We start from the raw sequence: 57,138 nt of genomic DNA on the forward strand, positions 1-57,138 counted from the left end.
CCAGCGGCAGCCGCAGCGACGGCGGCGCCAGCAGCAGGAAGCCGATGCTCGCCAGCCAGATCGCCAGCACCGGCAAGGCCAGCAGGATCAATCGCTGCATGCCGGGCAGGGCGCCCGGGCGCGCCAGCCGCGCGGTGATGCCCTGCGCCGACATCAGGATCGCCAGCGGAAACGCCACCTTGATCCAGAACAGCGGCGTCGCCAGCAATTCCGGCATGTCGCTGCGTATGCCGTAAGCGAGCACCAGCAGCGCGGACGCGCCGAGCAGGCCGATCAGCAACGCCAGTCCCAGTCGCTTGCCTAATATGTCGGGATCGCTGCGTGTTGTTCCTGTTGCAAGCATTGACACCAGGTCAGGTGTTTTCATCAGATTTCCCATCCTCGCGTCTTTTGTCCATGGGCCGCCACCGGTCCGGCAAGACGCCTTGCTTATATCTTCGTTGGCGCGGCCGATCCGGTTACAGCGTTTGCAAAATAAATATTTTCAAATTTATTTTCAATTTGCTGTAACCAAACGCCATGGTCCAACGAACTAACGTTCAGATCATCTGCAAAAGAACTCTTCCGGCGGATATCTGCTTTTCTCAACATCCATTCATCTTCAAGGAGTACGTTATGAACACCATCAAACTCGCAACTGCCGCTTTCACCCTCGCTGCCCTGACATCCGGTATCGCCATGGCGCAAAACGCTCCTGCCGCCGCCAAGACCGCCGTCGAAAAATGCTATGGCGTTTCGCTGGCCGGCCAGAACGATTGCAAGGCCGGCGAAGGCACCACCTGCGCCGGCACCGCCAAGATGGACTATCAGGGCAATGCCTGGAAGAACGTTCCTGCCGGCACGTGCACCACCATCAAGACGCCGAAGAGCATGGGTTCCCTGAAGGCAATCTGATCGCGCACGGAAGCAGGAGCCTGAAATGACAGCGACACTTGGTGCCGGCCTGGGCTTGAAGCCGCAACATTTCGACGACGCGCTGCACTGTGCCGAAGCCGAAATGTGGTTCGAGGTCCATCCCGAGAACTACCTGATGGCGGGCGGTCCGCGGCTGGCATGGCTGGACGCCGTCCGCAGCCGCCATCCGGTGTCGCTGCATGGCGTGTCGCTGTCGCTGGCGGGAGCGGCTGCTCCCGACCAGCAACACCTGAACCGCCTGAAAGAACTGATACGCCGCGTCGAACCGGCGCTGGTATCCGAACATCTGGCCTGGTCGACACTGGACGGCCGCTACTATCCCGACTTGCTGCCGGTGCCACGCACCAGCGACATCCTGTCGCGCGTGGCCGCCAATATCCAGCGCACGCAAGAGCAATTGCAACGTCGCATCGCCATCGAGAATCCCTCGCACTACCTGCGCATGGACAATCACGACTGGAGCGAAACCGATTTCCTCGACGAGCTGGTGCGCCGCACCGGTTGCGGGCTGCTGGTCGACGTCAACAACGTCTATGTCAGCGCCCGCAACATCGGTTATGACGCGCACACCTATCTCGACAATCTGCCGGCCGAAGCGATCATGGAAATCCATCTGGCCGGGCATAGCGAGGACAACGACGGCGACGCTGCATCCTTGCTGATCGACTCGCACGACGCCCCGGTGATCGAGCCGGTCTGGCGCTTGTACCGCCATCTGATCGAACGCATCGGCGAACGCCCGACGCTGATCGAGCGCGACGACAAGATTCCCGCTTTCGCCGAATTGCTGACCGAACGCAACAAGGCGCAGGAGATCCTGTCCGCACAAGGAGTGCTGAAATGAACCATGCCTCCGACAGCTTTCAACGCGACTTCATCCGCGCCATTTATGGCGTCGGCGATAGCCAGTCTTCGCTGGCGCAACTGACCGGCCAGCCCGGTTTCAAGGTCTATCGCAATACCGTGCTCAAGGCCAGCGTCGATGCGCTGGCGGCCAATTATCCTGCCATCGTGCGGCTGGTCGGCGAAGAATGGTTTCGCTCCGCGGCGTTGATCCATGCCTGCGCCGAGCCGCCCCAAAGCGTCTGCCTGATCGAATACGGTCGCGGTTTCGCCGATTTCCTCTCGGCGTTCGGACCGGCAGCCGAGCTGCCTTATCTGGGCGACGTTGCGCGCCTGGATCGCTTCTGGACCGAATGTCATATCGCCGCCGACGAGGCGCCGCTGGAAGCCGCCATGCTGGCCGCGCTGGGTGAAGCGGATTTGCTGCGGAGCGTCCTGCGTCCTCGCGCGGCCGTGCGTTGGCGCTGGTGCGCAAACCAGCCGGCCTATGCCATTTGGCAAGCCAATCGCGAACAACGCGAGCTCGCCGACGAGCTTGATTGGGACGGCGAGGGCGCCTTGCTGAGTCGCATCGACGGCCAGGTCGCCTGGCAGGCGGCAAGTCTCGGCATGTGCGTGTTTCTCGATGCCTGCGCCGCCGGCGAGGACTTGCAGGCGGCAACGACAAAGGCCGTCGACGCAGAACCCGGGCTGGATGTCGCCCGTTTGCTCGGCGCCTTGATTCACGCCGAAGCATTTGCTTCGCCTGTCATGCCCACACGCTGATATCCATTCATCTTTATTCACGGAGACCATCATGTCTGCCCATCCTGCACCTGCGACCACAACGACTACCGAGGCGAAGCCTGACTCCTTCATCGGTTGGTATAACTTCGCCGCCGCGCGCGCCACGCAACTGATCGGCGATTCGCTGCTGGCGCTGGTGGCGCGGGTAGCCATCGCCGCCGTGTTCTTTCTCTCCGGCCGGACCAAGGTCACCGGCTTCCTGAGCATCAAGGACAGCACCTACACGCTGTTCGAACAGGACTACAAATTGCCGCTGGTGCCGCCGGAAATCGCCGCGCACCTGGCTGCTTATGCAGAACACTTTTTCCCGCTGCTGCTGGTGATGGGGCTGTTCACACGCTCTGCCGCGCTGGGCTTGCTGGGCATGACTGCGGTCATCGAAATCTTCGTCTACCCGGATGCCTGGCCGACGCACCTGACCTGGGCCGGTCTGCTGCTGTTCCTGGTCGGTCGCGGCGCCGGCGCCTGGTCGCTGGATCGCCTGTTCGGCATCAAGTAATTTTTTCCGCCATCTGAAATGAGCCAGCCATGTTCGCCAAACTGAAAATCCGCACCAGCCTGTTGTTCGTTCTCGGCATCTTCTCGCTCGCCTTGTGGACGGCGGTGTTCATCGCCTGGACCGATGCGCGCCAGTCGGCCGGGGCCATGAACGAACTGATCGATTTGTCGGACAAGCAGATCCAGCCGCTGCATGAAGTCGAGCGATTGTTTCAGTCCACGCTGATCAACATGGACAACGCCTACATCAACCTGGTGCGCGGCGACCAGGTCAAGGCCAACGACTACACGCGCAAGGCGTCGATGGCGCTGCAAGAAGCGAAGAAGACGTTCGAGAACTACCGCAAGGGCGACCGGTCGGCCGCGGGTCTGGCGGAACGATCGCAGCAGGTCGGCAGCGCCTACGACGCCTACACCAAGGTGCTGGAGGCGCGCGAGGTGGCGCTCTACGACGTTTCGCTCGATGCCTATGCGGCAGCCACCACCAGCGCCGAAGATGCCGACCGCGTGTTTGCTTCGACGCTGCGCACGGTCATCCGTCACGCCGAGTCGGTGCGCGATGCATTGAGCGCCGCGTCCGAGCAGCGCTATACGATTGCCGTCTATCTGGCGGGCGGCCTGTTCATCTTCTCGCTGTTGCTGGTCGGCCTGTACTGGATGCTGTTCGACCGTGTGCTGCTGCGTCCGCTGGCAACCACCGGCATGCATTTCGATCGCATCGCCGGCGGCGACCTGAGCTCGCCGGTGGAAGGCGCTTCCCGCAATGAAATCGGCGTTTTGCTCGGGGCCCTGCAGCGCATGCAGCAAGGCCTGGTGGAGACCGTCTCGTCGATACGCAACGGCACCGAGGACGTCAACCGCAGCGCGCGCGACATCGCCGAAGGCAACGTCGATCTGGCGGCGCGCACCGAGCAGCAAGCCTCATCGCTGGAAGAGACTGCCGCCACGCTGGAACAACTGTCCGCCGCCGTCAAGCAGAATGCCGAAAACACCCGCCACACCAACCAGCTGGCCGCCACCGCAGCGGGCGACGCCGTCAAAGGCGGCGAACTGATGACGCGCATTGTCGGCACCATGGGCGAAGTCTCGGTCAGCGCCGGCAAGATTTCCGAAATCGTCAGCGTGATCGACGGCATCGCATTCCAGACCAATATCCTGGCGCTCAATGCGGCCGTCGAAGCGGCGCGTGCCGGCACCCAGGGCAGGGGTTTTGCCGTGGTGGCGACGGAAGTGCGTTCGCTGGCCTTGCGCAGCGCCGAAGCGGCCAAGGAGGTCAAGGTCCTGATCGGCGAATCCGCTGCCTGCATCGATCTGGCGTCGGCCCAGGTGATCGAAACCGGCCGCGCCATGGAGCAGATCGTGACCTCGGTCAACACCGTCATGAACACCATGAACGAAATCTCGATCGCCACGCAAGAGCAGGCAGAAGGGCTGGAGCAGGTCAGCCGCGTGGTCGTGGAGATGGACAAATCCACCCAGGAGAACGCCGCGCTGGTCGATCAGACCGCCGAGGCCGCCAATGCGCTGACACGTCAGGCCGGTAGCCTGGTGCAATCTGTTTCGGTGTTCAACATTGCCGCACAGGAAGCCGACGCAGAAACAGAGGCGCTGGCCGTGGAGGAGCATGGCGCAATGCGTCCGGCAACCGACATTACGCCACGCAACATGCTTGGTTACGCCAGTGTTTAGTCTTCGTCCTGAGGAAGAGCTGAGCGCATCGATTGCTTCTGGAATTGTTCGAAGCGATGCAGTTCTTCTTCGATGAGGCCTTTCAGCGGCGCTGACTTCTTCGCAATCCAGCTCCACTTCTGCATGCGTAGCTTGCCGGCCTGGCGATCCATCTTCAGATCCAGCGCAGCAACAATGCGATCACCAACCAGCACCGGCAGCGCGAAGTAGCCGAGTACGCGCTTCTCAGCCGGTACATAGGCTTCGAAGCGATGCGCATAGCCGAAGAACAACTCCAGCCGCTTGCGCTGGATCACCAGCGGATCGAAGGGCGACAGGATGTGGACGCGCTCTCCCGAGACCGGCTCGGTGGTTGCCATGACCGTCTCCAGCTGCTCCGGCGTGATCCAGTGCGGGCTTTTCGGCGCGCCGTCCAGATGCACGGGCACCAGCTCTTTGCGCCTGACGCCGGTATCGATCAGTTCCTTCACCATCGCCTTCATCGGCGCATTGCCGTAGCAGACCGAATCCAGGCTGACGATGCCCTGCGATAGCAGCGCGCGTTGCAGCAGGTATTGCGCGCATTGTTTTTCTTTCGATGCCGGCGGTCGCCGCTGCCAGCCGAAATGGCGTCCCGCCAGTTCGTAGGTCTTGATCATCCCGGTGCGCTTGCTGATGACCAGGTCGCCGATGAAGAAACCCCGGCGCAAGGCCTTCTTCGACGGCTTGCGGCTGCCCCAGGGATGCGTCTTTTCCACCAATACATCGTCCTCGATATCGCGGATCGACAGGCCGCCTTCCTTGCGGATGCGCCTGAGCAGGGCGGCGTAGTCGGCTTCGTCCACGTCCGCGAAAGAGGCGTGCGGATTCAGGCGACGCTGTTCCATCGCGGGTATGAAATGGCGGAACGCCGTCGTCGGTACATACGCCAGCGCGTGCGTCCAGTATTCGAACACCGATTTGTCCACCGACTGCGCCTGCTCCAGGTCGCTCAGTTGGTACGCGGGGATGCGCGTGTAGAGAATGTGATGATGGCTGCGCTCGATGACGTTGATGGTGTCGATCTGCACATAGCCGAGATGTTCGGCGGCCTGCTTCACCGCTTCCGCGCCGGCGCCGAAGGGCGCAAGTTCATCGAGCCGTTGCGCGTGCAGCCAGATGGCGCGCGCTTGTTCCGGGGAAAGGGCGAGAGAGGTCGTGCTCATGGTGGTTGGCGCAGGATCGTTGGGGGTGCAGAGATTGTAGTGAATTTGCTACGGACATGTGCAGTGCGGGCGCAACTGTTTGCGCATTCCGAATTGTCAATTCGTCGCAAGACCGTTTATCTGCGCAGCCGCAATCGGGATGATGGCGCTGACCGGTAAATTTTTTTCGCCGGTGCAACGTTCCAATCAGACGAGGTGCACAGTGAAACCATTCCCGCCGCAGAACGTCGTCACTCCCGACAGGGAGGGCGCGCGTTTTGTCGTCCCCGCGCTCGGCCGCTTTTATGCGCGCAGCGAAGCGCTCTGCTATGCACTGCTGCGCTTCGGTTACGGGGCCATCATCCTTACCCACGGCTTGCCCAAGGCGCTGGGCGTCTCGCATGGTTCCATGGCCGACCCGATGGCCGGTTCCATCAAGATGATCGGCACCGTCATGGGCCTGCCGTTCGCGCCGCAACTGGCCTTCCTCGTGATGCTGCTGGAAACCGCCGGCGCCGCCATGCTGGCGCTCGGCTTGCTGACGCGGCCGGTCGCCTTGCTGATGACGATGGAGATGATCGCCATCAGTTACGCCATGGGACCGACGTGGCCGTGGATCGACCGCGGCATCGAGTATCCGGTGCTGCTCGGACTTGCCGCGCTGTACTTCACGATACGCGGTGGGGGAGCCTGTTCGCTCGACGGAAAACTGAGGCGCGAAATCTGACCGATGGAACGCAAGGCAAGCCGACAACATCACCACCTCAACCGACAAGGATGCATATGAAATTCATCAACTACGTCACCTATACCGACGACAAGGAAAAACTCGCCGCCCATGCGTCCGACCACAGGCAATACGTCAAGAGCCTGCTCGACGCCGGCAAGCTTGTCCTCGGCGGTCCCTTTCCGGACGGCAGCGGCGGTCTGCTGATCTATGAAGTCGAAGCGTTGCCGGAAGCGCAAGCGTTGCGCGACAGGGATCCCTTTGCCGTCAGCGGCGTGTTCGTGCGCTCGGAGATCAGTCCGTGGTTGCTGCTGGCGCTGAATCCGGAACTGATGAAGCAGGATTGAGCGTCGATCAGGCCGGAAAGAGATCAAGAGCGACAGCTTCCTCCGATTTTGCAATCGGTATTCATTTTCTTGCGGAACGTTTCTTCGTCAGATGCAGCGTCATATCCTGGCGGATCATGGACGTGATGTTTTCTTGCTTGTGCTGTTCCAGCATGCCGATCTGGCGTATGACGGGACGCCCGGGCAAGGGCACGATGCGCAGGCTCGGATCGTTTTCCCAATCGGCGTTCTTCAGTTGCGGAACGATGGCGATGCCGACGTTCTGGCGCACCAGATCGACGATGGAGGAGAGCGTGCCCAGTTCGAGAAAATCCTGTGGCGTCGATTTCAGCTTTAGCAGGGTGCGTTCTATGCGGATGCCGCTGGGCGTGCGACGGTCGAATCGCAGGAAAGGCTGGTCGCGCAGCAAAGCGCGGATGTCGCAGTCGGGCGCGGGAATCTGGCTGTTGACGATCATCACGAGCGGTTCGGTGTATAGCGGCGTCCATGTCAGCCCGGGACGATCGTGCAGATCGTCTTCGACAAAAATGGCGGCGTCGAGGTCGCCGTTTTCCACGCTTTTGACCAGCGTGTCGGAGTTCTGCACCAGCAAGCGGACATTCAGGCGCGGGAACCGTTGCTTGATGTTGACCACGGTGTTCGACAGCAGGCCCATGGCCGAGACGATGGAACCTATCGTGATCGTGCCGGCGATTTCATGGTCGGCGTCGATGTCTTCGCGCAGTTTGTCGTAGGCGGCGATGACGTTTTTGGCATGGGGGATCAGCGCGCGCCCGGCAATCGACAATTGCACGCCGCGGCCGGACTTTTCAAACAGGATGGTTTTCAGCTCGGTTTCGAGCGTGCGCATCTGCAGGCCGACGGCGGCCTGCGTCAACGCCATCCGTTCCGATGCGCTGGCGTAGGAACCGCCTTGCGCGACTGCCAGGAAGGTGCGGAAATATCTGATGTTGCTCATGAGCGCGGTCCCTGATCTGAAGCCGGATTCTTAAATGCGAATGCAGCGGAATACTAAATAATTACTTTAGTACAAAAAAACAAAATATAGCTTTTTTTATGAAAGACGATGGACAACAATGGGCGCATTCGAGCGCCATCGTCCTGTCAGGATATTGTCAATTGTCTTTGCCGCAGCGATGTCTCGCCCGCTTTTCTTCCCTGAGAATAATTCCCATGCATAACGACGTTCTCCGTTCTCCGCCACGGCGCGGATTCTGCAATCTGTTGATCGGCGGTTCCGCCCTGACGCTGGCTTCGACGGGTTTTGGCGCATTGGCGGCATCGCTGGCTTCATCGACAAAGACGGCAACGACGGCGCCGGGTTTTACGGATGGTTTCACGCGCGGCGCGCCGGAACTTCACGGCGTATCGGCGGACGCGATCCTGGCGTTTCTGGAGGCGGCGCAGAGTTCCGGTTTTGAGCTGCACAGCTTCATGCTGTACCGTCGCGGCGCGGTCATTGCCGAAGGGTGGTGGGATCCGTATCGCGCCGATCGCATCCACATGACGCATTCGGCGACCAAGAGTTTTGCCGTCTGCGGCGTCGGGCTGGCGCTGGCGGAAGGACGCTTCAGGCTGCGGGACAAGGTGGTGTCGTTTTTCCCGGAGATGTTGCCGGCCGATGTCGATCCCAAACTGGCGGCGATGACGGTCGAAGACTTGCTGACGATGCGCACCGGGCATGCCGAAGAAGTGTCGGGATCGGTCTGGCGTCAGATCAAGACCAGTTGGGTGGCGGAGTTTTTCAAGATTCCGGTGGTGCATCAACCGGGGACGAAATTCGTTTACACCAGTGCCGCCACCTACATGCTGTCGGCGATCATCAGCAAGACCACCGGGCAGCCGCTGCGGGATTATCTGCAACCGCGCCTGTTCGAACCCTTGAACATCACCCGCTTCGAATGGCCGCTCGATCCCCACGGCATCAGCCCGGGCGCCAACGGCCTGAGTTGCGAGACCGCCGATCTGCTCAAGCTGGGCGTGCTGCACCTGCAAAACGGTATGTGGAACGGCAAGCAGGTCTTGCCGCGCGAGTGGGTGGCTGCGGTGCAGGCGCAACACGTGCCGGGGAAATACGGCTATCAATGGTGGCTGGGACCGCACGACTATTCGGCGCGCGGCTTGTTCGGGCAGTATGTGCTGGTGTTCCCGGAGAGCGATGCCGTGCTGGCGATGACGGCGGCGATCCAGCCCGGCAGGAATTTTCTCGGCGGTCTGCTGTACAAGCATTTTCCGGCAGCTTTTGGAAAGCAGCCCTTGCCGGACGATGCGCGCGCCGATCTGCGCCTCAGGGCGGTCACCGCAACCTTGCAGTTGCTGCCGCCGCTCAAACCTTCGCATTCCCCGCTGGCCGGGCGGATCAGCGGACAACGCTTCGACATGGAGGCCAATGAGGACGGCGTCCGCAGCCTGCAGTTCGACTTCAGCGAAACGCGTTGCCGTTTCACGATGACCGACGAGCGCGGCGTGCATACGATTGAAGCGGGGCTGCGCGAGAGAATCGAAAGCACCACGTCGATGTCGGCCTACAAGCTGCATCACGAATACCAGTTCGACGTCATGCGTGTTTCCGCAGGCGGCAGCTGGCAGGATGAACGCACCTTTGTGATGACGTGGTGCTTCTTTGAATCCACCTTCCGCGACACGGTGGTCTGCGTGTTTTCGGATCATGGCGTCACGATGGAGCGTCGCGCCAACGTCAATTCGGGACCGCTGGCGCGTCCCGTCATGTCGGGGCGTATTGCGTCGTGAGGGAGCTGGCTTGCCCTGTTTGGGATGGAGTGCAAGGCGCGAATCGGGGGAAAGACTGTGCGTCTTGAGCCTGATTCGTAACGCAGTAATCCGCCCAAACAGTCCGCTTTCCCTCCGGTTTTTTCCCAGAAAGGGCGCTGGCCGCGTTGCGTTCCTTGCTAGCACCCTTTCTGAGAAGAATGCATTTCATGCCTATTGATGGAATGAGTTATAGCTTGTATGTACTACCTAATCCATTAATGTCATGTTTTCTGTTGAGCGGAAAGAGTGAAAAACTTTGACTGGATCAAATGGAACCGTCGCCCCGAGTCGCCTCACTCAAAGCTGTCAAGCCGGCATATCGACCGGCCTTTTTCCAGATCTTGCCATGTTTTCCTTTCCCCTTAACACATCCACCCAACTTTCCCATCCGGAACTCTCCGAGGAGAACGCACCGTTGCTTAGCCTGCCACCTCCGACGGCGCGTAACGGCGACACTCCCGTGGTACAGCGTATCGTGGATCGTCTCATCGAAGGCAAGGATGTGGGTCTGATCACCAACTTTGAAACCTTCAAGGATGGCGGTTTTAAAAAATTTGGCATGGAAGAACTGCAATGGTTGCGCGATGAATTGAAGAAGGCCTTGCATGAGATATCAAGCACCGCCGCTCGGAAATCGCCCTCCGTGGCGGCGGAGGCCGGACAGTTGCGCTTCGCTTATCAGAAAGTCCGCGCCGCAGTCTATTCTCGATTGGATGCTGCCGAATTGGACAATATCTGCCAGGATCTGGAGAAACTTCATGGAGCCACCTTGAAAGCCCTCGATGTCCACTCCCCATCTCATGGGCTGAAGGTAAAGGAAATGGTGGCGCTCAAGGATGAAATCACTGCGGCGAAGGAAGCTTATAAGATTGCCTTGGGCATGAAAGCCGCAATCGATATGAAAAAAGCCGTTGCTGGACAACCGAATCATGCCGACAGCAGCCGACGCGATGGCCTGATCAGTCAATGGCAGCAAGCAGTTAGCGAAAAAGTGGCTGATCTGCTCAAAAAAGGCAAGACGGTGCGCACCGCTGAAAAACAACAGGCGCTAAGATTTACGGACGCGCACAATAAAACCTTCGCCGACCTGGGCGTTGCAGACATCATCGAACGCCATTGCTGCCACATCGACGGGCCGCTGACGACATATCTCAACGGCATGGATCCCTATGCTCCTCTACATTTGCGTTACGGTGCGGCTCTGGTCTTGAATAACGACGAGGACATCGCGTTCATTTGCGAGGATGTGGGCAAAGCGGATTCCGACATTCTGCTCGTAGGCATTCCGGGGGCCAATGATAAAAGTTACGATCGGGTCTTGGTGTTTCAGCGTGTTCCCGATCTCGATCCCGAAGCGCAACAGAGTTTCCGCTGGCTAATGCTGCCCAGCCAGGGCAACGACGTGGTCGATCCCACGAAAGCGCGCATGGGCCTCAAAGGAAAAATCGATGTCGACATTGCATCGCCCGTGACGGATCCCCAAGAGCTGACATTGGAACGTGCAATTGCACTGCGCGAAAGCAAAAAGCGTGATCTGTCGGGATTGCCTGTAGTACTGAGCGCGCCTGGAATGCTGATAGAGACAATTCACGGCGAGCAAGTTGTAGAGGGTATCCGTAACGATCGATATCCTCCCAACATGAACGTGCTGGAAACCTTCATGAAAAATCATCTGGCAGGCAAGAATGACGCAATTTTGTTCTTTTTCACGCCACAAACCGCAGCGGTAAGTGAAACCATTGCGCTGGCAAAAAACTTGGGAAATAAGATAAATCATCAGGAGGCAGAAGAATGGCTTTACAAAAAACGTCACATGCCTGTTGTACCTGACAACCATAATTACCATGAACAGATCAGTTTCCTGGCGTCGGAGCCGACGATTGACGGCAACACGCCCATATTGCGAAATCTGGGCCTAAGCGAGGACCTGAACTTGAATGCCTTCGAGATATTCGATAGTCCTCGGATCGGCGGCGGCTTGCAATTATTTGACGATCTCCCTCCTGACATTCCACCCAGCCCGAGCGGTAGCACTGGTCACCTGGAATTGTTCGATGAGTGAGCCCGCTGTCAAAACAAAAAAGCCTTGAGATCTCAATGAAATCAAGGCTTTTTGTTCTTTGGCGGAAGGTGTGAGATTCGAACTCACGAAGGGCTTGCGCCCTCGCCAGTTTTCAAGACTGGTGCATTCAACCGCTCTGCCAACCTTCCTGCGCAAGCCGGGCATTATACATGAGTCGCCCGGCTGCGGTCATTTTTGACTATCCGCCCGTCAGAAAATCCCCGGATAGGCGCCGCCGTCCATCAGCACGTTCTGGCCGTTGATGTAGCCGGCATGCTTGCTGCACAGGAAGGCGCAGGTGGCGCCGAATTCGTCGGGATCGCCGAAGCGTCCGGCCGGGGTTTCGGCCATGCGCTGTACGCGGACTTCTTCGGGTGTTTCGCCGGTCAGTTTGGCCGAGCCGACGAAGCTGCTGCGCAGGCGGTCTGTTTCGAAGCTGCCCGGCAACAGGTTGTTGATGGTCACGCCGCTTTTGGCGATGTGGCGCGAGACGCCGGCGACGAAGCCGGTCAGGCCCGAGCGGGCGCCGTTGGACAGGCCGAGGTCGTAGCGCGGCGCCTTGACCGAGCTGCTGGTGATGTTGACGATGCGGCCCCAGCCGCGCGCGATCATCTGGTCGACGGTGGCTTTGATCAGTTCGATCGGCGTGAGCATGTTGGCGTCGATGGCCTTGAGCCAGATGTCGCGATCCCAGTCGCGGAAGTCGCCCAGCGGCGGGCCGCCGGCATTGTTGACGAGGATGTCGGGTCCGCGGTTTTTTTCACCGGCGATTTCGTCGACGGCGGCGAGTGCCTTGGCGCGGCCTTCAGGCGTGGCGATGTCGGTGGCGACGGCGATCACCTTGATGTTGCCGAGCGTGCGCAGTTTGGCGGCGGCCTGGTCCAGCGCTTCCTGGCCGCGTGCGACGATGACGACGTGCGCGCCTTCGCGCGCCAGATGTTCGGCGCTGGCGTAGCCGAGGCCCTTGCTTGCACCGCAGACGAGGGCGATTTTTCCTTGAAGTCCTAAATCCATGATTTCTTGCATCCTTAATGTTGGGGTGTCACATGATGGCGTTATCGATACTTTGCTTCGCCGGATTAAAAATGTTCATCCGGCGCTTCCGAGCAGATCGCTTGCTGCGCTTGTGACGGCGAGGTCTGGCTGATAAACTGGCAGGCAGCTTGGAGAGGGGCGCTTGATCGGTCCGTTTTATTTTTTACGGATCAGATAGATCGCCAGCGCGATGATGACGACAACGCCGGCTTCGAGCACAACAACCAGAACGCCGCTACTTCCATTATTCACGCCTGTCTCCTTTTAGGTTCGCCGGTTCGGCAAGTCTTCTCGGTTTTTCAACGGGACTTGTCCAGCCAAGTGCGTACTTTACACCTATGATGCATTCTTTGTATTTCACGGTCATTGTCAATTTCTTGCTAGGTGGCGTGCTCGGCGCAATCGGCGGTCTGTTCGGCATCGGAGGAGGGCTGATCGCGATTCCCGTATTGGGATTTTTGTACGGGATGGATCAACAATTGGCGCAGGGCACAGCGTTGGTGATGATCGTGCCGAACGTCGTGATCGGATTCTGGCGCTACAAGCAGCGCAACAACATTGTGCTGAGTTCTACATTGCAGATGGCGGTGCCGGCGGTGTTCATGACCTACTTTGCGGCGCGCTTTGCAACCTCCATCGATGCGCGTTCGCTGCATCTGGCGTTTGCGATGTTCATGGGGGTGCTCGCCGTGTATTACCTGTGGACCTTGATGCGCAAGCAGAAGGAAATGATTCCGCGAGCCCGTCTTCCATTGAAATATATTTTCCTGATGGGTATTGCGGCGGGAGCATCGGCGGGCTTTTTCAGCGTCGGCGGTGCGATCGTGGCGGTGCCGGGACTGGTCGGCTTGTTCGGCATGACGCAGACGGCGGCGCAAGGCCTTGGCCTGGCGATGGTGACGCCCGGCACGCTGGTGGCGCTATGGACTTACGCCAGCGCGGGACATGTGGACTGGAGCGTCGGTATTCCGCTGGCGCTGGGTGGCGTGCTGAGCATTTCCTGGGGCGTGGCGCTGGCGCATCATTTGCCGGAGCGGCGCCTGCGCATGCTGTTTTGCGGAGCGCTCATTGTCATTGCGCTGTGGATGATGACCCACGGTTGACGCTCACGCCGCTTCTTTTTCCACCGGCACCGGCGGCACCTGCGCCGTCTGCTGCCGGATGAATTCCACCAGGTCGCGCGCATACAGGGGCAGGGCATCCAGGTTCTGGACCACCATGCTGCGCTCGCGCACGCTCCAGGGATCGCTCAGTTCGATCAGGCTCAGTTGCATGGTCTGCTTGTGGCGCAGCGCAGCGGAGTGCGGCACGATGCCGATGCCGACGTTGGTCTCCACCATGCGGCACATGGCTTCGAAGCTGCGCACCTGAATCCGCAATTTGAGACGCTGGCCGCTTTCCGACACGATGCGGTTGAGGAAGTGATGCAGCGTGCTGCCTTCGTGCAGGCCGACGTGTTCGTATTCCAGCGTTTCGGCAAAGCTCACCTTGCCGCTGTCGGCCAGCGGATGTTCCAGCGCGGTTGCCAGGACCAGGCGATCGGTGGAAAAGTTCAGGATCTCCAATCCCTCTCCCTGTACCGGGCCGGCGACGATGCCGATGTCGGCGGTGCCTTCCTGGATGCCGCGCAAGATGTCGTGATTCAGTCTTTCTTCCAGCGCCACATTGACCTGCGGATGCAGCGTGAGGAATTTGCCGAGGATCTCGGGCATGAATTCCGTCACCGCCGTGGTGTTGGCGAAAATGCGGATGTAACCCTTGATGCCGTTGTTGTACTGCTGCATGTCGCCCTTGAGACGTTCGACCTGCTGCATGAATTGTTGCGCATGGCTCAGGAAGGTCTGCCCGGCGGGAGTCAGTTGCACGCCTTTGCTTTCGCGGTAGAGCAGGCGCATGCCGAAACGCGTTTCCAGTTCCTTGATGCGGTTGCTGGTCGCCGCCAGCGACATGTTCATGCGCTCGGCGCTGCGGGTGAGGCTGTTGAGTTCGGCAATCAGGATGAACAGGCGCAGGTCGGTCAGGTCGAATAGCATGATGTCTCTCTGAAGTGAGTGCCGGCATGAAGATGATGAGGGTGCCGGTCTGTTTTATCCAGACTTATATTACGCCTAAATCAGACTTGCGAGGCATGCGCCAGCACATTGACCAGTTTGCCGAAGGGGTCTCGGATATAGAAGCGGCGCACGCCCCAGGGTTCGTCGACGGGACCGTATTCAAGCGGGATGTTCCTCTTTGCGACACGCAATAGCGCGGCTTCGATGTCGTCCACTTCGATCGACAGGTCCGGCGTCGGCGTGCCCGAGCCGCCTTCCGAAGCAAAGCTGATCTGTACGCTCATCTGTTCATCGGAGCCATAGGTGGCGATCCAGCCGTGATCCATCAGCACGTCGAGTCCGAAGATGTCGCGGTAAAACGATCTGGCCTGGTCGACGGTCTCGGTATGGATGTTGGCGACGATGCGTTTGACCTTCATGGCGTTCTCCTGCCGGAAAATCGAGATTGGAAAAACGGGTCATGGCGACCCGTTTGGTTTGCATCGGATGGTAAGCAAGGAAGAATTACTTTCCTTTGCCCATCGCTTCCATCATGCGCACCGTGAGATACAGGCGCGGCACGATGCTGTCGAGGTCGGCCCATTCGTCGGACGAATGGATGCGGTCGCCGACGATGCCCATGCCGTCGAGCACGATCGGCTTGCCGGTTTCCGGATGGTAGGCGAAACCGGCGTCGGTGCCGTAACGCATCGACACCGGCGTGATCGACTTGCCGAGTTCCTTGTAGATGCCGTCGGCGGTGGCGGCGAGGCGATCGCTGTCGGCATTCTTGCTGAATGGTGGACGGCGGTTTTCAACCTTGACCTTGACTTCGGTTTCCGGGATCAGCTTCTTCCGGACGATCTTGTCGGCATCGGCCTGCACGCGCTGGATCTCGCCGACGTCGGACATGCGCATGTCGGCGGTGGCGCTGGCTTTTTCAGGGATGATGTTGACGCGGTCGCCGGCCTGGATCACGGTCCAGTTCACGGTGGTGCCCTTGGCCGGACTGCCGAGATCTTTCAGCTGGATGATCTGGTTGGACAATTCCACTGCGGCGTTGCGGCCGGCTTCCGGCGCGGAGCCGGCATGCGAGGCGCGACCCTTGACGTCGAGATGGACGTAGGCGATGCCGTTGGTGGCGACCGTCACGACGTCGGCTTCGGGCGGTTCGAACACCAGCACGTAATCCTGATCGGCCGACAGTTTGGTGATCATCTCGCGCGAACCGAGCGAGCTTTTCTCTTCGTCGGGATTGAACAGCACGGTCAGCGTCTTGTAGTCCTTGAAGCCGCGTTCGCGCGCGATGTCGAGCGCATACACGATCAGCAGCGCGCCACCCTTGGCGTCGGCCACGCCGGGACCGTAGGCCTTGTTGCCGACGACCTTGAAGGGCCGTTTGGCCGCTTCGCCGACGCCGAACACGGTATCGAAGTGGATCATCAGCATGATGTTCTTGGTGCCGCTGCCTTGCAGCTTGCCGATCACCATCTTGCCGGCCGCCGGCGGCGCGGCGACGATCTCGACGTTGGCGCCGACTTCCCTGAGGCGTTGCGCCAGTATGGCTTCCACTTGTCCGAGACCTTTGGCGTCATCGGTGCCGGAGTCGATGTTGACCAGCGTGGTTAGATCCTTGATCAGCACATCCTTGCGTTTTTGTGCGGCTTGCAGCAGCGCGTTGTCAGCCGGTGCGGCTTGTGCATAAGAAGCGACGGGGGCGGCGCAGGCCAGCACGGCGACCAGCGACATCAGGTGTTTTTTCTTCATGTGTCTCTCTTGAGTTGTTGATTTGCGGGAAATTTTTCGGCCGGTGGAGCGCCATTTTTTTTCGTCCCGGTGGTCACTATAGCAGCAGATTTTCGTGCGGCGGATGCGTCATGCTGTGCGGCTTGGCCGGCCTGTCTTCGCAATAAAAATTGCTGCAAACGCACATGGGGGATGTCGGAAAAGCCGATGTCCTCTTCAGAAAATACGGATTGTTTTGACAGCGTCCGACGCGCTCAGACTCTGTCGCATTCCCGCATCCGTCACAAGACAATTTCCACCCATGAGCATCTCCGCACGGCGTACATCGACCTCGCACGATTGCCTCAACACAAAGGGCAACCGATGGAAAGGAGAGCGGCGCCAGGGGCAGAACCGGTCAATGCGCTCCTGTATTGCCTGTTTCCGAAGACAATTCAAGTCCCCGTGTTTCAGGCAGTGTCAACGCGGTAACGACGACCAACAGGTATCCTCCCACTGCAAGATAGCCGATTGCCAGTCCCAGAGGCATGAAAGAACTCATGTAGCCGATCAATGCCGGGCAAATGGCGCCGACGGCACGTCCGGCGTTGTAGCAGAATCCCTGTCCCGATCCTCTTATCCGGCTGGGAAACAGCTCGCTGAGGAAGGCTCCCATGCCGGAGAAGATCCCGGATAGAAAAAAGCCCAAAGGGAAACCCAGCACCAGCATCATGGCGTCCGTGATGGGGATTTGCGTATAAATTGCAATCAGCGTGCCCGCACACACTGCGAACAAGATGAAGCAGCGGCGACGCCCCAGGTAGTCGGATAGCCAGGCGCTGGTCAGGTAACCGAGAAAAGATCCGAGGATCAGAATGAGCAGATAAGAACTGGTATTGAGCACCGATAGGTGCCGTTCGGTTTTCAGATAGGTTGGCAACCATGTGGTCACCGAGTAGTAGGCTCCTTGCATGCCGCTGGTCATGAGGCTTGCCAGGATGGTGGTGCGCAACAAGGCCGGTGAAAAGATATCGAGGAAATTGCCGGTATCGCCGGAGGCATGCATTTGCTCGCGCATGGAAAGGTAGACCTGCGGATCTTTCAGATTGCGCCGAATATAAATGATCAGCAGCGCCGGCAATGCGCCAAGCCAGAACAGGATGCGCCATGCTTGTTCCTGAGGGGTCAACGCGTAGACGATCCAGAAGGCAATTGCCGACAGACCCCAGCCGACGGCCCAGCTGCTCTGCACCAGGCCGACCGCCTTGCCCCGGTGGCGCGCCTGGATCATTTCCGCAATCAATATCGAACCGACCGACCACTCGCCGCCAAAGCCCAGCCCTTGCATGGCGCGGGTGAAGAAGAGTTGTTCGTACGAGTTGGTAAAGCCGCTCAATACCGTAAATACGGTGAACCACAATACCGTAAGCTGCAAAATGCGCACGCGTCCGTATTTATCCGCCAAAATACCCGCCAGCCAACCGCCTATGGCAGAGGTGACAAGTGCGCCGGTGGCGATATAGCCTGCTTCGGCCTTGCTCATCCCCCAGATCATGATGAGCGTGGGAATCAGGAAGGTGTAAATCATATAGTCGAAGGCATCGACGCCATACCCGGCAAAGGCTGCCAACAGGGTTTTTCTTTCATCGCTGCTTGTTTGTTTTAGCCACATGGGATCGTTGACTCCGAAAAATTAGACATGTCATTTGGACTGGATTGATAAGGCGGCGATGGTTATCGGAAGGGAAGATCCTTGTTCAGCAAATCGGTAACAAGCATGTGGCCGGGAGCATGCGTGATGCAAAACGGCGGTTTGGCCGCCATCACAACCGCTTGCGGCGTGACGCCACACGCCCAGAATACGGGCAATTCTCCGGGCAGGATATCGACGGCATCGCCAAAATCCGGCGTGGCGATATCGGCGATCCCGATGAGGGCTGGATCGCCTATATGCACCGGAGCGCCATGAACTGCGGGGACGCGGCTGGTGATTTGTATGGCCCGAATGGCGTCCGCCGCTCGCATCGGACGCATCGATACCACCATCGGTCCGTGCAAGGAGCCGGCGGGCGTCGTCATGATATCGGTCTTGAACATCGCCACGTTTTTTCGTTCATTGACATGACGAAGCGATATGCCGGCTTCGATCAGGGCGTGCTCGAATGAAAACGAGCATCCCAATGCAAACGTCACAAGGTCGTCATTCCAGAATGCATGAATGTCGGTGCATTCCTGTTGCAAAATCCCGTTTCGCCATATGTGATAGCGGGGTACATCGGTGCGGATGTCAATGTCGAGCCCCAGGTCGGGCAGGAACGGCACTCCCGGTTCCGATACCGCCAGCAGCGGACAAGGCTTGGGATTGCGCTGGCAGAAGCGCAGAAAGTCGGACGCCAGTGCCGACGGCAGGATCACTATGTTGCATTGCACGTAGGGAGGCATGAGCCCGCTGGTGTGAGCATTCCAGCTTCCCGCGCGAATGGACTGTCGCGCATCGCCGGCATGTGAGAAAGAGGTAGTTGACGAAGTCTGCACAAAGAGTCTCCTTGATTATGTGTTCCGCGCGGTATCGGATCCGTCGCGGATCGGCGGCTTTGATGTCGGAACACAGGCAGAGGCGAGATACGCCACTGCCGCAAATGCATGACATCGGCTGCCGGCCTTGCGCATGTTTTTCAACGTGCTTTGGCAAACAGAAGTTAAGCATTAATCGTGTTCACTACACAATTGACAATAAACTAGATTTTTTGAATTTTTAACTTGTCACTGCAGTGCATCGTGTCGACGGAAGCGCTGCATCGCGTTTCATCCGGATGCCTGCCGAAGGGCATGGCTGCCGGGAATTGATCCGCGGGCCGGACAAATGCTGCGTATGCACATTGATGACTTCACGTCAGCCGATGCCCCCCTTCAGAAAATACAGATTGTTTTGACGATGCATGGCGATCAGACTCTGCTCATTCTTGATTCAACGTTAAGACGCAGACATGAATCCACCGGCAAACACCGCATCGCATGACATTGATCTGACGCTGCTGCGTCAATGGGTCGGCAAGACCGAGTCCCGCATCGACGCCATCAATCCGGCATTCGTCGCGGCGCTGGCGGCCACGCTGGATCATCCGCAGGCGCCGGCCATCGGCGACGCTCTGCCGCCGTTGTGGCACTGGATTTATTTCTGGACGGCGTGCCGCCAGTCGGAAGTCGGCGACGACGGCCATCCGCATCGCGGCGGATTCCTGCCGCCGGTGCCGCTGCCGCGCCGTATGTGGGCGGGAGGGCGTTTCCGTTTCGCCGCCCCGTTGCCGATCGGCGCGACGGCCATCAAGACATCGCGCATTGCCGGCGTCGACGTCAAGAAGGGCAAGACCGGCGATCTGGCTTTTGTCACGGTCGCGCACGAGATTGCGCACAACGGCAAGGTTGCCATCCACGAAGAACACGACATCGTCTATCGCGGCTTGCCGCAGCCCGGCGCCGTGCCGGTCGCACCGAAACAGGCGCCGGCGGAAGCCGACTGGCGTCGTCGCATCGAACCCGATCCGGTGCTGCTGTTCCGCTATTCCGCACTGACCTTCAACGGTCACCGCATCCATTACGACCGCAGCTATGTCACCGGTGTCGAGGGGTATCCGGGTCTGATCGTGCATGGTCCGCTGATTGCCACTTTGCTGGTCGACTTGCTTGGCCGCAAGCTGCCGCTGGCGCGGCTGGTGGAATTCAATTTTCGCGCCGTCGGCAGTCTGTTCGATACCGAAGCCTTCGAGATCTGCGGCAAGTTGTCGGCCGACGGCAAGAGCGCCACGTTGTGGGCGCAGAACCTGCGCGGCGAACTGGCGATGCAGGCGCAGGCCATGTTGGCATGAATCAATCAACCGGAGAAAATGGCAATGTCGCATCAACCGGACGCTTATCAAGACCTGCGCGACGCCGTGCGCGATTTGTGCAATACCTTTCCGCCCGAATACTGGCGCAAGGTCGACGAGGCACGCGGCTATCCCGCAGAATTCGTCGATGCGCTGACCAGGGCCGGCTGGCTGGCGGCCCTGATTCCCGCCGAGTACGGCGGTTCGGGCCTGGGCCTGACCGAAGCCTCCGTCATCATGGAGGAAATCAACCGCACCGGCGGCAACTCCGGCGCCTGCCACGGCCAGATGTACAACATGGGCACCTTGCTGCGCCACGGCTCCGCGCAGCAGAAGCAACGGTATCTGCCGAAGATCGCCAGCGGCGAACTGCGCCTGCAGTCGATGGGCGTGACCGAGCCGACCACCGGCACCGACACCACCAGGATCAAGACCGTCGCCGTGAAGAAGGGCGACCGTTACGTCGTCAACGGCCAGAAGGTGTGGATCTCGCGCATCCAGCACTCCGACCTGATGATCCTGCTGGCGCGTACGACGCCGCTGGACCAGGTCAAAAAGAAATCGGAAGGCATGTCGATCTTCCTGGTCGACCTCAAGCACGCCATCGCCAACGGCATGTCGGTGCGACCCATCCTCAACATGGTCAATCACGAGACCAATGAGCTGTTCTTCGACAACCTCGACATCCCGGCAGAGAATCTGATCGGCGAAGAAGGCAAGGGCTTCAAATACATCCTCGACGGCCTCAACGCCGAACGCACGCTGATCGCCGCGGAATGCATCGGCGACGGCTACTGGTTCATCGACAAGGCGACGCAATATGCCAAGGAACGCATCGTCTTCGATCGTCCCATCGGCATGAACCAGGGCGTGCAGTTTCCCATCGCCGACAGCTATATCGAGCTGGAAGCCGCCAACCTGATGCGCTTCAAGGCTTGCGAATTGTTCGACGCGCATCAGCCTTGCGGCGCACAGGCCAACATGGCGAAATTCCTCGCCGCCAAGGCGTCGTGGGAAGCCGCCAACGTCTGTCTGCAAACGCATGGCGGTTTCGGCTTCGCCTGCGAATACGATGTCGAGCGCAAGTTCCGCGAGACGCGCCTGTATCAGGTGGCGCCAATTTCTACCAACCTGATTTATTCCTACGTGGCCGAGCACATCCTCGGTTTGCCGCGCTCGTTCTGATGCGCTGAGGTTCCTGTCCGCTGATGCTTTCGTCTCCATCAACTTTTCAGGCAAGAGAAAAATCATGATGCAATCCTCGCGTCCTCTCGAAGGCATTACCGTCATTAGTCTTGAACACGCCATTGCCGCGCCGTTCTGCACGCGCCAACTGGCCGACATGGGTGCGCGCGTGATCAAGGTCGAACGTCCCGGCGTCGGCGACTTTGCACGCGGTTACGACGAGCGCGTCAATGGATTGTCTTCGCATTTCGTCTGGACCAATCGCTCCAAGGAAAGCCTGACGCTCAATCTGAAGGACGAGGACGGCAAGGCCATCATCGATCAACTGCTGGCCGAGGCCGACGTGCTGGTGCAGAACCTTGCGCCGGGCGCGGCTGCCGGGCTGGGCTTGTCGGCGACGATGTTGCATAAGAAGAATCCGCGTCTGATCGTCTGCGATATCTCCGGCTACGGCGAGAACGGCCCTTATCGCGACAAGAAAGCCTATGACTTGCTGATCCAGAGCGAGGCCGGTTTCCTGTCGGTGACGGGGACCGCCGACGAGCAGGCCAAGGCCGGTTGCTCGATTGCCGATATTGCGGCGGGCATGTATGCCTATTCGCACATCCTGGCGGCGCTGATCAAGCGCGGTCGCGACGGCGTCGGCAGCCACATCGATCTGTCGATGCTGGAATCGCTGACCGAGTGGATGAGTTTTCCGATGTACTACGCTTACCAGGGGGCATCGGCGCCGGTGCGTTCGGGCGCGGAGCACGCGACGATCTATCCCTACGGGCCGTTCACGGCCGGCGACGGCAAGGTCGTGATGCTGGGCTTGCAGAATGAGCGCGAGTGGAAGGTATTCTGCGAATCGGTGCTGCAAGATGCTTCGCTGACGCTGGATGTGCGCTTCTCGACCAATTCGCGCCGCCATGAAAACCGCGCGGCGCTGCGCAAGCTGATCCTCGACATGTTTGCGCCGCTGACGGCGGAGCAGGTTGTGGCAAGGCTCGATGACGCGCAGATCGCCAATGCGCACGTGAACACCATGCAAGACCTGTGGCGGCATCCGCAACTGGCGGCGCGCGAACGCTGGGCCGAGGTGGGCTCGCCGGCCGGAACGCTGCCTGCGCTATTGCCGCCGGGCGTCAACAATACTTACGACTTCCGCATGGATGCTATCCCGGCATTGGGGCAGCACACCGACGCCATCCTCGGCAAGCTCGGCTATACGGAAACGCAGATCGGCCGGTTGCGCGAGCGTGGAGCAATCTGATGTCGTCGGCGCGTTCCTATCTTTTCGTTCCCGCCAATCGGCCGGATCGCTACGTCAAGGCCTTGGGCAGCGGCGCGGATGCCGTGATCGTGGATCTGGAGGACGCGGTGGCGCCGTCGCTCAAGACGCAAGCGCGGGACAGCTTGTCGGACTGGCTGGAGGAACAAACACGGCAGGCGCAGCCGCCTGCCAACCTGTGGGTGCGCATCAACGCGGCCGACACGCCATGGCATGCGGATGACGTGCGCTGTTTCGCCACTGTGCCGATTGCCGGCATCGTCTTGCCCAAGGTTGAGGACTGCGACGCGATTGGCCATATTGCACGGCACTTCACGGGAGCGTGCAGCCTGTCGCGCGTGCTGCCGCTCATTGAAACCGCGGTCGGCATCGCGCAGATGCGCCAGATCGCTCAGGCGGAATACGTCGAGCGGCTGGTGTTCGGCTCTATCGATCTGCAAGTCGACCTGGGCATCCAGTGCGAACCGCTGGAAAGCGAACTGTCGCATCTGCGTATCGAGATGGTGATCGCTTCAAGGCTGGCGAACATTGCCCAGCCGGTCGACGGCGTCACGACGGATTTTGATGATGCGACATTCCTGGCGGCGGCGGTGAATCGCGCCCGGCGCACCGGCTTCGGCGCCAAGTTGTGCATTCATCCGCGCCAGGTGGACGTCGTCAATCAAGGTTTCCTGCCGAGCGAAGAAGAGATGCTCTGGGCGCGTGTCGTCATGGATGCGGTGGCGAAGAGCGACGGCGGCGCGATTTCATTGAACGGCAAGATGATCGACAAACCGGTGATCATGCAGGCAGAGCGATTTCTACGCCAGAACAGGTAGACAGCGGATGAAAAACGGAGAGCGGCAATAGTCGAATTGCATGCGGAAATAGGGTAAAACGGAGATTGAAGTCAAAACGTGATCCAAGATTATTCGACATCGCATGCATCATCCGACAAGGGAGACAGACATGAAGATCCAGGCAGCAGTACTCAGAGAAATGACCACGGTCGAACCTTTCGCCGGCAGCCGGCCGTTGCAGATTGAAGAACTCGATCTCGACGCACCGGGACCGGGCGAGGTATTGATCAAGATGCGCGCCGCCGGCCTGTGCCATTCCGATCTGTCGGTGATTATCGGCGCGCGTCCGCGTCCGATGCCGATGGCGCTGGGACATGAGGCTTCCGGCGAGGTGGTCGAAGTCGGCGCCGGCGTCAACGATCTGCGTCCCGGCGATCTCGTCGTGCTGGTGTTCGTGCCCAGCTGCGGACATTGCCTGCCTTGCATGGAGGGACGCCCTGCGCTGTGCGAACCGGGCGCCGAGGCCAACACCAAGGGCCGCTTGTTGTCGGGCGCCATGCGCCTGCGCGCGCAGAACAAGCTCGTCAACCATCACCTCGGCGTGTCGGCGTTTGCGGATCACGCCGTGGTGTCGCGCCGCTCTTGCGTCAAGATCGATGCCGACATCGATCCGGTCGAAGCCGCATTGTTCGGTTGCGCGGTATTGACCGGCGTCGGCGCAGCCGTCAATACCGCCGAGGTGAAAGCCGGGACCACCGCCGCCGTGCTGGGGCTGGGCGGCGTCGGTTTGTGCGCCATGCTGGGCGCGCTGGCATCCGGCGCGCGCGAGGTGATTGCCGTTGACCTGCACGACAGCAAGTTGGCGTTGGCGAAATCGCTGGGCGCGACTGCCACGGTCAACGCGCGCGATCCCGATGCAGTGGAAAAGGTCAAGGCGCTGACCAGGGGCGGCGTCGACTACGCCTTCGAGATGGCCGGTTCGGTGCAAGCCATGGAAGCGGCCTACCGGATGACGCGTCGCGGCGGCATGACGGTTACCGCCGGCTTGCCCGCGCCCGATCAGAAATGGGCCTTGCAACAGGTCAGCCTGGTGGCGGAAGAGCGCACGGTCAAAGGCAGCTACATCGGCTCCTGCGTACCGGTGCGCGACATCCCGCGCTATATCGGCTTGTATCAAAGCGGACGCCTGCCGGTCGACAAACTGATGGGACAGCGTCTTGCCCTGTCCGATATCAACAGCGGTTTCGACCGTCTGGCATCGGGGGAAGGATTGCGTGACTTGATTGTTTTTTGAGGTTCAACGAGGAGACAAGGCATGATGAAAAAAATATTCACCGCCGCAACGACGGCGCTTGTTCTGGCATTGGCATGGCAGGCGACGCCAACGTTCGCGCAGCAACCCATCGTCATCAAGTTCAGCCACGTGGTGGCGAACAACACGCCCAAAGGCAAGGGCGCGGAACGCTTCAAGCAACTGGCCGAAGAGCGCACCAAAGGCCGCGTGAAGGTCGAGGTCTATCCCAACAGCCAGCTCTACAAGGACAAGGAAGAGATGGAAGCCTTGCAGCTCGGCGCCGTGCAAATGCTGGCGCCGTCGCTGGCCAAGTTCGGTCCGCTGGGCGTGAAGGAATATGAAGTATTCGACTTGCCCTACATCTTCCCGAATCGCGCCGTGCTGGCGCGCATCACCGAAGGCCCGATCGGCCAGGGTCTGTTCAGGAAGCTGGAAGGCAAGGGCATCAAGGGACTGGCCTACTGGGACAACGGCATGAAGGTGATGACCGCCAACAAGCCATTGCACAAGGTTACCGATTTCCGCGGCCTGAAGATGCGCATCCAGTCGTCCAAGGTATTGGACGAACAGTTCCGCGCATTGAAGGCGAATCCGCAAGTGCTGGCGTTCTCCGAGGTATATCAGGCCATGCAGACCGGCGTGGTCGACGGCAGCGAGAACACGCCTTCCAACATCTATACGCAGAAAGTGTATGAAGTGCAGTCGCAACTGACTGTTTCCGATCACGGCTACATCGGCTATGCGGTGATCGTGAACAAGAAATTCTGGGACAACCTGCCGGCCGATATTCGTACTCAACTCGAGTCGGCAATGAAAGACGCGACCCGCTACGCCAACGCCATCGCCCAGCAGGAAAACGAAGACGCGCTGGCAGCGATCAAGGCTTCCGGCAAGACCAGGATCTACTATCTGACCGATGCGGAAAAAGCCGAATGGCGCAAAGCGCTGCTGCCGGTGCACAAGTCGATGGAATCGCGCGTGGGCAAGGACCTGATTCAGGAAATTTACAAAGAGACGGCGATCGTGGGGGCGAAGTAAATCGCCTGACCGACAATCGACTCAACATCGACTCAACATCGGCTCAATATAGAAAAAGCCCGTCGGCGCAAACCGGCGGTTTTTTTGTTTTTGACCGCTGCAAATCAGGGCGCAGGGTTCGGTTGCGTCTTGTGGATCGCGTCGATCTGTTCGACGATTTCAGCCGGCAGTTGCACCGACAGGCTGTCGATATTGCTGCGCAACTGGTCCATGGTGGTGGCGCCGATGATGTTGGAGGTGACGAAAGGACGGCTGTTGACATAGGCCAGCGCCATTTGCGCCGGGTCGATGCCATGCTTGCGCGCGAGGGCGACGTAAGCCTTGGTCGCGGCTTCTGCCTGCAGATTTGTGTAGCGCATGAAGCGTTCAAACAGGGTCAGGCGGCCGGCGGCAGGACGCGCGCCGTTTTCGTATTTTCCCGACAACATGCCGAAGGCCAGCGGCGAATAAGCCAGCAAGCCGACTTGTTCGCGATGGGCGAATTCCGCCAGGTTGATTTCGAAGGAGCGATTCAGCAGGTTGTATGGATTCTGGATGGTGACGACGCGCTCCAGGTCGAATTTTTCCGCCGCGCGCAGGAATTGCGCAACGCCCCATGAAGTTTCATTGGACAGGCCGATATGGCGGATCTTGCCGGCCTTGACGAATTCGGACAGGATGCGCAGCGTTTCATCGATGGCGACGGTGTCTTCATCGGCGACGTGTGCGTAGTTGAGTTGGCCGAAGCTGTTGACGCTGCGGTCCGGCCAGTGCAATTGATACAGATCGACGTGATCGAGTTGCAGACGCTCCAGGCTGCCGTGGAGTGCTTCGGTCAGGCCTTTGCGGTCGAAGTTGTTGATGCCGCCGCGGACATGGCGCGGGTTGTGCGGCTTGCGTGCAGGGCCGGTGGCCTTGGTGGCGATCAGCAGTTGGTCGCGCTTGCCGGATTTCTTCAGCCAGGTGCCGAGGTAGCGTTCGCTCAGGCCCTGGGTCTCGGCCTTGGGCGGCACCGGATACATTTCGGCGACGTCGATCAGGTTGATGCCGCGCTCGGTGGCGTAGTCGAGTTGCGCGTGCGCTTCGGCCTCGGTGTTTTGTTCGCCCCAGGTCATGGTGCCGAGCGTGATCAGGCTGACGTTGATGTTGGTGCGGCCAAGAGGGCGGTATTGCATGGGTGAATCCTTTCGGAAGGCTGACAAGACACGACGAAACGTGCGTACAACACACGGACAGACGGCGTGCGGGAAATGAAGTAGTATATCCGCGCGTGAAACTTCACGCAGCGCCTCTCACCGCATAAGAATATTCCCCGCCAATGACTGCCACCATAGACACGGAACAACTGCTGCACCATCGCTCTTTTTGTTTGTTCTGGCTGGCAAGCGTGGCCTCGACGATTGCGCTGCAAATGCAGATCGTCGCCGTGGGCTGGCAAGTCTACCAATTGACGCACAGCGCCTTCGACCTGGGCATCGTCGGGCTGGTGCAGTTTATTCCTTCCCTGTTCCTGGTGTTCATCGTCGGCCATGTCGCCGACCGTCATGATCGCCGTCAGGTGGCGCGCCTCAGTATTCTGGTGGAAGCGATTGCCGCCGGTCTTCTTGCTGCAGGCAGCATCGGCGGCTGGCTGAACAAGGAGGCGATTTTCGCGATCGTGTTTGTGATCGGCGCAGGCAGGGCGTTCAGCAAGCCGACGATGTCGGCGATGCTGCCGACCTTGATGCCGCCGTCGCTGCTGCCGCGCGCTGTCGCGGGATCCGCATCGGCCACACAAGTGGCGATCATCGTCGGTCCGGCGATGGGCGGCTTTCTCTATGTGGCGGGACCGTCGGTGGTGTATGTCACCAGCTGCATCATGTTTATCTTGTGCAGCGTGCTGGTGTCGCTGATCAAGGTCGAGACACCGCCTTCCAAACGTGAGAATGCAACGCTCAAATCGGTGTTTGCCGGTATCGCCTACATTCGCAGCAAACCGGCGATTTTTGGCGCGATCTCTCTCGATCTGTTTGCAGTGTTGCTGGGTGGCGCAACGGCCTTGTTGCCGGTGTATGCGCACGATATCTTGCATACGAATTCCGTCGGTCTGGGCCTGTTGCGCTCGGCGCCTGCTGTGGGGGCTTTGTCGGTCGCCTTGTTCCTGGCGCGCAATCCGCTGAGAGGCCGCATCGGCCGCACCATGTTCATCGCGGTCGCCATCTTCGGCTGCGCGACGATCGTGTTCGGTCTGTCGCAGTCCTTCATCCTGTCGTTGCTGGCGCTGGTGGTGCTGGGCGCGTCCGACATGATCAGCGTGGTGGTACGTTCGACGTTCGTGCAACTGGAAACGCCGGATGCAATGCGCGGTCGCGTGAGCGCCGTCAATTCGGTCTTCATCGGTACCTCGAATCAGCTGGGTGAATTCGAGTCCGGGCTTACCGCGGCATGGTTCGGCGCCGTGCCGGCCGTGCTGATCGGCGGCATCGGCACGCTGGTGGTGGTGGTGCTGTGGATACGGCTGTTTCCGCAGTTGTTTCAGGTCGACCGGTTGGCGCCGGCCGACAAAAAATAAGGCGCAGAACGCTCAGGGTTCAGGATCCTGATTGGCGAGATGGATGCGGATGTTGGGCAGCGTGCCGCCTTCCGCCGAAAACACCACCGGGCAATTGACGATCAGGTTGGTCTTTTCAATGCTGACCAGGCCGGCTTCTTCGGCGGCCAGCACTTCTTCTTCCGACTTCAATACGCGCGGCTGCTTTCCCGGCAGCCAGCTCACCTTGTGCACCTGCCACAGCGGCGAATAGTTGACGTTCTCGCTGGCTGCGCCGGTCGGCGACGGCAGCGAAGGCAAGACCCCGCCTTGCTTGAAATTCACGAACGAATAGATACGCTCGACCGCGCCGGCTTGTCCCGGCTGGCGTTGCTGGCTGATGGCGTTGGCCAGGCGCGGCACATAGTTGGCGCCCATGTCGGCGGCGGCCTTTTTATCGGACACGTCGGTGGTGACGTAGCGCACCACCTTGCCGTCGTACCAGCCTGAGATCAGCGGCAGTTCGACGACGTCGCCGGTCTGCTGCGCCTGTGCGGCGGAGAGGGGCGACAGGACGGTGCAAAGAAGAAGCGAGGAGAGCGCCGTGGGCAGGAGGTTTTTTTTCATGTTCGATACTTTCGAGGGCGTCAGCGAATAAGTCTGCAAATGTCGATTGGTCGTCATTCTGCCCAGGATATTACAGCGACCAGGAAAAAAGGCCTGCGGCAAGAATGCCGGCAGGCCTTTTTGACGTCGTGAGACGAACGCTGCGTTATTGCGGATGGAACTGATGCGCGAAGGTGAATTCGTCGATGCGCGGCGTGTACTTGATGCCCTTGCGCACGGCCCAGGTGGCGTATTGATGATGCAGTGGAATCACGGCGTAATCGGTCAGCGCCACGGTTGCCGCCTGCTTGGCGAATTCCTGGCGCTGCTTTTCATCCACAGATGCCAGCGAGGATTGCACCAGTTTGTCGACTTGCGGATTGCTGTACTTGCCCCAGTTCCACGAACCCCAGCCGGTGCTGGCGTCGGTGGTGCCGACCAGCGTGCGCAGCCCGAAGTCGCCTGCCAGCGTACCCCAGCCCAGCAATGCCACGCTGAAGTCGCCGTTGCGCGCCTTGCCGAAATAAACCGACAGCGGGAAGGTCTCGACCTTGGTCTGGATGCCGATGCGGCTGAGGAATTGCGCCACCGTTTGCACCACGCGCTCGTCATTGATGTAGCGGTTGTTCGGACCGTGCAGCGTCAGCGCGAAGCCGTTCGGATAACCGGCGGCGGCCAGCAGTTTCTTGGCGCCTTCAGGATCGTACTTCTCGACCTTCAGGTTGTCGGCATAGCCGAGGATGCCCGGGGCAACGATATTGGACGCCGGCGTGCCGAGACCTTCCAGCGTGCGTTCGGTCAGCGCCTGACGATTGATGGCTTTGGAAATCGCCTGACGCACGCGGATGTCCTTCAGCGGATTCTTGTCCAATGGCTTGCCGGCTTTGTCGGTGATGTCGGGCGTCTTGTCGCGCGACTGATCCAGCGTCCAGAAAATCGTGCGCCACGACGTGCGTTGCACCAGTTCGAATTTCGGATTGGTCTTCAGCTTGGGCACGTCGGCCGGCGGCACGCTGTCGATGGCGTCGACTTCGCCGGCCAGCAGGGCGGCCAGACGCGCGCCGTCGGAGGTCAGGATGCGGAAGGTGACCTTATCCCAGTCGGCCTTGCCGCCCCAGTAACTGTCGTTGCGCACCAGCTCGATGCTGTCGCCGCGCTTGAAACTGCCGAACTTGAACGGACCGGTGCCGATCAGGGCCTTGCCGCTGTTGAAGTCCTCCGTGGTGGCGTTTTGCGCCGCTTTTTTGGAGACGATGAAAATGGTGCTCACGTCCAGCGCCAGCGGGCCGTAGGGCGTTGCCGTCTTCAGGCGCACGGTGTAGGGATCGACGATTTCCTTGGCGACGATCTGCTTGGTGTAGCTGGTGAACGGGCCGGGGCTGTTGGTCAGCGTGGCAGGGCGGTCCAGCGAGAACACCACGTCTTCAGCGGTGAAATCGGAGCCGTCGTGGAACTTGACGCCGCGGCGCAGCTTGAATTCCCAGGTGGTCGGATCGACGGCTTTCCACGAGGTCGCGAGGCCCGGGATCAGCTTGCCGGTGGCGTCGACGTTGACCAGCGCGTCGAACAGATGCGACGACAGCGAGATGTTCGGGGCAATGTTGTTGAAGTGCGGATCCAGCGTGGAGACGTCGGCGAACAGGCCGATCTTGAGTTCGGCAGCCGCGACGGAATGCGCCGTCAGAGGCAGCGCGACGGTGGCGGCGATGCCGCTGAACGCCAGGCCGAGCAGTTTTTTCTTGAAAGACAGTGCCATCACAACTCCCTGTAAAAATGATTGAAATCAGGCTGCATGGGGAAACGGGTTCTTATTCTAAAAGCACTTGTTGATTACGGTGCAACAATATTCCTATTTGCTTATGCGAATGTCATTGGCAATGTACATGCAATAAGGGTTTCATGCAGAAGGCGGCGGTATCGCCGCCACGGCCATGCCGGCCATGCCGGGAATCAGATCTGTGCCTGCGCGTGTTCCTGCAGCATCTGCACGAAGGCAGCGTGCGGGATCGGCCGGCTGAAGAAGTAGCCCTGGTATTCGTCCGAGCCGAAGACTTGCAAGGCTTGCAACTGCACTTCGGTTTCCACGCCTTCGGTGACCACCTTGAGGTTGAGGGCATGCGCCATCGCAATGATGGCCTGGACGATGGCGCTGCCGTTGGCGTCGTGCGGGATGTCGGTGATGAAGGACTTGTCGATCTTGACGTTGTCGACCGGGAAGCGCTTCAGGTAGGCCAGGGAAGAATAGCCGGTGCCGAAGTCGTCGATGGAAATCGTGAAGCCGAGCGCGCGGATGCCGTCCATGATGGCGATGGCCTGCTCGCGATTGTGCATCACCATGCTTTCGGTGATTTCGAATTCCAGGCTGGAGGAAGAGACGCCGCGCGCTTGCACCACGCGCTGGATGTCGGCCAGCAGATTATCGTCGTTGAACTGGCTGCCGGCCAGGTTGATGGCGATGCGGCCGAAAGCCAGGCCCAGCTTGTCGAGCAAGTCGATGTCGGCACAGGCGCGATCGAGAACCTGCAGCCCGATCTGGTCGATCAGGCCGGCTTCTTCCGCCAGTCCGATGAACTCGCCCGGCGGCAACAGGCCGCGCACCGGATGTTGCCAGCGCACCAGCGCTTCGGCGCCGACGATGCGCGAGCTCTTGAGATCGACCTTGGGCTGATAATGAACCACGAACTCCTGGCGCTCGATGGCGCGGCGCAGTTCGGTTTCGAGCGCGATGCGTTCGATGGTGTGCGTATTGACTTCATCCGAATAGAACCGATAGTCGTCCTTGCCCTTGTGCTTGGCGCGGTACATGGCGATGTCGGCGTTTTTGATCAGCGCCTGGGCGTTGCCGCCGTCGGTCGGGTAGGTGGCGATGCCGATGCTGGTGCTGAGCTGGCATTCATGGCCGCTGATGTCGAAAGGCTTGCGCGCTTCGGTCAGGAGTTTTTGTGCGATTTCGCCCAGTTGCAGCGGATCTTCGTAGTCGTCGACCAGGACGATGAATTCATCGCCGCCGACGCGCGCGAGGATGTCGAGTTCGCGCAGGCAATGGCGGAAGCGGAGGGCGATTTCGCGCAGCAAGGCTTCGCCGGTTTCATGGCCGAAGGTGTCGTTGATGTTCTTGAAGCGGTCCAGGTCCATCAGGAACACGGCCACCTGGCCGCCGCGATGTTCGGCATGCGCGATCGCATTGCCGATGTGTTGCGTGCACAGGAAACGATTGGGCAGGCCGGTCAGTTCGTCGTAGTGGGCAAGATGGCGGATGCGCTCTTCGGCCTTGCGGCTTTCGATGGCGACGCTGGCGAGGTCGGCGACGACGCCGGCCAGGTGCAGGTATTCGTTGCTGGGCAGGCCGTGTTCCTTGAGCAGCGCCGAGAATACGCCCATCACCTGGCCTTCCTTGCCGATGATCGGCCAGGAGCCGCAGGAAGGATATTCCTCCAGGTTGATGTACTGACGCGCGTTTTCCATGGTCGGGTCGGTCAGGATATCGCCGACGACGTGCGATTTGCGCGTGATGACCGCTTCGCTGCTGGCACCGTTGCCATGCGCGACCGGCATGCTGAGATAGCCGGCGTGCGTGCGCTCGGACAAGCGCGAGGTGAAGATGGCGGAGAAATACGAGCCGTCGTCGTTGAGCATCAGGATCGAGCAGATGCTTTGCGGAATCTGGGAATCGGCGAAGCACACGATTTCCTTGAGGATATCTTCCAGCTCGGCGTCGGCCATGACCAGATGCAGGATGCGGTTCTGGGTGGTTTGCAGCAGCTCGGCGCGTTTGCGGGCGCTGATGTCGCGCAGGATGGCGAAAATCGCATAGCCCTTGTCGAGTTCGGTGCGATTGATGGTGACGTCGGTATAGATGATCTTGTGACGCCGTATGGTGACCCATTCAAACTGCTGCGGTTCGCCGGCGATGGCTTTCTCGATGAGCGCGATGATGTCGGGCTGCTGCAATTGCTGCGCGCTCTGGCGCGAGAACAGGCCGACTTTCTTGCCGATGATGCGCTGCTTGTCCGGTACCCCGAAGAATCGGAGCGCGGCGGCATTGCAGTCGATGTAAAGCATGTCCTGGCTGATCAGGACGATGGGGTCGTTGCCTTCGTCATAGAGTTGACGATAGCGATGTTCGCTCTCGGTCAGTGCGTCGTCGCGCTTTTGCTTGTAGTTGTAGTAGATCAGGAAGGCGATCAGCGCCAGCACGATGAAGCCGCTGATGCCGATCGACAGAAGGATGCGATTGAGCGTGCGGCTTTTCCAGGGGGCGAGCACGTCGTTCATGTTGCGCGCATAGACCGCCACCATGGACGCGTCGGGAATCTTCTTGTAGGTGAAGAGCAGATATTCGCCGGTCAGCGCGGAGTATTCGGTGAATGCGCCTTCGTTGGCGCCGCTGCGGATGGCGATCATGCTCTTGGCGTCGCGCAGGCTCTTGTCCACCCAGGCAGGTTCGAACGGCGAACGGATCATCAGCGAGCCGTCGAGCTTGCGCAACGAAACGATGGCCTGGTAGTTGGTGATGCGTTTGTAGAAATCGAAGAAATAGCTGACCTTGAGGTCGGCCACGACCATGCCGACATGCTGGCCGCGGATGTACAGGTTGCGCGCCACCGGCAGGATCAGTTCCCGGGCGGAGGTGCTCTTGACGAGCGGGCCGACGAAGTAATCCGGTTTGGCGGGATTGGCGTCGACCTGGCGCAACTGGAGGTCGCTGAGTTCGATTTCAGTGGCGCCGACACGCGCCGAACTGGCGCGGCTCACGCCGGTCAGGTCGACAAAGCGCAGCGCTTGCACCGACGGCAAAATCTGCTTTTCGTTCGCCAGCAACTGGTATAGCCCGACGTCGTCTTCAAGAATGTGCTGATCGGCGACCTGGATGGACGTCGACGCGGAGTTCAGCATGCGATCGATGTCGGCAAGTATCCTTTCGGCATGTTCTTCGATGCTGCGCACGGCAACCATCGAACTGTTCATTTCCGAGTCGATGGTTAACTGGCGATCCTGCCTGACTTCCCACCATGTCTGGGCACTGATGACCGCGATAACGAACGCGACGAAGAAAAACAGAGTCCGCAGCGTGCTGCTTGCTCTTCCTGGCTTTTTCCCTTTTCCCATGTGGCGAGTATTGAATTTTATTGCGTAGGCCAACCATTCAAACCATCTGATCCCTGCGCGTTTTTTTGATTGCCTTGCGAGGGGGCGCTTGCAAGACCAAGTTTTGTTTTTTCTATGAATTGCTCGCTGATGGGATCAACCATACCGTATGCAGTGATCTTTGTCATCCATCTGACAACGATCCGTGCCTCTGCACCGAGAAAGTTCGTCCTGTTGACAAAGAGGATGAGAGTACGTCTCTTTTACCGTCAGCCAATTCTCTTCGGCAATGCGATAATACGGCCCTTCAGTCAGCCGTCGGGAGCCGCCCGACCAGCCGGTTGCGCCAATTACCCGGTTATGGTGCGGCAGACAGGCGCTCCGGGGGCAAGCTCGCAGGCAATCCGATATTTTCCATCGACAGATCAAAGGACAGAAATGAAAACCAAAGCAGCAGTCGCCTGGCAGGCAGGCAAGCCGTTGACCATTGAGGAAGTCGAACTGGGCGGCCCGAAGGCCGGTGAAGTGCTGGTCGAAATCAAGGCTACCGGGATTTGCCATACCGATTACTACACCTTGTCGGGCGCCGATCCGGAAGGCATCTTTCCGGCCATCCTCGGCCACGAAGGCGCGGGCGTGGTGGTCGACGTCGGTCCCGGCGTCAAGAGCCTGAAGAAGGACGATCACGTCATTCCGCTGTACACGCCGGAGTGCCGCGAATGCAAATTCTGCCTCTCGCAAAAAACCAACCTGTGCCAGGCCATCCGCTCGACCCAGGGCCGCGGCCTGATGCCGGATGCGACCAGCCGTTTTTCACTGGACGGCAAGCCGCTGTTCCATTACATGGGCACGTCGACGTTTTCCAATTACATCGTGGTGCCTGAAATCGCGCTGGCGAAAATCCGCGAAGACGCGCCGTTCGACAAGGTCTGCTACATCGGTTGCGGCGTGACCACCGGCGTCGGCGCGGTGCTGTTTACCGCCAAGGTGGAAGCGGGCGCCAACGTGGTCGTGTTCGGCCTCGGCGGCATCGGGCTGAACGTGATCCAGGCCGCCAAAATGGTGGGCGCCAACAAGATCATCGGCGTGGACATCAACCCGGGCCGCGAAGCCATGGCGCGCAAGTTCGGCATGACCCATTTCATCAATCCCAAGGACGTGGCTAACGTGGTCGACGCGATCATCGGCCTGACCGACGGCGGCGCCGACTACAGTTTCGAATGCATCGGCAACACCACCACCATGCGCCAGTCGCTGGAATGCTGTCACAAGGGCTGGGGCCAATCGATCATCATCGGCGTGGCGGCAGCCGGGCAGGAAATCAGCACCCGTCCGTTCCAGCTGGTGACCGGACGCGTCTGGAAGGGTTCGGCCTTCGGCGGCGCGCGCGGCCGCACCGACGTGCCGAAGATCGTCGACTGGTACATGGAAGGCAAGCTCAACATCGACGACCTGATCACGCACAAGCTGCCGCTGGAGCGCATCAATGAAGGCTTCGACCTGATGAAGAGCGGCGAGTCGATCCGTTCCGTCGTCGAGTTCTGAGATGGCGGTCGAACTGCTGAGCGAGCACGGCTGCTTCGGCGGCGTGCAGGGCTTCTACCGGCATGAGTCGCAAGAGATTGGCCTGCCGATGCGTTTCTCGGTGTTCGCGCCGCCGCAGGCCAGGCAGGGGCCGGTGCCGGTCTTGTTCTTCCTCGCCGGTCTGACCTGTACCGAAGAAACCTTCATGATCAAGGGCGGCGCGCAGCGTATCGCGGCCGAACTGGGCGTGATGCTGGTGGCGCCGGATACCAGCCCGCGCGGCGCCAATATCCCCGGTGAAAGCGATGCATGGGATTTCGGCATCGGGGCCGGTTTTTATCTGGATGCGACGCAGGAACCGTGGAGCAGGCATTACCGCATGGGTTCCTATGTGGCGCAGGAGTTGCTGCAACTGGTGCTGGCGGAGTTTCCTGCGCGTGCGGACCGGGTCGGCATCTTCGGCCATTCCATGGGCGGACACGGCGCATTGACGCTGGCCTTGCGCCATCGCGAGATCTATCGTTCGGTGTCGGCCTTCGCGCCGATTGCGGCGCCGTCGCAATGTCCGTGGGGCGAAAAGGCCTTCGGCAACTACCTCGGCAGCGTCGGTAGCGATAGGGCCGCGTGGCGGCAATACGATGCCAGCGCGCTGATGCTGCAACGGCAGACGCCGTTCCCGCAAGGCATCCTGATCGATCAGGGACTCAGCGACAAATTCCTCGCGCAGCAGCTGTTGCCCGAAGCATTCGAGGCTGCCTGTGCGCAGGCGAAGCAGCCGCTGACCTTGCGCCGGCATGAAGGCTATGACCACGGTTATTACTTCATCTCGACCTTCATGGAAGATCATTTGCGATTTCATCACCGCATCTTGTCGGCCTGAACAAGCGCTCCCTTGCAATAAAAAAAGCGCTCGCCCCTGATGGGAACGAGCGCTTTTGCGTTGGCGAGCAAGAATCAGTGCGCCGCCGCTGCTTCCGCCGCGCCTGCGCCGCCCTTGGCCGGCTTGATGATCCAGATCACCGGGATGATCACGATGAAGATCACCGCGGACAGCCAGAAGATGTCGTTGATGCCGATCATCGCCGCCTGCGCATTCAGATTGCGTTCGATCAGGCCGGTCGCCTGTTCGGTGCTCATGCCGAAATTGCCGGTGAGGTTGCTGAACATCTGCTGCAATGCTGTGCTGTAAGGCGTCGCGTGTTCCGTCAATTGGGCATGGTGGACGATGGTGCGGTTGTTCCATGCCGTGGTTGCCACCGAAGTGCCGATCGCGCCGCAGAATACCCGCACGAAGCTCGACAGGCCGGCGGCGGCGGGGATGCGTTCCGGCGGCAGGCCGGACAGCAGCAGCACTGTCAGCGGCACGAAGAACATCGCCGTCGGGATGCCTTGCAGCAGCGTCGGCAAGATCACCGTCCATTGGTCGACTTCGAGGTTGTAGCGCGAGCGCATGAAGAATACACAGGCAAAGCCGACGAAAGACGCCGTCGCCACTTTGCGCGCATCCACGCGCGGCAGGAACTTGCCGATCAGCGGCATCAGGATCACCGCAAAAATCCCGATCGGCGCCGTCGACAGGCCGGAGTCGATGGAGCGGTAGCCCAGATACTGCTGCAACCACTGCGGCAACAGCACCAGGTTGCCGAAGAACACGCCGTAGCCGATCGAAATCGCCACCGTGCCGCCGAAGAAGTTGCGCCGGCCGAACAGCCGCAAATCCACCACCGGGTGATCGTTGTTCAGTTCCCAGATCACGAAGTAGGCGAAGGCCACCGCCGCAATGATGCCCAGCGTCAGGATGGTCGGCGACGCGAACCAGTCGAGATCCTTGCCTTTGTCGAGCATGATCTGGAACGCCGCCACCCAGGTGATCAGCAACAGCAGGCCGATGGTGTCGATGGGCAAATTGCGCGTGGGACTCTCGCGATCCTTGTAGATCGCCATCGTCATGCCGGCCGCCAGCAAGCCGACCGGGATGTTGATGTAAAAGATCCACGGCCATTTGTAGGCATCGGTAATCCAGCCGCCCAGCGCCGGTCCCGCCACCGGCGCGACCACCGCGGTCATGCCCCATAGCGCCAGCGCAAACGAGGCTTTGGATTTGGGGTAGGCCCCCAGCAGCAGCGACTGCGACAACGGCACCATCGGACCCGCCACCAGGCCTTGCAAGACACGCGCGGCCAGCAGGATCGGCAGCGTCGGCGCCAGGCCGCACAGCCACGAGGCCAGCACGAACAGCAGCACCGAGCCTACGAACAGGCGCACCTGGCCGATACGCTGGGTCAGCCAGCCGGTCAGCGGAATCGAGATCGCATTGGCCGCCGCAAAGGAGGTAATGACCCAGGTGCCTTCATCGATCGATACGCCGAGGTTGCCCGAAATGGTCGGGATCGCCACGTTCGCAATCGATGAGTCGAGGACGTTCATGAACACCGCCAGCGACACGCACAAGGTGCCGAGCACCAGCTTGCCGCCGGTCAGCGGCGGCGGCGGTGTATAGGGTTGAGGACTGCTCGCCATGGAGGATATGCGTCCGATCAGGTGTGAGGAATGACGATGGCAGCCTTCTTGCGCTGCGGCTGCGGCATCGGCAGACCGCTGGCGTTGTCGCTGATGATGCGGTCGACGATGTCATCGGCTTGTTTGCCCAGGTCGCTGTAGACGTTGGTCTGGTAGTCGGTCGCCGCCGCTTCCAGCGCCTTGCCGTCGCCGCGGATGTTCACGGTGGCGGTGGTCGACAGGCCGATGCGCAGCGGATGCGCCAGGACTTCCTGCGGATCGAGCGCGATGCGCACAGGCACGCGCTGCACCACCTTGATCCAGTTACCGGTGGCGTTTTGCGCAGGCAGCAGCGAGAACGCGCCGCCGGTGCCGGCCGAGAAGCCGATCACGGTGCCCTTGTACTTGACGTCGGAGCCATACACGTCGGCGATGACTTCAACCGGCTGGCCGATGCGGATGTGCTTCAGCTGGCCTTCCTTGAAGTTGGCGTCGATCCAGATCTGCTCCAGCGGCACGATCGCCATCAGCGCGCTGCCGGCGGTGATGCGCTGGCCGAGCTGGACGGAACGCTTGGAGACGAAACCGGACACCGGCGCGACGATGTTGACGCGCGCATAGTTCAGGTAGGCGTTGCGCACTTGCGTCGACGCCTGCTGCACGTTCGGATGCTCGGTCACGCTGGTGTGGTCGGTCAGCGCGCGGTTGGCGGCCAGGCTGGCGCGAGCCTGCTCCAGCGACGCGTTGGCGTTCTTGACGGCATCCTGGGCGTGCGCCAGATCTTCTTGCGAGACGGCGCCGGAAGCGATCCCCGCCTGGCGGCGTTGCAGGTCGTCGCGGGCGCGCGTCAGGTTGGTTTCCGCCGCGGCGACGTTGGCCGACAGGGTGTCGTTGTTCAGGAAAGTCTGGCGTGTCTGGCGCACTGCCTGCGCCAATGCTGCTTCGGCTTGCGCCAGCGCCAGTTTGGTGTCGGCGGCGTCGAGCGCGACCAGTTGCTGGCCGGCCTTGACGATTTGGGTGTCGTCCGCCTTGATGGCGGTGACGGTGCCGCCGACCTGGGCGGAAATCTGCACGACGTTGCCGCCGACATAGGCGTCGTCGGTTTCTTCGTAAAAGCGGGCGACCAGGAACCAGTACAGGCTGAAGGCGATCGCGATCAGGATGATGACCAGCGTCAACAGGAACAACTGGCGTTTGCGCTTGCCGTTACCGTTGCCGCCATTGCCGTTTTGTGGAAGGGCTTCACTCATGAATTACTCCGTGTATTTCTTGATTTTGTCTGGGAGGTGCAGTCGGTTGCTTCATCTGCCGGCCGGCTGCGCCACGCTTTGAACAAGTTAATAATTTATCGGGTCTTGGCTGCGCCGGCATCCGGCGGTGCAATGGCCAGTCCGGCTTGCTGGGCGTCAAATCCGCCGCCCAGTGCCTTGAACAAACCGATCTGCTGGTTGCGGCGGCTGGCTTCCAGATTGATCAGCGCCTGTTGCTGGCCGAGCAGGGCGGTTTCCGCATTGAGCACGACAAGCTGCGAAGCCAGGCCGATGCGATAGCGTTCCTTCGCCAGGTCGTAGGCGCGCTGCGTCGACGCCAGTGCTTCGCGGCGGATCGGCAACTGCCGGTCGATCGAACGGATGCCGGTGATTTGTCTGGCGACGTCGCCGTAGGCATCGTTCAAGGTCTGGTTGTACGACGCCACGGCCATGTCGTAGGACGCGTAGGAGCCTTTGAGGTTGGCGCGCAACGCGCCGCCTTCAAAGATCGGCAGGCTGATGGCCGGGCCGTAGGCGATGCTCTTGCTGGCGGCCGTGAACGGATTGGCGTTGATCAGCGAATCGAAACCGATCATCGCCGACAGATTGATGTCGGGGTAGAAGCGCGCCTTGGCGACGGCGATGTCCTTGCTCGCAGCTTCGACCTGCCAGCGCGCGGCGACGATGTCGGGGCGGCGTCCCAGCAGGTTCAGCGGCAAGGCCGATGGCAAGGCCGGCGTGGTCAGCGTGCTCATGCGCGGTGCCGCGACCTGCAGGCCGCGATCGGGACCTTTGCCCATCAGCACGCCGAGTTGCTGGCGGGTGAGCGTGATCTGGCCTTCGCTTTGCTCCAGTTGCGCGCGCGCGTCGGCGCTGTTGCCTTGCGACTGGCTGCGTTCGATTTGCGTATCGAGGCCGGTCCTGACGCGGTCGGCGGTAATTTTTTGCAAAGATTCGCGCTGCGTGACGGTACGCTGCAAAATGTCATGCAGGGCGTATTCGGTGGCGAGCTGGTTGTAAGCCGACGCGATCGAGCTGGCGATGACGAGGCGGGTTTCCTGCGCGCTCGCTTCGGCGGCTTTCTTCTGCGAGACGGCTTGTTCCAGCGCCGCATGGTTCTTGCCCCAGACGTCCAGTTCGTAACCCAGGCTCAGGAAGGCTTTCTTCTCGTTGTACCAGCTGCCGCCGTAAGGAGCAGGGTAAATCGTGGTTTCCGGGAACAGGTTGCGGGTGAACGATGCCTCGGCGTCGACGGTCGGCAGCAGTGGCGCGCCTTTGCTTTCGGCCAGTGCGCTGGCCGAAGCGATGCGGGCCTGGGCTTGCTGCAGGCTGGGGTTGTTTTCCATGGCTTCCGCGATCAGGGCGGTCAGTTGCGGATCGCCGAATTGCTCCACCCAGTTGCCGGCTGGCCATTGTCCTTGACTCTGGCCGGCCAGGCTGAGCTCGACGGCGTAGTCGCCGGGTTGCGCCATGTGTTTGTCGCTGTCGATGCCGCTGAAACTGGCGCAGCCGGACAGGCCCAGCATGCCGATCGTCAAGGTGCACAAAGCGATCACCCGCAAACGCAATGCAGGCGATGAGGCGGATTTCATGTGTTTCTCCAATTTTTGTTGCAGTATCCGGGTGAGAACAAGTGATAGGCTAGCGAGTAAAAACTCATCTTTTGTATTATACTCGTATATACGAACATTAGCTCATGTTGCAAACTGGAACAGAAAAAATGAAACTGCAGCCCCGGAAAGAACCACGCCAGGCACGCTCCAAAGCCATGGTCGACACCATTCTCGACGCCATGGCGCGAGTGCTGGTCGAGCGCGGTTACGCCAAGACCAACACCAATCTGGTGGCGGAAGCCGCCGGCATCAGCGTCGGTTCCCTGTATCAATATTTTCCCAACAAGGACGCGCTGATTTTTGCGCTGCGCGAGCGCCACGTCGCGCGCATGCTGCATCTGTTCGAAGAGGTCGTGGCGAAGATGGACGAGTCGGGCAGCCTGGAAAGCGATTTCGAAGCGCTGATCGAGGCGCTCGTCGCCGCCCATCTGGTCGAGCCCGAGCTCAACCGCATCCTCGAAGAAGAGTTTCCTTCCTTCCACCTGCCGGTTTCCAACCATGTGCGGCAACGTTTTTTCGAAGCCATCAAGGGCGTCCTGACCAAGCATCGCAAGAGCATTACCTCGCCGGACATCGATGTGGCGGCCTTTGTGGTGCAGCGCATGCTCAAGGCGCTGGTCAATGCCGTGGTGCTGATCGCGCCGCCGGGACTGAACGCCGCCCACGTCAGATCGGAAATTGTTCCTGCTGTTGTTGGTTATTTAACTGCGCAAAGATCGAATTTGATTGCATAATGAGCCTCGCTCAGTGATGGTTCGTCAAAATCCAGAATGAGCGGGTCGGCAGGACCTTCTGCCCAATTTTCGATTCATTCCGATCATGCGTTTATCGTTCGTTCAGGAGCATGCTTGCCGCATGCTCAAGGGAGCCGTCGTGCTGACGGCGTTGGTCACGGTTGCTGATGGCACGCTTGCGGCGCCGGCCGCAGCGGCGACCGTCACGGTTCAGGTGCTTGATGTAACGGGCGCGCCGGTGCCCAATGCCGTGGTGTATGCCGAGCCGACCGGCGGCCAGGCCGTGCCGAAGTCGCTCAAGCAGGCTGAAATCGAGCAAAAAGACATCAGATTCTTTCCCCTGGTCAGCGTCGTACAGGCGGGCACGCCCGTGCTGTTCCCCAATCACGACAAGGTGCGCCACCATGTCTATTCGTTTTCTTCCGCCAAGACCTTCGAACTGAAGTTGTATTCCGGCGTGCCGACCAGCCCCATCGTCTTCGACAAAGTCGGCACCGTCGTCCTCGGCTGCAACATCCATGACCAGATGGTGGCGTATCTGCAGGTCGTGAACACGCCGTATTTCGCCAAGACCGACATGTCGGGCAACGCCAGGCTGGAAGGTCTGGCCAACGGCAAATACGCGCTGAAAGCCTGGTATTTCAAGATGGCGCCCAACGAAGCGGCGACGGAGCAGCCGCTCACTTACCAGGGCGCGGATGTGACGGCGTCGGTAAAACTGGCCGTCAAGGCAGTTCCCGTACAATAAGAACAAAAATAACGAGGGGGCAACAAAGTGCGCTGGCATCGTCTGGAAAACCGCATCGTCGCGCTGTTCATCGTCCTGATCCTGCTGGTGCAGCTGGCGGGTTTCGTCGCCATCCGCAAAGCCATCGATGAAAACGCCCGCGCCTCCATCCGCGACGAGCTGATCATCGGCGAACGCGTGTTCCTGCGCTTGCTGGAACAGAATGCCGACAAGCTGACCCAGGGCGCCCGCCTGCTGGCGTCGGATTTCGGCTTTCGCCAGGCGATCGGCACCGATGACCGCGGCACGATTACTTCCGTCCTGGAAAACCATGGCGCCCGCATCGGCTCGACGCTGTCGATGCTGATCGGCACCGACCAGAAAATCAAAGCCTCCACGCAAGACCATCCCAGCGCCGACCTGCAGCGCAGCAGCCTGGAGCTGGTGGCCAAGGCGGCCGAAACCAACGGCGCATCGGATACGGTGATCGTCGATGACAGCCTGTTCCAGATCGTGGCGGTGCCGGTGCGCGCTCCGGTCACGATAGGCTGGGTCGTAATGGGCTTTCCGGTGGATCAGAAACTCATCTCCGACATGCGCGCCTTGTCGTCGCTGCAGCTCAGCGTCATGGTCAGCACGCGCGACGGCCAGTGGCAGCAGGACGTCTCGACCTTGCCGAAAGAAGAGGCCGGCATGCTGTTGGGGCAGTTGCCGCAGCAGCTCAGCGCCAGTTCTTTTATCCCGCAGCTCAAGATCGGCGACAACGACTACAGCGCGCGCCTGCTGGTGCTCGCCAAAGGAGCATCCAATCAAAGCGCCGTGGCGGTATTGCAGCGATCGATCAGCGAAGCGGTGGCGCCATACCGGCGCCTGCAACTGATCCTGCTGACCATCAGCGTAATCGGCGTGGCCATGGCGATTTTTGCCAGCGCTTTCGTGGCGCGGCGCATCACCAGTCCCTTGCGCTCGCTGGCCGACATCGCCAAGCGCCTGGGCGCAGGCGACTATCGCGCCCGTATCGACATCAAGGGTGGCGACGAAATCGGCAAACTGGCCGAAGCCTTCGAAAGCATGCGCACCGGCATCGCCAACCGCGAGCTGGAAATCCGGCGGCTGGCGTATTGGGATCCGCTGACGGATTTGCCCAACCGGGTGCAGTTCGCCACCTTGCTGAATGCGGCCATCGAACGCGCCAAGGCCAGCCATGGGCAATGCCATATCCTGATGATGGATCTGGACCGTTTCCAGCATGTCAACGACGTGCTCGGCCACAGCTTCGGCGACAGCCTGCTGCGCGAAGTCGGCCGGCGTCTCGAGTTGCAGCTGGAGCGCGAAAACGACAAGGTCGCCCGCCTCGGCGGCGACGAGTACGCCATCCTGCTGCCGGCCACCGACGCCACCGAAGCGATCCGCCAGGCCAAGCGCATCCTGCATTCGCTGGAAATGCCGATTTCCATCGGCGACCAGACGGTCGATCTGGGCGCGGGCATCGGCATTGCCGGCTATCCCGAGAATGGCCAGGACAGCGACACGCTGCTCAGCAGCGCCGAAGTCGCGATGTATGTCGCCAAGCGGCGCGGCAGCGGCTTCACCCTCTACGATCCGTCCATCGACAAGAGCAGCCAGGAAAGCCTGAGCCTGCTGAGCGAGTTGCGCCGCGCGCTCGACCGCAATGAATTCCTGCTGTACGCCCAGCCCAAGGTGGAGCTGGCGACCGGCAAGGTGGTCGGCGCCGAAGCGCTGGTGCGCTGGGTGCATCCGGAAAAGGGTTTCATCGGTCCGGACAACTTCATTCCGTTTGCAGAAACCACCGGTTTCATCCGCATGCTGACTTCCTGGATGCTGAACAAGGCGGCGGTCCTTTGCGCCGAGTTGCAGAAGAAGGGTATTACGCTGAAATTCTCGGTCAATCTGTCGACCCGCGATCTGCTCGACCAGGATCTGCCGATGCTTTTCGCCGATATCCTGGCGCGCAATCAACTGTCGCCGTCGTCGATGTGCCTGGAAATCACCGAGAGCGCGATCATGGACGATCCGATACGCGCGCAGCTGACGCTGGAGCGCCTGCACGGCATGGGCGTGGAACTGGCGATTGACGACTTCGGCACCGGTTATTCATCGCTGGCTTACCTGAAGCGCCTGCCGGTGGACGAACTGAAAATCGACAAGTCCTTCGTCATGAACATGGAACATGACGCCGACGACGCCAAGATCGTCAAATCGACCATCGACCTTGGACACAACCTCGGCCTGCGCGTGGTGGCGGAAGGGCTGGAGACGCTTGCCGTCTGGAATCTGCTCAAGCAGATGGGCTGCGACCAGGCGCAGGGCTACTACATGAGCAAGCCGATGCCGGGCGATCGCTTCGCCGAATGGCTGGAACAGTGGAAAGCCCCTGAAATGCCAGGCCAGTCGGAAAACGTGGCAATATGATTTGCCGGCCGGCAAGGTTGCGCTGTTCGGAGAGAGCATGACGGACCGGCAAGCCAACAAAGCAAGCAATTCATTGAAGCCGCGCAGACCGCTGATGGCCATATCGGCCTGTACGCTGGCGATGGCCTCGTCCGTCGTTGCCGCTCAGACCAGCGGCATGAAATCGAGCATGACCCCCGACATGGGCAAGCTGACTGCCACGGCCGGCGTGATTCAGGTCGAAGGCGCGGGCGGCGGCGGGCTGGTGCCCTGGGCCACGATTACCGGCTACGGCACGCGCGACAGCTACGGCGCCAATGTTCACTACACCTATGCCGGCACCCAGGATTACACGCTCGCCTCGTACGGCGTTGCGGTCGGTATCGCCGACCGGGTGGAGCTGTCGGTGGCCAAACAGCGTTTTACCGGCAGCCGGGCGCCGCTCGACAATCTGCGCATCGATCAGGACATCTACGGCATCAAGGTCAGGCTGGCCGGCGACATCGTCTATGACCAGGATACCTGGATGCCGCAGATCGCCGCCGGCATGATGGTCAAGCGCAACAACGGCATCGGCGGACTGGGCGCGGTGAACAACGTCAAGATGCTGGGCGCCAAAGACGATTCCGGCATTGACTACTATCTGGCGGCGACCAAGCTGTTCCTCGGCCAAAGCCTGCTGCTCAACGCCACGGTGCGCGCCACCAAGGCCAATCAGATGGGCATCCTCGGCTTCGGCGGCGACAAGGGCGACCGCTATCAGGCCATGCTGGAAGGCTCGGCGGTCTACCTGCTGAACCGCAAATGGGTGGTCGGCGCCGAATACCGCATGAAGCCGCGCAACCTTGCCGCCGACAACGAGAAGGATTATTACGACGCCTTCGTCGCCTGGTTCCCGAGCAAAAACCTGTCGCTGACGCTGGCCTATGTCTCGCTGGGCGACATCACCGTCTACAACTCCAGGCGCCAGGAAGGCGTGTACCTTTCCGTGCAGGCGGGCTTCTGATGAAAACCACGACAAGTAAATCCGGCCGGCTGGCGGCAGCCGTGCTCATCCTGATGACGGCATTGCCGGCGCAGGCGCAAAAGACCGACGACAGCCTGTATCGCGACCTGGGCGGACTGGAAGTGCTGACCAGGGTGGTCGACGACGCATTGGCGCTGGCGCTGGCCGACGCGCGCATCAAGGACAGCTTCAAGGATACCGACATGAAGCGCCTGGCCAGGCTGATTACCGAGCAGTTCTGCGAACTCAGCGGCGGTCCGTGCAAATACAGCGGCGATCCGATGAAGGAAGTGCATCAGGGGCTGGCCCTGAACAACATGCAATTCAATGCCCTGGTGGAAGACTTGCAGGCCGCCATGGACAAATCGAACATCCCTTCGCGCACGCAGAACAAGCTGCTGGCCTTGCTGGCGCCGATGCAGCGTACGGTGGTCACCAAATAACAGCGCAGGAAAAATATTTTCAGCCGCATGGAATAACGCCGCCATGCGCCACGTATACCGGTCATGGGTAAGGCAAACCGCGTAACCCTGACACGAAAGGAATACCGAAATGAAACTGCTCCCACTCTCCCTGCTGACATTGTCCTTGTTGTCCTCGCTGTCTTTTGTGGCGCCGGCCGCCTTTGCCGAAGACATGGCCGTCAAGAAGATGGACGACATCCTCGTCACCACCAGCGGCATGACTGTCTACACCTTCGACAACGACACCGCCGGCAAGAGCGTCTGCAACGGTCCATGTGCTGCGAACTGGCCGCCGGTTGCGCCGACCGGCACGCCGAGCGCGCCGTTTTCCGTGATCAAGCGCGACGACGGCAGCCCGCAACTGGCCGTCAACGGCAAACCGTTATACTTGTTCGCCGCCGACAAGAAACCGGGCGACCGCAACGGCGACAACTTCAAGAACATCTGGCACGTCGTCAAGAACTGATCAGCCATTATTTCGAACCCATGTCCGACGAAAGTCATCTGTTAGCCTGCCTCCCGCGCCTGCGCCGTTACGCGCGGGCGCTGGTGGGCGACCGCGCCGGCGCGGACGACCTCGTGCAGGATACGATGGAGCGCGCCTGGCAAAAACTGTCGAGCTGGCGCAAGGGTTCCGATATGCGGCCCTGGCTGTTCAGCATCATGCACAACCTGCACATCGACCAGCGCCGCAAACCGGTCATCCCGACCGTGGCGCTGGACGACGAAGACGCGCTGGCCGCGCCTGCCCATGCGCCGGACCGGCTGGTCGCTTACGACCTCGAATCGTCCTTGCGCCTGCTGGCGGCGGAGCAGAGAGAAATTTTGTTGCTGGTGGTACTGGAAGAAATGACGTATGAAGAAGTGGCCGCGACACTGGGCATCCCGATCGGGACCGTCATGTCGCGCCTGTCGCGCGCGCGCGAGCGCTTGCGCACGCTGGTCGAGGGGCGGCCCCAGCATTCGCCGTTGAAGGTGGTCAAATGAAACCGATGCCGATTACCGAAGCCGATCTGCAAGGCTATGTCGACGGCCTGCTGCCCGAAGAGCGCCTGGAAGAAGTCACCGCCTATCTGGAAAACAATCCAGAGGAGGCCGAACGCCTGCGCACCTATCGTCATCAGAACCAGGCCTTGCATTTGCTGTTCGACCCGGTGCTGGACGAGCCCGTGCCGACGCGGCTGTCGGCACGTCCGAGCAGCAACTGGGAGCTACTGCGCCGCTATGCGGCGATCTTCATCGTGGCCGTGTTCGCCGGCGCCGGCGGCTGGTATCTGCACGGCGCGGCGCAATCCTCGTCGGTCACCTGGATCGCCAGCGCCGCCGGATCGGTGACGCGCGTGGATGCTCCATTGATGATGGCGCGCCGGGCTGCGGTGGCGCATGCCGTCTATACGCCGGATCCGCGTCGGCCGGTCGAAGTCGGCGCCGATCAGGAGGAAGCCCTGGTGCGCTGGTTGTCCAAGCGCATCGGCGCCGACGTCCGCGCGCCCAAGCTGGCGCCGCTGGGCTATGAACTCATCGGCGGCCGCTTGCTGCCGGGACAAAGCGGACCGGTGGCGCAGTTCATGTACCACGACGGCGCCGGCCAGCGCCTGACCTTGTACGTCTCCACCGATCAGGTGCAGAACAAGGACACCGGTTTCCGTTTCGCCCAGGAAGGCACGGTCAACGTGTTCTATTGGATCGACGGCAAGTTCGGTTATGCCTTGTCCGGCAGCATCGACCGGGGCGAACTGGCGCGGATTGCCAATACCGTCTACGAGCAGCTGGACAAGCCGGCGAAATAAAGCTTCGGGGCGAAAGCCTCAGGACGGCTCGACGCCGTTCCGTTGCTCCGGCAACTGCGCCGTTTTCGGCGGGATGAAGAAATCGACCGGTTTTTTCAGGAAACGCCGGCACAGCGATTTCAGCAGCGGCCAGCCGTGGCGGAACTTCACCTGGCGCGAACGCAGGGCCACGAACAGCGCCAGCGAAAAACTTACCCACAGGTTCACCGTGCCGATCGCCAGCACGCCGAAGCCCGACACGGCAATCACGCCCCAGCTCACCGCATGGTCGAGGCCGACCAGCGCGATGGCGAAGTTGGTGGCGGAGAAGGTGATGTGGCGGATGTCGATCGGCAGGCCGATCAGGAAGCCGATCGTGCCGATGGTGCCCAACAGGATGCCGAAGTAGAAATTCCCCATCAGGCCGCCCAGGCCGTTTTCCAGGTAGTCGCCCAGACGCGCCGTGCGCGCCTTGCCCAGCAAGCTGTTGAGCCAGCGCGCACGGGCGACGCGTTGCGACATGCGGGTATAGAGCGCCTTGTTGTCGTAGTAGCCCGAGATCAATCCCGCCAGGAACAGACAGACGCCGGCGATGGCCGCATGGAACAAGGCCAGGCTGGAGAACGGATCGATGTCGTGCAGCAGGTGCTGCGCCTTGTCGGGCGTGACGAAGTGATGCCCGCTCGCGAGGAAGTAGCCGTACGCCAGCAGGTAAGCGACGGGGAAGGCGATGCTCAGGTTGCCCAGCACGGCGACGAACTGGGTGCGGATCACCTTGACGATCAGCTCGGTCAGGCTGTCGAGATCGATGTTGCGGCCGTCCCGGCTATGCAGGCCGGCGGCGATGCGCGAGGCGGTCATGGCGGGCTGTTTGGTCGCCACCGTGAAATGCAGCACGTGGATGAACATGAAGCCCAGCGAATAATTCATGCTGAACAGGAAGGCTTCCACCAGCGGCGCCGCGCGCAGGTAGGAAAACAGGATCTTGATCATCGACATGAAACCGATGATGAAACCGGCGCCGGCCGCCGAACGGTACATGGCGGCGTATTCGCGGCGGTCTTCGGCAATGTAGTGTTCGCCGGTGCGGCTGGCGTTTTCGGTGATGTTGCGCGCCAGCAGGTTGATGTTGGCGGCGAACAGGTCGCGCACGGTGTATTTGCGGTTGTGCGCTTCGATCAGCTCCAGCCCCAGTTCGAGGCCGATGCTGCGCTTTCCTGCAATGGCGGAGACTGAGGCGGAAGCGGAAGTATCGACCGTGCCGACGTCGACCAGCGACAGCAGCTTGCGCAGGCGGTCCAGGTGCTGGTCCAGGCGCACCAGGCGATAGGTGACGGAAATGCTGGTGCCCAGCCGCAGCGTGCTGTTGCGGATTTTCTTCACGACTTCCTGGCATTGCTCCAGCATCACCAGCACGTGGCTGGCGTCTTCGAGTGGCGTGGCATCGCCGTTAAGGTGGCGCATGTAGCCGTCGAGATAGCGGTGCAGCTCGACGTTTTGCATCAGGAAGGGCGACTCGAAGGCCTTGACGTCGCTGTAGATGCGGATCAGTTCGGGTTCGATGCCGATGGCGCTGATGCGGTAGGACAGCACCTGGATGGCGAGCAGGAGTTCGGTCAGCGTTTTTTGTTCGTCGATCCGTTCCGGATCGGGCAGTTCGCTATCGGCCTGTGCAAGCACGTCGAACAGCGCCGACCAGTCTTCAGACGGGACCGCGCGCATCCATACGTAATCGGTATTGAAGGGGAAGATCTTTTCCAGGCAGTCGGGCAGGTAACGGTCGTCCAGCGCCGGCGGCAGGATACGGTAGGCGATGCGGCGATGCAGTTCCGAAAAGAAGCCGTCATTGGAGAGGATGCCGATGTCGGTGTACAGACTGGTCTGGCGCCGCACCGACAGCAGATGCAGCAGATAGTGGCGCAGCGTGGCCGCGTGATGCGGATGTTGTTGCAGCACATGCGTCAGGGTGCGTACGTTGGTGATGGCCAGTTCCGGCGCCTCGCGCTTTTTCGGACGGATGGCCTTCACTAATTCGATCAGAAGATCGAGCTCGGCATTGACTGGGGATGCGCTGATTTTTTCTAATGTGTGGAGCATGGAGGAGAGCAGGGATGAGGCAATGGAGCGATCTTAAGCGATCGGATACGGCAAGTGTAGGCTTGATGCGCGCCAGGGCCTGTTAACAGACCCTGAATCTTAACCTGTGTAAAACAAAGATAAGAACATGTGTATTTCGTAAAGAGTTGTCAGATTATGTCGCTAACGGGAAGTTACACCTGTAAGGGAGGAGTCTTCATGGAGATAGCATCTCTGGCAACTGGTGCCGCAACCGCCTGGCTGGCGAAAAAAGCCGTTGAGGGCATCGGGCTGGATCTGACAAAAGTGGCCAATCATGTGGTCGACGATGTGGTCGCTCTTGTCAGTCCGTCCCTGCCAGCCAACCCGAATATAGGCCGTCTCATCAACACCAAGGCCTGAAGGGGAAAACCCGGCAGCACATCAGGGTTCATTTTGAAATCGCATCCTCGTGGTGCGATTTTTTTGCATGGAAGCTTCGCTAATTGCTTGTTTTATTGGTAATAATTTGAGTTATTTTTGTAAAAAATCTTGATTGACGTAAAGAAATACGGAAATATGTCGTTAAGAAATGCAGTCAAGTAGTCACTCTAGGAGTTGTCATGGATATTGGAAACATTCCCGCCGTTGCGTCTGCATTGTCCGCGGCTGAGACTGCCGATGCGGTCAGCATGACGATGCTGAAAAAAGCCCTGAACACCCAGGCTGCTGCGGCCATCGGCGTGCTGCAAGCTTTGCCGCCGCCATTGCCGGCCAATCCGAACGTCGGGCGCAACGTCAATACCGTTGCCTGATCCGGAGTCGGCGCGGTTTTGACAAGTTGGTTTACTGCTGAAATCGCCCCTTTGCGGGCGATTTTTTATTGCTGCTTATATTTCCTCTGCATGATTTATTTGCATAATTAATTAGTCATTTTTATATTTTGACCAATTAATTGTATCAATTCTTGATTTTCTAGAAACGCATAATAAAATGGTCTTCAAGATCATCAGCACAATTTATTATGCATTCCGTCCAGACACTCGGCGCGCGCATCCGCGCAGTGCGCAAATCGCAAAAACTCAGTTCCGCCAACCTGGCCGAGCGTAGCGGCATCCATCGCAATACGCTGCAGGCGCTGGAAACCGGCAAAGGCAACATCGAGCTCAGCAAGTTGCTGTCGATTTGCAGCGAGCTCGGCCTGGAACTGCTGCTGGTGCCGCAGGAAGTCTCCGCACAACGCGCAACGGAAGGCGACGGCGCGCGCACCGAACTGTCCGAACGTCTGCATGGCCTGATGAGGAACGCGCCATGAGCATGTTGCGCTCATTGCGTATCCGCCTGGGAATGACCGAGGTCGGTTCCCTGTTTGCCCTCGACGACGGTCGCGTGTATTTCCGTTTCGACGATGCCTACGCAACCGATTCCCAACGGCCGGTGCTGTCGCAGTTGTACTGCGCATCGACCGAAGAGCGCACCGTGGCGCAGTTGCTCAATCCTGCGCTGGAAGCCAATCGCGGCGACGGCAAGGGCGGTTTGCCGCCGTTCTTCCAGAACCTGCTGCCCGAAGGCCAGTTGCGCAAGCATCTGATCGAGCGCGCGGGTTTGGCCCCCGACGATGAATTCGGCCTGCTGGCCTATTGCGGCAAGGATTTGCCCGGCGACGTCTCGGCGTTGTCGGAAAACCTCGACGACCTCCATCTCGGCCGCCTGATCGGGCAGGGCCGCGACAGCTATGAGATGAGCGCGGGGCAATTGCCGACGCCGGACGGCGAATCGATTTCCGGCGTGCAGCCCAAGATCGGCCTGGTACGCGCTTCGGGCGGACGCTATGTGATGCGCTCCAAGGATGCGCAGGGCGCGCATTTCATCGGCAAGCTGCCGGCCTCCGACTATCCGCACATGCCGGAAGTGGAATTTTCATCGCTGGCGCTGGCGCGCGCGGCCGGCGTGCAAGTCTGCGACCACGAGCTGGTGCCGCTGACCGCGATTGCCGATCGCCTGCCGTTCGGCCTGCGCAGCGACGCCGAGAATTTCCTGCTGATCCATCGCTTCGACCGCGACGCCGGCACGCCGACGGGGCGCCTGCACATGGAAGACTTCGCGCAGATCACCGGCACGCCGGCCGCCTCCAAATATGCCGGCACTTATGCGGCGCTGGGCGTAGTGCTGCTTGAGCGCAGCGTCAAAGGGGACGACGATCTCTTCGAACTATTGCGCCGGATCAAGGTGAACGAGCTGCTCGGCAATTTCGACGCGCATCTGAAAAATTTCAGCATGCTGTACCGCACGCCGCAAGCGGCCGAATTGTCGCCGGCCTACGATATCGTCGCGTATTCGGCCTATCTGGCCGGGCACGGCCATGCACTGGCGTTCGCGCCGGGAGAGAAAGCGCGGCAATTGCTTACGCCCGCCGTGTTGCGCGAACTGGCCAATATCTGGAGCATCCCGGAGCCGAAGCTGCAGATGATCCTGGTCGATACCGTGGAACGCGCCATGCAAAGCTGGCCGGATCTGTTGCGCGCATTACCGCTCACCGACATCCAGCGCACGCGCATCAAGGCGCATCTGGACACCAATCCCAGCGTCATCGCGTGGCAACGCCGCGCCGCGCGCAAAGTGACCGGCAAGGCATGAAACCGAAAGCACCTTTGCCGTTGAAAGACGGCGTTGCGCCGAGCTATCTGTGGCTGCAACAGGATCCTGAACAATGGCGCGACATGCTGAGCTTCCTGCACGCGCGTTTTCCTGCCGTGCCGGAAGAGGCCTGGCGGCAACGCATGGCGCGCGGCGAGGTCGTCAATCAACAGGGCGAAGCCATTGCGCCGACGTCGCCATACCGGCGCGGCGACTGCATTTTTTACTACCGCGACCTGGAGGGCAGCGAAGACAGGATTCCGTTCGAGGAAGCCATCCTGCATCGGGACGATCACCTGCTGGTGGTCGACAAGCCGCACTTCGTGCCGGTGATTCCGAGCGGTCGCTTTTTGCACGAAAGCCTGCTGGTGCGCCTCAAGCAGAAAACCGGCCTGGCCGACCTGACACCCATCCACCGTCTCGACCGCGAAACCGCCGGCGTCATCATCTTTTCGCACAATCCGGCCAGCCGCGGCGCGTATCAGTCGATGTTCCAGCAGCGCACCATGGATAAAACCTACGAGGCGCTGGCAGGGATGCTGGAAGGACGTGATTTTCCCTTTGTCTATCGCAGCCGCCTGGTGGATGCCGACAAGTTTTTCCTGATGCGCGAAGAAGCCGGCGAGCCCAACTCGGAGACGCATATCGACCTGATCGAACGGCAAGGCGACCAGGCGCTGTACCGGCTCAATCCGGTGACCGGGCGCAAGCATCAGCTGCGCGTGCACATGGCCGCGCTCGGCGTTCCCATCCTCAACGACACTTTTTATCCGCATACCGTGCCCGCCGGCGCGACCGACAACTACGATGCGCCGCTGAAACTGCTGGCGCGCTCGATCGCCTTCACCGATCCGCTGAGCGGGGATGTGCGGTATTTCGAGAGTCTCCGGGAGCTCTGATTGCAGACGGAGGGAAAAATGAAAAATCCGGCGACCGGCAATCAGGAGGCGCAAGAGATGCACGAGATGCAGGAAACAAGCCCCTCGTCGCGCTTGCTGCCGCCCCGTCCGTCATCGGCGCCCCTGTCGCCCGAAGCCGCCATGGCCAGGAAACAGGCGCGGGAGCGGAAGGACGCGCTGGTGCGCGGCGTCACGTCGATACAGGAAATGCGCGAGGCCATCCGACGTGCGAGTCGCGACCTGCCGCTCATTACCGACGTGCCGCGCGTGCCCATGCTCGATGCAGCGGCGTTTCATCTGCGTGCAGAAAAAGGCTTGCCATTCGTCGTCACCGGGCTCGTCGGCAAGTGGCCGCTGTCCACGCTGACGCCGCAAACATTGCGCGACCGCTTTGGCGAGCTGCACGTGCGCGCGCGGGTGGGCGACTATGTCAATACCGCTTTCGCGCCCGACCGGGCGATGCAGGACATGTCGTTGCTGACCTATCTTGAGCTTGTCGCCAACAACAAGCATGACCTGCCGCCGTATGTCGGCAATCTGGAACTGCGCGAACTGAACAGCTTGTGTCACTGGCCGGTCTATTTCAAAAAAATGGGCCCGCCGCGCTTCTGGCTTGGTCCGTCCGGCACGGTGACGCCGTTGCATTGCGACTATGACGACAATATCTTTGCGCAGATCTGGGGCCATAAGCGCATTTTCCTGGCGCCGCCTCACCATGACGAATTCCTTTATCCGCGCGAGGCCAACGCCATCCTGTTCGGCTCGCCGTTTGATCCGGAGGCGCCGGACTTCGGCAAATTCCCGCTGGCTCGCCAGGCCGCAATGATCGAATGCATCATGCAACCCGGCGAGCTTTTGTACGTGCCGGCAGGGTGGTACCACCAGGTTCGCGCGCTGACTTTTTCGCTATCGGCGAATCGATGGGCGAGGGCGCTGCCGTTGGTGTTGAATGGGAATACTGTGCTGAAGGCCGGCTGAACTCGCCAGGATGGCGGGAAGGCCGGTGTGCGGCCATATCCGTCGTCGGCTGCGGATTCACCCGCAAAAACCAGCATGTCTATGTGAAAATAAGCGTTTCCTTTAATTCCAGACCAATTGAGGTAGCCCGCCGTGGATGATCATGTCAGTTACAAGCAGGCATCCGCGTTCCCGGGTTTGTTCTTGAGCACGGCGCGATTCACCGCGTTTACCTTTGAGCCTCACTATCACCTGGATTGCCATGTCGCCCTCGTGGCTGACGGTGTCCAGCGTCAGTCTTTTCAAGGTAGTTCACTGCTGCTAACGCGAGGAGTCATCCAGTTGATGCCCGCGGGCGAGGTGCACGATGGCAAGGCTGCCGATGCGCCATATACGCTGCATACCTTTCGTCTCTCGCCCGAACTATTGAAGGGGATTGGCGAAGAGGTGACCGGAAAGCACTGTTTTCCGTCGCATTCCGCCGCCGTGATTCGAGACGCGGGGCTGGCGACCCAATTGCTACGGATGCATGCCGCCATGATGCAAGCGGCAACGGACCCATTGCTGGGCGAGAGCCGGGTGCTTGATCTGTTTGAGTCGCTTTTCGCCAGGCTCCTGAAACCCGCTCCCAAGGTCGTCGCCGGTGCACTATCGACGATGCAATTCCGGTTGCTGCGTGAGTTCATCGAGGCGCATCTGCCCGAGAAGATCCTGTTGCAAGATCTGGCTTCGCTATTGAATCTGGACCGCTTCACCTTTTTGAAGATGTTCAAGCGTACCGTTGGCATGACGCCGCACGCCTGGCTGATTCGCTTGCGTTTAGAGCGAGCCCTGGTGCTTTTGAAGGCCCGGGACGCCATGCCGATTGTTGAGATCGCGCATGCCGTGGGATTTTTCGACCAGAGTCATTTCACACGGGCATTTCAGCATGCTTACGGGGTGAATCCCTCGAATTTCACGTGATTGCCAATTTTTTACAATCCTTCCTTACCGGTCCTCGGTAATCTGCACGCTGTGCCGGCGCATCTTGCGTCATGGCGTAATTTAGCGAGCAAATTCGATGACTACTTTCAGCTTTCTCGACGATTATAGCGAGGGATGCCATCCCGACATCCTGGAGGCGCTCTTGGCGTCCAATCTCATGCAGCATGCCCCCTACGGTGCCGATGCGTACTCGGATAAAGCGAAGGCGGACATTCAACGTCATCTGGGCGACGTTCAGGCCGAGATTCACTTTGTGGCCAATGGAACGATGGCCAATATTGTGTCGATTTCCAGTTGTTTGCGTCCTCATGAAGCCGTGATCGCAGTCAACTCGGGGCATATTGTTGTCCGAGAGGCGGGCGCCATTGAGGCGACTGGCCACAAACTGATTACCGTTCCAGCCGTGAATGGCAAACTCACGCCGGCCAACATCGAGGCGGCAATGGCCGATAACGCGCATTTTCCGCACATGGCCAGGCCGCGGCTGCTCTATCTGTCGAATGCTACCGAGGTTGGTACGGTCTATACACTGTCCGAACTGCGCGCCATTTCCGCCTTGGCCAAACAACGAGGACTCATCCTCTTTGTCGATGGGGCGCGTTTGGGCGCTGCTCTTTCATCGGACAAGAGTGATGTTGCGTTGGCTGATATCGCATCCCTGGCGGACATTTTCTGGATTGGCGGAACCAAAGCAGGTGCGCTCCTGGGGGAAGCGTTGGTGGTGTGCAATCCTTCTTTGAAAGAGGACTTTGCTTTTCACATCAAGCAGCGCGGCGGCATGCTGGCCAAAGGGCGCCTGTTGGGCATCCAGTTTGGCGCGCTTTTCGGAACCAAGGGGCTGTTCTTCACGATGACCCGCCATGCCAACGCCATGGCCAAAAAGCTGGCTTCAGGCATCTTGTCTGCCGGTTATTTGCTGAGTGCCGAATCCGAGACAAACCAGGTATTCCCGATACTCCCGGACTCTGTGATCTCGGCGTTGCAAGAGAATTTCGAATTCTATGTCTGGGAGAAGCGGGGACCGGACAGTTCGGTGATTCGTCTGGTCGCATCGTGGGCAACGGAAGAACGCCATGTCGATGCCTTTCTGTCGAAGCTGCCGCCCGCTTCGCAAACCAGTGTCAACTTTTCGCCGTCTTGAGGAGTCGGGCGACGCAAAAGGCATTGCCTGGAATCAGGCCCGCCTGAGGACTCCCTGGCCGCGCAGTTGGCTGCCGATCTGCGCAATGTTGGCTTCGCCTTGCCTGAGCGCGGCGGCATTGGTGTGGACCGAATAGTAGCCAGTGACCAAATCGTAAGGGTGCTTGACTGCCGAACCGAGAACGAAGGCGGTATCTGAAATGGCGTCAAAGCGGATTTCGTCTTCGGATTCTTCAAAAACCGCGATCTCGCCTGA

Annotated in this window: 53 protein-coding genes and 1 tRNA gene (1 of these 54 only partly in view); 35 read left to right on the plus strand and 19 right to left on the minus strand. The window is 60.2% G+C overall.

Annotated elements, in window-relative coordinates; genetic code table 11:
* Positions 1-367, minus strand: a 367-nt coding sequence (locus PMI16_RS01050; protein ID WP_007875496.1) for an NrsF family protein, incomplete at its 3' end; no start/stop codon positions are given.
* A 248-nt stretch (positions 368-615) separates the two neighbouring features.
* Between PMI16_RS01050 and PMI16_RS01055 the strand changes: the two genes are divergently transcribed.
* From PMI16_RS01055 to PMI16_RS01075, 5 genes are read left to right on the plus strand one after another with little or no spacing between them, the layout of a single operon-like run.
* Positions 616-894 carry a BufA1 family periplasmic bufferin-type metallophore gene (locus PMI16_RS01055; RefSeq protein WP_007875498.1) on the plus strand — a complete coding sequence of 93 codons (279 nt, stop codon included), beginning with the start codon at positions 616-618 and terminating at the stop codon, positions 892-894.
* A 25-nt stretch (positions 895-919) separates the two neighbouring features.
* On the plus strand, positions 920-1,759 hold the full coding sequence (gene bufB / locus PMI16_RS01060; RefSeq protein ID WP_007875499.1) for an MNIO family bufferin maturase: 840 nt from the start codon (positions 920-922) through the stop codon (positions 1,757-1,759).
* Positions 1,756-2,523, plus strand: a complete 768-nt coding sequence (locus PMI16_RS01065; protein WP_007875501.1) for an HvfC/BufC N-terminal domain-containing protein — start codon at positions 1,756-1,758, stop codon at positions 2,521-2,523. The genes bufB and PMI16_RS01065 overlap by 4 nt, the downstream gene beginning before the upstream one ends.
* Positions 2,524-2,554: 31 nt before the next feature.
* Positions 2,555-3,043 carry a DoxX family protein gene (locus PMI16_RS01070; protein ID WP_007875503.1) on the plus strand — a complete coding sequence of 163 codons (489 nt, stop codon included), beginning with the start codon at positions 2,555-2,557 and terminating at the stop codon, positions 3,041-3,043.
* Between the two features lie 29 nt (positions 3,044-3,072).
* Positions 3,073-4,731 carry a methyl-accepting chemotaxis protein gene (locus PMI16_RS01075; RefSeq protein WP_007875505.1) on the plus strand — a complete coding sequence of 553 codons (1,659 nt, stop codon included), beginning with the start codon at positions 3,073-3,075 and terminating at the stop codon, positions 4,729-4,731.
* Here PMI16_RS01075 and PMI16_RS01080 read toward each other — a convergent pair.
* Positions 4,728-5,915: a winged helix-turn-helix domain-containing protein gene (locus PMI16_RS01080; protein ID WP_007875508.1), complete on the minus strand. Its 1,188-nt coding sequence runs from the start codon at positions 5,913-5,915 to the stop codon at positions 4,728-4,730. The genes PMI16_RS01075 and PMI16_RS01080 overlap by 4 nt on opposite strands.
* Before the next feature lie 202 nt (positions 5,916-6,117).
* On the opposite strand from PMI16_RS01080, the gene PMI16_RS01085 reads away from it, so the two are divergent.
* Complete coding sequence (locus PMI16_RS01085) at positions 6,118-6,621, plus strand: DoxX family protein (RefSeq protein WP_237719763.1); 504 nt, start codon at positions 6,118-6,120, stop codon at positions 6,619-6,621.
* A gap of 56 nt (positions 6,622-6,677) precedes the next feature.
* Complete coding sequence (locus PMI16_RS01090; RefSeq protein WP_007875513.1) at positions 6,678-6,968, plus strand: YciI family protein; 291 nt, start codon at positions 6,678-6,680, stop codon at positions 6,966-6,968.
* Positions 6,969-7,029: 61 nt separating this feature from the next.
* Here the strand turns inward: PMI16_RS01090 and PMI16_RS01095 are convergent, their stop codons facing one another.
* Positions 7,030-7,926, minus strand: coding sequence for a LysR substrate-binding domain-containing protein (locus tag PMI16_RS01095; protein ID WP_007875514.1), 897 nt, complete (start codon positions 7,924-7,926; stop codon positions 7,030-7,032).
* 215 nt (positions 7,927-8,141) lie between these two features.
* On the opposite strand from PMI16_RS01095, the gene PMI16_RS01100 reads away from it, so the two are divergent.
* Entirely contained in the window at positions 8,142-9,719 is a 1,578-nt protein-coding gene (locus PMI16_RS01100) for a serine hydrolase domain-containing protein (RefSeq protein ID WP_007875515.1), read from the plus strand.
* A 367-nt stretch (positions 9,720-10,086) separates the two neighbouring features.
* Positions 10,087-11,802 carry a hypothetical protein gene (locus PMI16_RS01105; RefSeq protein WP_007875516.1) on the plus strand — a complete coding sequence of 572 codons (1,716 nt, stop codon included), beginning with the start codon at positions 10,087-10,089 and terminating at the stop codon, positions 11,800-11,802.
* Positions 11,803-11,861: 59 nt separating this feature from the next.
* Here the strand turns inward: PMI16_RS01105 and PMI16_RS01110 are convergent.
* Positions 11,862-11,951 (minus strand) — tRNA-Ser (locus PMI16_RS01110).
* Between the two features lie 61 nt (positions 11,952-12,012).
* Positions 12,013-12,816, minus strand: a complete 804-nt coding sequence (locus tag PMI16_RS01115; RefSeq protein WP_007875518.1) for an SDR family oxidoreductase — start codon at positions 12,814-12,816, stop codon at positions 12,013-12,015.
* Positions 12,817-13,175: 359 nt separating this feature from the next.
* Between PMI16_RS01115 and PMI16_RS01120 the strand changes: the two genes are divergently transcribed.
* Complete coding sequence (locus PMI16_RS01120; RefSeq protein ID WP_007875520.1) at positions 13,176-13,940, plus strand: sulfite exporter TauE/SafE family protein; 765 nt, start codon at positions 13,176-13,178, stop codon at positions 13,938-13,940.
* Positions 13,941-13,943: 3 nt separating this feature from the next.
* Here PMI16_RS01120 and PMI16_RS01125 read toward each other — a convergent pair whose 3' ends face one another.
* The 5 genes from PMI16_RS01125 to PMI16_RS01145 all read right to left on the minus strand — a co-directional run bounded on the left by PMI16_RS01125 (position 13,944) and on the right by PMI16_RS01145 (position 19,130).
* Positions 13,944-14,870, minus strand: coding sequence for a LysR family transcriptional regulator (locus tag PMI16_RS01125; protein ID WP_007875522.1), 927 nt, complete (start codon positions 14,868-14,870; stop codon positions 13,944-13,946).
* A gap of 80 nt (positions 14,871-14,950) precedes the next feature.
* On the minus strand, positions 14,951-15,310 hold the full coding sequence (locus PMI16_RS01130; protein ID WP_007875524.1) for a VOC family protein: 360 nt from the start codon (positions 15,308-15,310) through the stop codon (positions 14,951-14,953).
* Positions 15,311-15,395: 85 nt separating this feature from the next.
* Entirely contained in the window at positions 15,396-16,637 is a 1,242-nt protein-coding gene (locus PMI16_RS01135; RefSeq protein ID WP_007875526.1) for a glutamate carboxypeptidase, read from the minus strand.
* A 376-nt stretch (positions 16,638-17,013) separates the two neighbouring features.
* Positions 17,014-18,267, minus strand: coding sequence for an MFS transporter (locus PMI16_RS01140; protein ID WP_007875528.1), 1,254 nt, complete (start codon positions 18,265-18,267; stop codon positions 17,014-17,016).
* A 62-nt stretch (positions 18,268-18,329) separates the two neighbouring features.
* A complete protein-coding gene (locus tag PMI16_RS01145) occupies positions 18,330-19,130 on the minus strand; it encodes a putative hydro-lyase (protein WP_007875531.1) in 801 nt (266 codons plus the stop codon).
* A gap of 452 nt (positions 19,131-19,582) precedes the next feature.
* On the opposite strand from PMI16_RS01145, the gene PMI16_RS01150 reads away from it, so the two are divergent.
* The 6 genes from PMI16_RS01150 (at position 19,583) to PMI16_RS01175 (ending at position 26,030) form a co-directional block, all read left to right on the plus strand.
* Positions 19,583-20,461, plus strand: coding sequence for an FAS1-like dehydratase domain-containing protein (locus tag PMI16_RS01150; RefSeq protein ID WP_007875533.1), 879 nt, complete (start codon positions 19,583-19,585; stop codon positions 20,459-20,461).
* Positions 20,462-20,485: 24 nt separating this feature from the next.
* Positions 20,486-21,646: an acyl-CoA dehydrogenase family protein gene (locus PMI16_RS01155; RefSeq protein ID WP_007875535.1), complete on the plus strand. Its 1,161-nt coding sequence runs from the start codon at positions 20,486-20,488 to the stop codon at positions 21,644-21,646.
* Positions 21,647-21,710: 64 nt separating this feature from the next.
* On the plus strand, positions 21,711-22,901 hold the full coding sequence (locus PMI16_RS01160; RefSeq protein WP_007875537.1) for a CaiB/BaiF CoA transferase family protein: 1,191 nt from the start codon (positions 21,711-21,713) through the stop codon (positions 22,899-22,901).
* Positions 22,901-23,737 carry an HpcH/HpaI aldolase/citrate lyase family protein gene (locus tag PMI16_RS01165; RefSeq protein ID WP_007875540.1) on the plus strand — a complete coding sequence of 279 codons (837 nt, stop codon included), beginning with the start codon at positions 22,901-22,903 and terminating at the stop codon, positions 23,735-23,737. The genes PMI16_RS01160 and PMI16_RS01165 overlap by 1 nt, the downstream gene beginning before the upstream one ends.
* Before the next feature lie 130 nt (positions 23,738-23,867).
* Positions 23,868-24,992 carry a zinc-dependent alcohol dehydrogenase family protein gene (locus tag PMI16_RS01170; protein WP_007875541.1) on the plus strand — a complete coding sequence of 375 codons (1,125 nt, stop codon included), beginning with the start codon at positions 23,868-23,870 and terminating at the stop codon, positions 24,990-24,992.
* A 21-nt stretch (positions 24,993-25,013) separates the two neighbouring features.
* A complete protein-coding gene (locus tag PMI16_RS01175) occupies positions 25,014-26,030 on the plus strand; it encodes a TRAP transporter substrate-binding protein (protein WP_007875542.1) in 1,017 nt (338 codons plus the stop codon).
* A 104-nt stretch (positions 26,031-26,134) separates the two neighbouring features.
* Here the strand turns inward: PMI16_RS01175 and PMI16_RS01180 are convergent, their stop codons facing one another.
* On the minus strand, positions 26,135-27,184 hold the full coding sequence (locus PMI16_RS01180; RefSeq protein ID WP_007875543.1) for an NADP(H)-dependent aldo-keto reductase: 1,050 nt from the start codon (positions 27,182-27,184) through the stop codon (positions 26,135-26,137).
* A 143-nt stretch (positions 27,185-27,327) separates the two neighbouring features.
* On the opposite strand from PMI16_RS01180, the gene PMI16_RS01185 reads away from it, so the two are divergent.
* A complete protein-coding gene (locus tag PMI16_RS01185; RefSeq protein WP_007875544.1) occupies positions 27,328-28,560 on the plus strand; it encodes an MFS transporter in 1,233 nt (410 codons plus the stop codon).
* 12 nt (positions 28,561-28,572) lie between these two features.
* Here the strand turns inward: PMI16_RS01185 and PMI16_RS01190 are convergent, their stop codons facing one another.
* From PMI16_RS01190 to PMI16_RS01200, 3 genes are all read right to left on the minus strand, one after another.
* Complete coding sequence (locus PMI16_RS01190; protein ID WP_237719764.1) at positions 28,573-29,145, minus strand: DUF7482 domain-containing protein; 573 nt, start codon at positions 29,143-29,145, stop codon at positions 28,573-28,575.
* Between the two features lie 145 nt (positions 29,146-29,290).
* Complete coding sequence (locus PMI16_RS01195) at positions 29,291-30,880, minus strand: ABC transporter substrate-binding protein (RefSeq protein ID WP_007875548.1); 1,590 nt, start codon at positions 30,878-30,880, stop codon at positions 29,291-29,293.
* 194 nt (positions 30,881-31,074) lie between these two features.
* Positions 31,075-34,233 (minus strand): EAL domain-containing protein, encoded by a 3,159-nt coding sequence (locus tag PMI16_RS01200; RefSeq protein WP_007875550.1) that lies wholly within the window; start codon positions 34,231-34,233, stop codon positions 31,075-31,077.
* A gap of 417 nt (positions 34,234-34,650) precedes the next feature.
* On the opposite strand from PMI16_RS01200, the gene PMI16_RS01205 reads away from it, so the two are divergent.
* Together PMI16_RS01205 and fghA are read left to right on the plus strand one after the other, a co-directional pair.
* Positions 34,651-35,757 (plus strand): S-(hydroxymethyl)glutathione dehydrogenase/class III alcohol dehydrogenase, encoded by a 1,107-nt coding sequence (locus PMI16_RS01205; protein ID WP_007875552.1) that lies wholly within the window; start codon positions 34,651-34,653, stop codon positions 35,755-35,757.
* 1 nt (position 35,758) lies between these two features.
* Positions 35,759-36,616, plus strand: coding sequence for an S-formylglutathione hydrolase (gene fghA / locus PMI16_RS01210; protein WP_007875554.1), 858 nt, complete (start codon positions 35,759-35,761; stop codon positions 36,614-36,616).
* A gap of 74 nt (positions 36,617-36,690) precedes the next feature.
* On the opposite strand, the gene PMI16_RS01215 is transcribed toward fghA, so the two are convergent.
* The 3 genes from PMI16_RS01215 to PMI16_RS01225 all read right to left on the minus strand — a co-directional run bounded on the left by PMI16_RS01215 (position 36,691) and on the right by PMI16_RS01225 (position 41,077).
* Entirely contained in the window at positions 36,691-38,256 is a 1,566-nt protein-coding gene (locus PMI16_RS01215; protein ID WP_007875556.1) for a DHA2 family efflux MFS transporter permease subunit, read from the minus strand.
* Between the two features lie 17 nt (positions 38,257-38,273).
* On the minus strand, positions 38,274-39,485 hold the full coding sequence (locus PMI16_RS01220; protein ID WP_007875566.1) for an HlyD family secretion protein: 1,212 nt from the start codon (positions 39,483-39,485) through the stop codon (positions 38,274-38,276).
* Between the two features lie 95 nt (positions 39,486-39,580).
* A complete protein-coding gene (locus PMI16_RS01225) occupies positions 39,581-41,077 on the minus strand; it encodes an efflux transporter outer membrane subunit (protein ID WP_007875567.1) in 1,497 nt (498 codons plus the stop codon).
* A gap of 128 nt (positions 41,078-41,205) precedes the next feature.
* Between PMI16_RS01225 and PMI16_RS01230 the strand changes: the two genes are divergently transcribed.
* From PMI16_RS01230 to PMI16_RS01265, 8 genes are all read left to right on the plus strand, one after another.
* Entirely contained in the window at positions 41,206-41,832 is a 627-nt protein-coding gene (locus PMI16_RS01230) for a TetR/AcrR family transcriptional regulator (RefSeq protein WP_007875569.1), read from the plus strand.
* Positions 41,833-41,953: 121 nt separating this feature from the next.
* Positions 41,954-42,580, plus strand: a complete 627-nt coding sequence (locus PMI16_RS01235; protein WP_007875570.1) for a methylamine utilization protein — start codon at positions 41,954-41,956, stop codon at positions 42,578-42,580.
* Positions 42,581-42,607: 27 nt separating this feature from the next.
* A complete protein-coding gene (locus tag PMI16_RS01240; RefSeq protein WP_007875571.1) occupies positions 42,608-44,992 on the plus strand; it encodes a putative bifunctional diguanylate cyclase/phosphodiesterase in 2,385 nt (794 codons plus the stop codon).
* 121 nt (positions 44,993-45,113) lie between these two features.
* The gene (locus tag PMI16_RS01245; RefSeq protein WP_034378778.1) at positions 45,114-45,977 is read left to right on the plus strand and encodes a DUF3034 family protein; all 864 of its coding nucleotides are present in this window, start codon (positions 45,114-45,116) and stop codon (positions 45,975-45,977) included.
* Positions 45,977-46,420, plus strand: a complete 444-nt coding sequence (locus PMI16_RS01250) for a group I truncated hemoglobin (protein ID WP_007875573.1) — start codon at positions 45,977-45,979, stop codon at positions 46,418-46,420. The genes PMI16_RS01245 and PMI16_RS01250 overlap by 1 nt, the downstream gene beginning before the upstream one ends.
* Before the next feature lie 109 nt (positions 46,421-46,529).
* A complete protein-coding gene (locus PMI16_RS01255) occupies positions 46,530-46,907 on the plus strand; it encodes a COG4315 family predicted lipoprotein (RefSeq protein ID WP_007875574.1) in 378 nt (125 codons plus the stop codon).
* 20 nt (positions 46,908-46,927) lie between these two features.
* Complete coding sequence (locus PMI16_RS01260) at positions 46,928-47,428, plus strand: RNA polymerase sigma factor (RefSeq protein WP_007875575.1); 501 nt, start codon at positions 46,928-46,930, stop codon at positions 47,426-47,428.
* Positions 47,425-48,231 carry an anti-sigma factor family protein gene (locus PMI16_RS01265; protein WP_007875577.1) on the plus strand — a complete coding sequence of 269 codons (807 nt, stop codon included), beginning with the start codon at positions 47,425-47,427 and terminating at the stop codon, positions 48,229-48,231. Before PMI16_RS01260 ends, PMI16_RS01265 begins: the two co-directional genes overlap by 4 nt.
* Before the next feature lie 18 nt (positions 48,232-48,249).
* On the opposite strand, the gene PMI16_RS01270 is transcribed toward PMI16_RS01265, so the two are convergent.
* A complete protein-coding gene (locus PMI16_RS01270; RefSeq protein ID WP_007875578.1) occupies positions 48,250-50,307 on the minus strand; it encodes a site-specific recombinase in 2,058 nt (685 codons plus the stop codon).
* A gap of 198 nt (positions 50,308-50,505) precedes the next feature.
* On the opposite strand from PMI16_RS01270, the gene PMI16_RS01275 reads away from it, so the two are divergent.
* From PMI16_RS01275 to PMI16_RS01310, 8 genes are all read left to right on the plus strand, one after another.
* Positions 50,506-50,688, plus strand: a complete 183-nt coding sequence (locus tag PMI16_RS01275) for a hypothetical protein (protein ID WP_007875579.1) — start codon at positions 50,506-50,508, stop codon at positions 50,686-50,688.
* Between the two features lie 200 nt (positions 50,689-50,888).
* Positions 50,889-51,080, plus strand: coding sequence for a YjfB family protein (locus PMI16_RS01280; RefSeq protein ID WP_007875580.1), 192 nt, complete (start codon positions 50,889-50,891; stop codon positions 51,078-51,080).
* Between the two features lie 209 nt (positions 51,081-51,289).
* Positions 51,290-51,580 carry a helix-turn-helix domain-containing protein gene (locus PMI16_RS01285; RefSeq protein ID WP_007875581.1) on the plus strand — a complete coding sequence of 97 codons (291 nt, stop codon included), beginning with the start codon at positions 51,290-51,292 and terminating at the stop codon, positions 51,578-51,580.
* Positions 51,577-52,902: a type II toxin-antitoxin system HipA family toxin gene (locus tag PMI16_RS01290; RefSeq protein WP_007875582.1), complete on the plus strand. Its 1,326-nt coding sequence runs from the start codon at positions 51,577-51,579 to the stop codon at positions 52,900-52,902. The genes PMI16_RS01285 and PMI16_RS01290 overlap by 4 nt, the downstream gene beginning before the upstream one ends.
* Positions 52,899-53,801, plus strand: a complete 903-nt coding sequence (locus PMI16_RS01295; protein WP_007875584.1) for a pseudouridine synthase — start codon at positions 52,899-52,901, stop codon at positions 53,799-53,801. Before PMI16_RS01290 ends, PMI16_RS01295 begins: the two co-directional genes overlap by 4 nt.
* A 57-nt stretch (positions 53,802-53,858) precedes the next feature.
* Positions 53,859-54,779: a cupin-like domain-containing protein gene (locus PMI16_RS01300; protein WP_034378781.1), complete on the plus strand. Its 921-nt coding sequence runs from the start codon at positions 53,859-53,861 to the stop codon at positions 54,777-54,779.
* A gap of 132 nt (positions 54,780-54,911) precedes the next feature.
* Complete coding sequence (locus PMI16_RS01305) at positions 54,912-55,721, plus strand: helix-turn-helix transcriptional regulator (RefSeq protein WP_007875587.1); 810 nt, start codon at positions 54,912-54,914, stop codon at positions 55,719-55,721.
* A gap of 97 nt (positions 55,722-55,818) precedes the next feature.
* On the plus strand, positions 55,819-56,883 hold the full coding sequence (locus PMI16_RS01310; protein WP_007875589.1) for a threonine aldolase family protein: 1,065 nt from the start codon (positions 55,819-55,821) through the stop codon (positions 56,881-56,883).
* Positions 56,884-56,916: 33 nt separating this feature from the next.
* Here the strand turns inward: PMI16_RS01310 and PMI16_RS01315 are convergent, their stop codons facing one another.
* On the minus strand, positions 56,917-57,138 hold the final stretch of the coding sequence (locus PMI16_RS01315; protein WP_007875593.1) for a pirin family protein. Its footprint extends 645 nt past the window's final position; 222 of the gene's 867 nt are visible here — the last part of the coding sequence; its start codon lies off the right edge, out of view — the gene reads right to left on this strand; its stop codon occupies positions 56,917-56,919.

Origin of the sequence: Herbaspirillum sp. CF444, assembly GCF_000282135.1 — a bacterium.
Lineage (GTDB): Bacteria > Pseudomonadota > Gammaproteobacteria > Burkholderiales > Burkholderiaceae_D > Herbaspirillum.

Bases quoted from the DNA above. Each gene is read 5' to 3' on its own strand.
- PMI16_RS01130 (WP_007875524.1), bottom strand. From the start codon at position 15,310: ATGAAGGTCAAACGCATCGTCGCCAACATCCATACCGAGACCGTCGAC.
- PMI16_RS01125 (WP_007875522.1), bottom strand. From the start codon at position 14,870: ATGCTATTCGACCTGACCGACCTGCGCCTGTTCATCCTGATTGCCGAA.
- PMI16_RS01190 (WP_237719764.1), bottom strand. From the start codon at position 29,145: ATGAAAAAAAACCTCCTGCCCACGGCGCTCTCCTCGCTTCTTCTTTGC.
- PMI16_RS01230 (WP_007875569.1), top strand. From the start codon at position 41,206: ATGAAACTGCAGCCCCGGAAAGAACCACGCCAGGCACGCTCCAAAGCC.
- PMI16_RS01075 (WP_007875505.1), top strand. From the start codon at position 3,073: ATGTTCGCCAAACTGAAAATCCGCACCAGCCTGTTGTTCGTTCTCGGC.
- PMI16_RS01310 (WP_007875589.1), top strand. From the start codon at position 55,819: ATGACTACTTTCAGCTTTCTCGACGATTATAGCGAGGGATGCCATCCC.
- PMI16_RS01140 (WP_007875528.1), bottom strand. From the start codon at position 18,267: ATGTGGCTAAAACAAACAAGCAGCGATGAAAGAAAAACCCTGTTGGCA.
- PMI16_RS01275 (WP_007875579.1), top strand. From the start codon at position 50,506: ATGGAGATAGCATCTCTGGCAACTGGTGCCGCAACCGCCTGGCTGGCG.
- PMI16_RS01205 (WP_007875552.1), top strand. From the start codon at position 34,651: ATGAAAACCAAAGCAGCAGTCGCCTGGCAGGCAGGCAAGCCGTTGACC.
- PMI16_RS01055 (WP_007875498.1), top strand. From the start codon at position 616: ATGAACACCATCAAACTCGCAACTGCCGCTTTCACCCTCGCTGCCCTG.
- PMI16_RS01270 (WP_007875578.1), bottom strand. From the start codon at position 50,307: ATGCTCCACACATTAGAAAAAATCAGCGCATCCCCAGTCAATGCCGAG.
- PMI16_RS01255 (WP_007875574.1), top strand. From the start codon at position 46,530: ATGAAACTGCTCCCACTCTCCCTGCTGACATTGTCCTTGTTGTCCTCG.
- PMI16_RS01095 (WP_007875514.1), bottom strand. From the start codon at position 7,926: ATGAGCAACATCAGATATTTCCGCACCTTCCTGGCAGTCGCGCAAGGC.
- PMI16_RS01155 (WP_007875535.1), top strand. From the start codon at position 20,486: ATGTCGCATCAACCGGACGCTTATCAAGACCTGCGCGACGCCGTGCGC.
- PMI16_RS01235 (WP_007875570.1), top strand. From the start codon at position 41,954: ATGCTCAAGGGAGCCGTCGTGCTGACGGCGTTGGTCACGGTTGCTGAT.
- PMI16_RS01100 (WP_007875515.1), top strand. From the start codon at position 8,142: ATGCATAACGACGTTCTCCGTTCTCCGCCACGGCGCGGATTCTGCAAT.
- PMI16_RS01215 (WP_007875556.1), bottom strand. From the start codon at position 38,256: ATGGCGAGCAGTCCTCAACCCTATACACCGCCGCCGCCGCTGACCGGC.
- PMI16_RS01285 (WP_007875581.1), top strand. From the start codon at position 51,290: ATGCATTCCGTCCAGACACTCGGCGCGCGCATCCGCGCAGTGCGCAAA.
- PMI16_RS01150 (WP_007875533.1), top strand. From the start codon at position 19,583: ATGAATCCACCGGCAAACACCGCATCGCATGACATTGATCTGACGCTG.
- PMI16_RS01245 (WP_034378778.1), top strand. From the start codon at position 45,114: ATGGCCTCGTCCGTCGTTGCCGCTCAGACCAGCGGCATGAAATCGAGC.
- PMI16_RS01160 (WP_007875537.1), top strand. From the start codon at position 21,711: ATGATGCAATCCTCGCGTCCTCTCGAAGGCATTACCGTCATTAGTCTT.
- PMI16_RS01185 (WP_007875544.1), top strand. From the start codon at position 27,328: ATGACTGCCACCATAGACACGGAACAACTGCTGCACCATCGCTCTTTT.
- fghA (WP_007875554.1), top strand. From the start codon at position 35,759: ATGGCGGTCGAACTGCTGAGCGAGCACGGCTGCTTCGGCGGCGTGCAG.
- PMI16_RS01080 (WP_007875508.1), bottom strand. From the start codon at position 5,915: ATGAGCACGACCTCTCTCGCCCTTTCCCCGGAACAAGCGCGCGCCATC.
- PMI16_RS01260 (WP_007875575.1), top strand. From the start codon at position 46,928: ATGTCCGACGAAAGTCATCTGTTAGCCTGCCTCCCGCGCCTGCGCCGT.
- PMI16_RS01280 (WP_007875580.1), top strand. From the start codon at position 50,889: ATGGATATTGGAAACATTCCCGCCGTTGCGTCTGCATTGTCCGCGGCT.
- PMI16_RS01300 (WP_034378781.1), top strand. From the start codon at position 53,859: ATGCACGAGATGCAGGAAACAAGCCCCTCGTCGCGCTTGCTGCCGCCC.
- PMI16_RS01135 (WP_007875526.1), bottom strand. From the start codon at position 16,637: ATGAAGAAAAAACACCTGATGTCGCTGGTCGCCGTGCTGGCCTGCGCC.
- PMI16_RS01170 (WP_007875541.1), top strand. From the start codon at position 23,868: ATGAAGATCCAGGCAGCAGTACTCAGAGAAATGACCACGGTCGAACCT.
- PMI16_RS01250 (WP_007875573.1), top strand. From the start codon at position 45,977: ATGAAAACCACGACAAGTAAATCCGGCCGGCTGGCGGCAGCCGTGCTC.
- PMI16_RS01105 (WP_007875516.1), top strand. From the start codon at position 10,087: ATGTTTTCCTTTCCCCTTAACACATCCACCCAACTTTCCCATCCGGAA.
- PMI16_RS01290 (WP_007875582.1), top strand. From the start codon at position 51,577: ATGAGCATGTTGCGCTCATTGCGTATCCGCCTGGGAATGACCGAGGTC.
- PMI16_RS01225 (WP_007875567.1), bottom strand. From the start codon at position 41,077: ATGAAATCCGCCTCATCGCCTGCATTGCGTTTGCGGGTGATCGCTTTG.
- PMI16_RS01265 (WP_007875577.1), top strand. From the start codon at position 47,425: ATGAAACCGATGCCGATTACCGAAGCCGATCTGCAAGGCTATGTCGAC.
- PMI16_RS01115 (WP_007875518.1), bottom strand. From the start codon at position 12,816: ATGGATTTAGGACTTCAAGGAAAAATCGCCCTCGTCTGCGGTGCAAGC.
- PMI16_RS01200 (WP_007875550.1), bottom strand. From the start codon at position 34,233: ATGGGAAAAGGGAAAAAGCCAGGAAGAGCAAGCAGCACGCTGCGGACT.
- PMI16_RS01195 (WP_007875548.1), bottom strand. From the start codon at position 30,880: ATGGCACTGTCTTTCAAGAAAAAACTGCTCGGCCTGGCGTTCAGCGGC.
- PMI16_RS01175 (WP_007875542.1), top strand. From the start codon at position 25,014: ATGATGAAAAAAATATTCACCGCCGCAACGACGGCGCTTGTTCTGGCA.
- PMI16_RS01180 (WP_007875543.1), bottom strand. From the start codon at position 27,184: ATGCAATACCGCCCTCTTGGCCGCACCAACATCAACGTCAGCCTGATC.
- PMI16_RS01070 (WP_007875503.1), top strand. From the start codon at position 2,555: ATGTCTGCCCATCCTGCACCTGCGACCACAACGACTACCGAGGCGAAG.
- PMI16_RS01090 (WP_007875513.1), top strand. From the start codon at position 6,678: ATGAAATTCATCAACTACGTCACCTATACCGACGACAAGGAAAAACTC.
- PMI16_RS01065 (WP_007875501.1), top strand. From the start codon at position 1,756: ATGAACCATGCCTCCGACAGCTTTCAACGCGACTTCATCCGCGCCATT.
- bufB (WP_007875499.1), top strand. From the start codon at position 920: ATGACAGCGACACTTGGTGCCGGCCTGGGCTTGAAGCCGCAACATTTC.
- PMI16_RS01220 (WP_007875566.1), bottom strand. From the start codon at position 39,485: ATGAGTGAAGCCCTTCCACAAAACGGCAATGGCGGCAACGGTAACGGC.
- PMI16_RS01120 (WP_007875520.1), top strand. From the start codon at position 13,176: ATGATGCATTCTTTGTATTTCACGGTCATTGTCAATTTCTTGCTAGGT.
- PMI16_RS01165 (WP_007875540.1), top strand. From the start codon at position 22,901: ATGTCGTCGGCGCGTTCCTATCTTTTCGTTCCCGCCAATCGGCCGGAT.
- PMI16_RS01295 (WP_007875584.1), top strand. From the start codon at position 52,899: ATGAAACCGAAAGCACCTTTGCCGTTGAAAGACGGCGTTGCGCCGAGC.